The sequence below is a fragment of the Velazquezella soli genome (assembly GCF_977018685.1).
In genome coordinates this window covers 557979-600000 of record NZ_CDRNXF010000004.1, presented here as the reverse complement: position 1 = coordinate 600000, position 42022 = coordinate 557979, and the positions used below count along the sequence as shown (strand labels likewise).

Genomic DNA, 42022 nt, shown 5'->3' with positions numbered 1-42022 from the left:
GCTACTGGTTCGATGCAACGGCCGATATCTGCCCCAACCACGTCATCTCCTATCCGGACCCAAATGTCGTCATCGGCAAGTGGCTGGATATCCTGCCCGTCGAGATCGTCGTGCGCGGCTATCTTGCCGGAACGACCGGCACATCGCTTCTGACGCTCTATAAGAAGGGTCAGCGCCGCATGTATGGTCTCGAGCTGCCCGACGGGCTGAAGGACAACCAGGTTCTGCCGTATCCGGTGATCACCCCCACCAGCAAGGCATTCGACGGCGGTCATGACGAACCACTGACGCCGGATGATATCATTGCGCAGGGACTGCTGACGGCGCAACAGTGGGAAACGCTGTCGCGCTATGCGCTGGCATTGTTTGCCCGCGGCCAGGAGCTTGCGGCAAAACGCGGCCTCATTCTTGTCGATACGAAATACGAGTTCGGCACCGACGCGGATGGTACAATCATTCTCGCCGACGAAATCCACACGCCCGACAGCAGTCGTTACTGGATTGCCGACAGCTATGACGACGCCTTTTCAACCGGCGGCCGTCCAAAAAGCTTCGACAAGGATTTCATCCGCTCTTGGGTGGTCGAACGCTGCGATCCCTACAAGGACGATATTCCGGAAATCCCGGCCGATCTGATCGAGGAAACGGCCAAGGTTTACCGAACCGCGTATGAAACGATCACGGGCGCGCGTTTCGTGCCCGATGAGTGCGGCGAGACGGTGCTGGCGCGCATTCGCAAGAACCTCGAGCCGTATTTCGGTACTTGATCAGCAGCAGTCTCCGGGCGGTATCGGCGGCACACACTTGAGGACATCGTGCGAAGACCAAGGCGCAAGGCGGAAGAGACAAAAGCGGATATCCTGACGGCCGCCGAAGCGCTGCTCAGGAAGAAGGGTTTTGCCGGCTTTTCGATCGCCGACCTTGCAGCCGAATTGCAGATGTCGCCCGCCAATGTCTTCAAGCACTTTCAATCCAAGACGGTGCTTGCGGATGCAATCTGCGACCGGCACACCACCCGGATGATCGGTCGCTTCGACGCGAAGGACGATTCCGTCCCGGCGCCAGCGCGGCTGGGACTTGTCGCGCGCCGCCTGATGGACGCGCATCTGGCCGATATCAGGGATAATCCGCTGTTTTTCGAAATGCTGGCCATGATGGCAAGTACCGACCTGCCCAGCGGCCGGCATTATCGAAAGCTCATTGAGGATCTCTTTGAAAGCGTCGTTCGCCACGGCTTCGAAACCGGGGTCTACAAGTCCGCACCGGAAAGTACCATCGGGCGGAGCGTTGCCCCTTGCTTTGCAGGGGTCCTCCACCATGTCTTTCTTATACATGCCGACGAGGCGGAGCTGCATGCCCGCTGCGACGGACTTGTCGAACTCGTGAATGCTGCACTGCAAAGCCCGCTTGCAAAGTGACGATAAGTGAATTACGTCACTTCGAGGCTGGGCTGTGGCGGTTCCGCCCCTTGCCATGCTTCCTCCCGCTTCTTGTGGGTTAACCTGTCCCTCCCGAGGAAATCCGGTTCTTCGGAATGCGCAACGACCGGCCCTGGATCCAACGATGACCCGTCGCAAACTGCTTCTCCCCCTCCTTTTCACGGTCTTGCTCGCCTCCTGCAGCGATTCCGATCAGCAGACCGCAAACGCTCCAGCCGACGGCGCACCTCAGAAGCCGCCGCAGGCCGTCAGTGTCGTCGTCATGCAAAAGGCCGAGCGGCCGATTACCTCGATTTTGCCGGGCCGCGCCGTTGCATTCCAGACGACCCAGATCAGGCCGCGTGTGACCGGCGCCATTCGTGAGATCAGCTTCAAGGAAGGAAGCGAAGTCAAGGCGGGCGACATCCTCTATCAGATCGAGGACAATCTTTACGAGGCGACCGTCGCGCAGGCGAGAGCGAGCCTTTCCAAGGCCGAGGTCAGCATCCCGGCCGCGCAGGCAAACCTCACCCGCTACGAGCGGCTGGTCAACAGCGGCGCGACGCAGATCGAATATGAAAATGCGAAGGTCACCCTGCTTCAGGCAGAGGCCGATGTGGCGCAGGCGCAGGCCGCTCTGCAATCGGCCGAGATCGATCTCGACCTGACCAAGATCAGGGCGCCCTTCGATGGCGTCACGACCATCTCCAATGTCAGCCTCGGCAATATCGTCACCGCCAACCAGACCGACGCGCTGTCGACACTGCGCAAGCTCGATCCGATCTATATCGATCTCATCGATTCCAGCACCAATCTCCTGGAGCTTCGTGCAGCCTTTGCGTCCGGCCGGGTCACCGGCGATCCGCGCAACGCCGAGATCCGATTGCGGTTGGAGGACGGCAAGGCTTACGAACCTGCCGGCAAGCTCGACATGTCGGAAATGGCTGTCAGCGAAACCACCGGCACGTTTCAGATCCGTGCCGTGTTCCCCAACCCGGACAATATCGTTCTGCCCGGCATGTATGTGCGTGCGACGGTGACGCTTGGCAACGAAAACGGCTATCTGATCCCGCAGCGTGCCGCGACCCGCAATGCCCGTGGTGAACTGACGGCGAAATTCGTTGGCGCGGATAACAAGGTAGAAACGCGGACCTTCACGGTGAGCACCACATCCGGCAACAACTGGCTGGTCACCGACGGCATCGCGGATGGCGATCGCCTGATCGTCGACGGGTTCCAGTGGATTGCCGACGCCGCCGCCGTCCAGCCCATCGAAGTCACGGTCAACGAGCAGGGATTTACAGTCGAGAAGCCGAAGGTTGATGCGCCGAAGCCGTAGAGGTTGAGGTCCGCATCCCGCAACAACTCGAAGAACGCCGCCCCGAATACGGCAAGGAACAAGTGAATGGCCCATTACTTCATCCGGCGGCCCGTCTTCGCCTGGGTTATTGCGATCGTGATCATGCTCGGTGGTGCGCTCGCCATCACCACGCTGTCGATCTCGCAGTATCCGGATATCGCCCCGACCACGGTGCGCATTTCCGCCAGCTATAACGGCGCCAGCGCCGAAACCGTCGAGAAATCCGTGACAACGATCATCGAAGACGGCATGACCGGTCTCGACGATCTCACCTACATGAATTCGTCGTCGTCAACGGGACGCGCGACCGTCACGCTGACATTCGGCAACTCGATCATGCCTGATATCGCCCAGGTTCAGGTGCAGAACAAGTTGCAGCTGGTACAGTCGCAGCTGCCTGACGTCGTGCAGCAGTCCGGCATCGAAGTCTCCCGCTCCACCTCCAGTATCCTGATGGTCGGCGCGCTTGTGTCATCGGACGGCAAGCGCAGTTCGGTCGATCTTGGCGACGTGTTCTCGACCCAGATCGAAGATCAGGTGAAGCGCCTGGAAGGCGTCGGCAGCATCAATATCTTCGGCTCAGGCTATGCAATGCGCGTCTGGCTCGATCCCTTCAAGCTCCAGAAATACCAGTTGACGTCGGCTGACGTCACGTCCGCGATCGAAGCGCAGAATACCCAGGTGTCCGTTGGTTCGCTCGGGGCGCAGCCCGTGTCGGAAGGCCAGCAGCTGACCGTCACCATGACCGCCCAGAGCCAGCTGACCACCGTCGACGACTTTGAACGGATCATCCTCAAAGTCGGACAGGACGGCGCAACGGTCAGGATATCGGATATCGGCCGGGTCGAGATCGGCCAGGAAAGCTATGGTGGCAGCTCCCGCTTTAACGGCAAGCCGGCGGCGGGCTTTGCGGTCAACCTCGCGACAGGCGCCAATGCGCTCGATACCGCCGAAAGGGTAAAAACCGCCCTCAACCGGGTTGAGCCGACGCTTCCCGAAAATGTCAGCATCACCTATCCCTACGACACGACGCCGTTCGTCGAGCTGTCGATCGAGAAGGTCATTCACACGCTGATCGAAGCGATCGTTCTGGTGTTCGTGGTGCTTCTGGTCTTCCTTCAGAACCTGCGGGCAACGCTGATCCCCATGGTCGCCGTTCCGGTGGTGCTGCTTGGCACGTTCGGCATCCTGGCGCTGACGGGCTATTCGATCAACACGCTGACCATGTTCGCCATGGTGCTGGCTATCGGCCTTCTCGTGGATGACGCGATCGTCGTCGTCGAAAACGTCGAGCGCATCATGGACGAGGAAGGTTTGTCTCCTCTCGAGGCGACCGAAAAGTCCATGCACGAAATTACCGGTGCCATCATCGGCATCGCGCTGGTTCTGACGGCCGTGTTTATCCCGATGGCCTTCTTCGGTGGGTCGACAGGCATCATCTATCGCCAGTTCTCGATAACCATCGTTTCCGCGATGCTGCTTTCGGCCGTGGTTGCGATCGTGCTGACGCCGGCGCTCTGCGCGACGATCCTGAAGCCGGTCAATCACGAGAAGAAGAACAAGGGTATCGGCGCCTGGTTCAACCGCGGCTTCGACAAGACGACAAACGGCTATGTCGGATCGATCGGTTATCTTCTGAAGCGGCCGCTGCGCGTCATGCTTCTTTTCGCACTGATTGTCGGCGGTTGCGGTCTGTTGTTTTCAAGGCTCCCCAGTTCCTTCCTTCCGCAGGAAGACCAGGGCGTTCTGATGGTGCTTGTCCAGACTCCCAACGGTTCGACGACCGCCAGAACCGAGGAAGTGGTCAAGCAGATCGAGTCCTTCTTCCTCAATGACGAGAAGGACAGCGTCGCTTCGGTGTTCGGTGCGATGGGCTTCAGCTTCAATGGCACCGGCCAGAACAATGCGATGATCTTTGCCAAGCTCAAGGATTTCGATGTTCGCACCGAGCCGCAGCAGGAAGCGGCCGCCGTTGTGCAGCGGGCTCAGCGCCATTTCTTCGGACTGCGTGACGCGCAGGTGTTTGCGCTTCTGCCACCCGCAATCCAGGGCCTCGGCAATTCCAGCGGCTTTTCGATGTACCTTGTCGACAGCGGCAACAACGGCAATCCCGCTTTGACGAGCGCATCGCAGCAGCTGATGCAGATCGCGGGCAGCAACCGCAATATCGGCTCGCTGCGCAGCAACTCGCAGAGAACCGAAACGCAGCTGCAGATCCTGCTCGACCAGGAGAAGCTGGGTGCGATGGGTGTCGACCTCGCTTCGGTCAATTCGATGCTGACGACCATCTTTGCCGGTCGCGACGTCAATGACTTCACGCTCGAGAACAAGCTGAAGCCCGTCTATGTGCAGGGTGATGCGCCTTACCGCATGCAGCCGGAAGACCTCAAATACTGGTTTGCGCGCAACACCGGCGGCGAGATGGTCCCGTTTTCGTCCTTCAGCACCGTCCAGTGGAACACGGGCACGCCGCAGCTTGCGCGGTTCAACGGCGTCAGTGCCATATCGCTTGACGGCGCGACCGGCGCCGGCGTCAGCACCGGTCAGTCCATGGACGAGATGGAGAAGCTGACTGCGGCATTGCCGGGTGGCTACTCCGTGGCCTGGCAGGGCATCTCCTATCAGGAACGGTTGTCTGGTTCCCAGGCTCCCATGCTTTACGGCCTGTCCGTTCTGATCGTATTCCTCTGCCTTGCGGCACTTTATGAAAGCTGGTCGATTCCGTTCTCGGTCATTCTCGCGGTTCCGATCGGCGTCCTTGGCGCATTGGCTGCAGCCTATCTGCTTGGCCAGTCGAACGACGTCTACTTCAAGGTCGGTCTTTTGACGACAATCGGATTGGCGGCGAAGAACGCCATCCTGATCGTCGAATTCGCCAAGGATCGTCAGGAGACAGGTATGGGCGTGCTCGAAGCGACCCTCGAGGCCGCAAGATTGCGCCTTCGTCCGATCATCATGACGTCGCTCGCATTCATTCTCGGCGTGGTACCACTTGCGATCGCAACGGGCGCCGGCTCTGCCGCTCAGAACGCCATCGGCATCGGCGTGCTGGGTGGTATGCTTTCTGCAACACTGCTCGGAATTTTCTTCGTTCCGTCCTTCTTTGTTGTTGTGCGCCGGTTATCAAAGCGTGAAAAACAAGTGAAGACAGTGTGAATCTGTTAACGGATTGCCAGCATCGAATCGCCGCACGTCTGAGCGGTGAGCTGTGCATTGATTTGCTCCGTCATACGCGGAGCCACGATCTTAAGGGTTTCGGGACAAAGATATGACATCCATTCGCGTAGCCGCTCCTCTCGTCATGCTCCTTCTCTCCGGCTGCGTGGTCGGACCGAACCATCAGGCCCCGGAAGTGTCCCTGCCTGCAAAGTTTGCCGAGGGCGGACAGACGAGCAATGGCGACGTTTCCATGAAAGCCTGGTGGACGGCGTTTTCCGACACGCGCCTGAACGGCTACATGCAGACGGGCCTGGCCCAGAACCTCAGCGTTCTGCAGGCTCTGGAACGCATCAACCAGGCCCAGGCATCCGTCGTCAGCGCCGGCGCCGGCGGTCTTCCTTCGCTCGATATCGATGCGCAGGGCGAACGCAGCGGCACCAAGGACATCGGCGGGCGGCTCGGTGCCACATCGACTTCGCCGCAATCATCCGCCAGTGGTGGGGCCAGCGCGTCCTGGTTCCTCGATCTGTTCGGCCTTTACCGCCGCAGCAAGGAATCGGCTCTTGCCAGCCTCGACTCGGCCTACGCGAGCGTTGACGTCGCCCGCCTCAGCCTGCTTTCGCAGGTTGCCGCTGCCTATATCGATGTTCGCTACTATCAGGAGCGTATCGCGATCACCAAAAAGAACCTCGGTTCTCGCCGTGAAACGCTTGATCTCACCAAGCTTCAGCTGGAAGCCGGTGCTGCCTCCAGACTGGATGTTGTTCAGGCCGAAGGTCTTGTGAACTCGACACTTTCAGAGCTGCCAGGTCTCGAGACCCAGTATCGCACCGCCGCGCATCGCATCGCGACGCTTCTCGGCATGCCGGCGTCCACACTGCTTCCTGAACTGCAGCGAGGTGCCCGCCAGCCGGTCGCCCGCTACAGCACCAAGACCGGCATTCCCGCCGACCTGATCCGCAATCGACCTGACATTCGTGCGTCCGAACGGCAGCTTGCCGCAGCCGTTGCGCAGATCGGCGTTGCCGAAGCACAGCTCTATCCGGCGATTACGCTCGGTGGCTCCATTTCGCCATCCTACACCCGCGTAGCAGGAAGCGGCGAAAGTGGCATCCTGTCCTGGTCCTTCGGTCCGGCCTTATCTCTTCCGATCTTCGACGGCGGCGCCCTGCGTGCCAACGTCAAGTCGTCCGAATCGTCAGCCCGCGAAGCCTATCTGTCCTGGAAGCAGACGGTTCTCGATGCCGTTGAGGAAGTCGAGAACGCGCTTGCCGCCGTTGCCCGCGATGGCCGCACCGTGGCAGCGCTCCGTGCGACCGTGAAATCCTACGAGGAAGCTCTGCAGCTCGCGACCGCCAGCTATCGTGATGGCGCCTCCTCGCTGCTCGACGTTCTCGACGCACAGCGCGAAGTTTCCACCGCCCAGGCAAGCCTGGCCCAGGCCGTACAGCAGATGGCGCAGGACTATGTCTCGCTCAACGTCGCACTCGGTGGCGGTTATGCCTTCGGATCACCGACGGCACAGGTGGCCTCCGCCAAGCTGGTTCTGAAAAACTAAACAGCGAAACAGGATGGACGGGCCGGTTCGCCGGCCCTTTTCTTCTTGCAGGATCGCCAGACAACAAAAAACCTCCGAAGCCTGCGGCTCGGAGGTTTTTTTATGCTCGAATGAAGCTTGATGCTTCGATCAGTTCTTGGCGCGCTCGACGTAGGAATTGTCTTCCGTGGCGATGACGACGCGGGTGCCGGTATCAACATGCGGCGGAACGGCCGTGCGGATGCCGTTCGACAGGATCGCCGGCTTGTAGGAGGACGATGCTGTCTGTCCCTTCGTGACCGGCTCGGTCTCGACGATCTCGAGCGTGACGTGACGCGGCAGCTGCAGCGCGAGCGCGATACCTTCATGCATAGACAGGACGCAGGTCATGCCTTCCTGCAGATACGCCTTCTGGTCGCCCATCGTATCCACGTCCACGACGATCTGGTCGTAGTTTTCCGGGTTCATGAAGTGGAAGCCTTCGCCGTCTTCATAGAGGAACTGGAAGTTGACGTCTTCGACGAAGGCGCGCTCGACCTGTTCCGTGGTGCGCCAGCGTTCCGAAACCTTCACGCCGTCAACGATGCGACGCATGTTGACCTGGGTCACCGGAGTGCCCTTGCCGGGATGGAAGTTCTCGGCGGTGAGAACCACATAGAGCTTGCCGTCGACGTCGATGACGTTACCCTTGCGGACGGAAGATGCGATGACCTTGACCATTTGAATTCCTTGTTGGCGTGCCGGCTTGTAACTGCCGGGAATGCGTCGTAGAGGACCGGGCGATAACCGGCCTGAAGGACGGATGATCTGTTTTCCGGGCAACTACCGCAAAAACGCGCAAAGTGGAAGCCTTGCGGGCAAGAACCCGCGAAGAAAGCCGAAATGAGCCTGTTTCGATCCGAAGCCCGATCTGCCCCGTGGTGGACACCGGAAAACCACGCTGACCGGCGGCCTTTCCTGATGGGCCGCAACGCGCTTCAAACGGCGCTGCGGGGTTTCTTCGGCAAGGCGGATTTCATCGAGGTCGACACTGCGACCTTGCAGGTATCGCCCGGCAACGAAACCCACCTTCATGCCTTCGCGACGCAAGCGCTGACGATCGACGGCCGCGCAGCGCCGCTTTACCTGCACACTTCGCCAGAATTTGCCGCAAAGAAGCTGCTTGCAGCCGGCGAGAAGCGCATCTTCACCTTCGCGCATGTCTATCGCAACCGGGAGCGCGGCCCCTTGCACCACCCGGAATTCACCATGCTGGAATGGTACCGGGTTGGCGAAAACTACGAGCAACTGATGGCCGATTGCGCCGACATGCTGAAACTCGCCGCCGAGACCACGGGGACGAAGCGGTTCGCGTTTCGCGGCATGGAAACCGACCCCTTTGCCGACCCCGAAATCGTGACGCTGGCGGAAGCCTTCCTTCGATACGCCGGGATCGATCTGCTTTCCTCCGTGCAAACCGATGGCGCGACCGATCGCGACGCTCTCGCGTCCGAACTCACCCGCACCGGCCTCCGGGTTTCAAAGGACGATACCTGGGCGGATCTGTTCAGCAAGGTCTTGGTCGAAAAGATCGAACCGCATCTCGGTCAGGGCCGGGCGACGATCCTCTGCGAGTATCCCATCTCGGAAGCAGCCCTCGCCCGACCCTCGGCCCGCGATCCCCGCGTTGCCGAACGCTTCGAGCTGTACGCATGCGGCGTAGAACTGGCGAATGCTTTCGGCGAACTGACCGATGCGGCCGAACAGCGCCGCCGGTTCGAGCACGACATGGCGGAGAAAGCCCGCATCTACGGCGAGACCTATCCGATCGACGAGGATTTTCTCTCGGCCCTTTCGATCATGCCGCAGGCGAGCGGCGCAGCACTGGGCTTTGATCGCCTGGCGATGCTCGCAACCGGCGCGACCCGCATTGACCAGGTCCTGTGGGCGCCCGTCGCCGAGGTTCTGCCGTGAGCGTCGCGCGTACCTTGAAAACGCCCGAGGAACTGGCCGATGCAGGTCTGATTGCGCAAGACCGTCTCGACGGGATCCGTGCCGTCGCCGGCAGTTACGCGATCGCGCTGACGCCGACGGTCGTTTCGCTGATCGACCCGACCGATAGTACCGATCCCATTGCGCGGCAGTTCGTGCCCGATGAAGCCGAGCTTGTCAGCACACCGGACGAACGGGCCGATCCAATCGGCGATGCGGCGCACAGCCCGGTTAGAGGCATCGTCCACCGCTACCCGGACCGCGTCCTGTTGAAGGCGGTGCATATCTGCCCGGTCTATTGCCGTTTCTGCTTTCGCCGTGAAATGGTTGGCCCGCAGGGCGATGGAACGCTTTCGCCGGACGAACTAACGGCCGCGCTCGACTACATCCGCACTCGTGAGGAAATTTGGGAAGTCATCCTGACCGGCGGCGATCCGCTTGTCCTGTCTCCGCGCCGGCTTTCCGTGATCATGGCTGGATTGGCTGAAATCGAGCATGTCAAAATCGTGCGCTTTCATACGCGCGTGCCGGCGGTCGAGCCCGAGCGGGTGGATGCGCCGATGATTGCGGCGCTGAAGGAAAGCGGCAAGACAATCTATGTGGCGCTCCACGCCAACCATCCCCGCGAAATGACTGAGGACGCGCGGGCTGCCTGCGCAAGGCTGATTGAAGCCGGCTTTGCGATGGTCAGCCAGACGGTCCTGCTCAAAGGCATCAACGACGACCCGAAAGTGCTCGGCGACCTGATGAAGGCTTTCGTCGAAACGCGCATCAAACCCTATTACCTGCACCATCCGGACCTGGCGCCAGGCACAGGCCATTTCCGGCTCGATATCGCCGAGGGCCAGCGAATCGTTTCGGCTCTGCGCGGCACCATTTCCGGACTTTGCCAGCCGACTTACGTGCTCGATATTCCAGGCGGCCATGGCAAGGCGGTCATCGGCGAAAGCGCTGCGCGCCCTGAAGGCGGCTGCTACTCCGTCCGCGATTTTCGCGGCAACGAACACACCTATCCACCGACGTGAATTGAGTCCACGTTCGGTGATTCACGTGAAATATTGACGGCTTACCGCCCGCAGGAAGCATTTTCCGACATCGCTTTCAGAAGCGTTGCCATCTGCGGCTTGTCGACCGTGCGAACCGGCTGGATGTTGAGGATCTCGTCTTCCGGCCACCAGTCACCGGCTGCCCAATAGGCCCAGCCCAGCCACGCATCCGGGTTGCTCTCGACGACCTTGACCATATCGACCAATGCCGACTGGCATTCCGGCTGGCGCGGAACGGCAAACTCACCCAGCAGGCCACGCCGGTTGTTCTGCTTCAACCAGGTGCCGACGTCGGAGAGCGCCTTGACCGCATCAGCGGCACGCGAGCATTCGTCATTCTTGCCGGAGAAATCCTGGTCAAGATACTGGTGCACCTCGAAAACGTAATTGTTCTGCGGGTCGACGATCGCCGACATCGCCGCGGCGTTGGTGGTGCCGTAATCGCCGGCAGACCAGCTATGGGCGCCGGTCCAGGCCGTGCCGGGAACAAGGATCAGACTGGCGGACCCGGCCTGCCGGATGGCTGCGATCGCACCGTTGGCGGCGGACACCCAGTCTTCGGCTGCAATACCATGCGGTTCGTTCATCAGACCGAACGCAATGTCTGCCTCTGTGCCAAACCGTACCGAAAGCCTGCGCCAAAAGTCGGCGAACGCGCTTTGCGGAACGTTGTCCGTCCCGATCAGATCACCCTTGTAGCGAGCGTAGTTGTGCGGATCGAGAATAACGACCATCCCGGCTTTGCGTACAAGCTCGACAGTAGCCGCAAGCCGCTTTGCCTCAGCCCGATCGAACGACGCATAGAGCTTGGGCTGCAGCCTTTCCCATAGAAATGGCAGCCGAACGGCCGTGAACCCCTTGCTTGCAAAATAGCGGATCGTTTCGGCGGAAGGGTAAGTGTAGCCTTTACCGTAGGCATCGCCAACCTTGCCGAATTCGGCACCGGCGAGATTGATGCCCCGCATACAGGTCGTGGCAGCGGAAACCGGCTGCGTCGCGAGACTGGCCGCACCGATCAAGGCGATTCCCCTCAAGGCAATGCTTCTGAGGTTTCTACCCAACCAGGCCTTACCCTGAGACCGCCCCGCATATCTAGCCACCAGCATTCCTCCCGTATCTTACAAAATCCGACGAAATAAATATTCGAAAATATTGAATGACAAATGCGCGGCGGACCAAGCACCGCGACGGTGATCAACGCGTGAAAGGCGCAAAAGGACCGGAATTTTTGACGTCCTTGCCTAAGCTGCTGTTTGTAAGAGTGGAACGTTCCATTGCTTTGAGCCGGAACGGAAAAACGCCTCCGTATTTCTGTTGTTTCCTACGCCATCGGATATGGTCCGCCGGCGTGGTTATGTCTACAAGGATTTCCGCCAAGTGCAGACCAAGGGGTTATCGATGAAAAGCTATGTACTGACCGTCACCTGCCGTTCCACGCGCGGCATTGTTGCTGCGCTTTCCGGCTTTCTGGCGGAACAGGGCTGCAACATCATCGACAGCTCGCAGTTCGACGATCTGGATACCGGACGCTTCTTCATGCGCGTCTCGTTCATTTCCGAAGAAGGCGTCGGTCGCCCGGCAATTGCCGAAGGCCTCGAGCCGATCGCCGAAAAGTTCGAGATGGAATGGGACATCTTCGATACCGAAGAACGCATGAAGGTGCTTTTGATGGTGTCGCGATTCGGCCATTGCCTCAACGACCTTCTCTACCGCTGGAAGATCGGCGCGCTGCCGATCGATATCGTCGGCGTCGTCTCCAACCACTTCGAATACCAGAAGCAGGTGGTCAACAACGATATCCCCTTCCACCACATCAAGGTGACGAAGGAAAACAAGCCGCAGGCCGAGGCCCAGTTGCTTGATGTCGTCGAGGCAAGCGGTGCCGAACTGGTGGTTCTGGCCCGTTACATGCAGGTTCTGTCGGATCAGCTGTGCCAGAAAATGTCGGGCAAGATCATCAACATCCACCATTCCTTCCTGCCCAGCTTCAAGGGTGCCAACCCTTACAAGCAGGCCTACCAGCGCGGCGTGAAGCTGATCGGTGCGACCGCTCACTACGTCACCGCCGATCTCGACGAAGGCCCGATCATCGAGCAGGACACGGTGCGCATTACCCACGCGCAATCGCCCGACGATTATGTCTCGCTTGGCCGTGATGTGGAAAGCCAGGTTCTGGCCCGCGCGATCCATGCGCATATCCACCACCGCACCTTCATCAACGGCAATCGCACGGTGGTCTTCCCGCCGAGCCCCGGCTCCTACGCCTCCGAGCGTATGGGGTAATCCATCCGAGTCATCTAATGCTTTGATCCGACTGTCGGTTTACCGACGGTCGGCGCAGCGCCGGATAACAACGTGTCACAATAACTTTAGCCGGTCTCATCTTGTCGCAGACGAGGCCCGCACCTATTTCCTGGCTTGTCGAAGGACAGGCCCTCGCGAATGAAATTTCACATTTCCGCCGCGATACTGTCATCAGACAGAAAAATATTTCCTTTAAAAGGATTTTCGTTGATCGCGTTCTGCGAGTCACCTAAAGTCCACTTTCGATCGACGGACGTTTTCCGTCGGCATTTTACGCAACGCCATGAGGGAGAGTGACATGATTAAACCTGCTTACGTCGCCGCCTACGGTCGGTTCGCGTATAAGATGCTAGGCACGGAGCGTAGCTCCCTTCCGTGCTGTCGAATGTAGACCTTTCAGTTCTTTCGTTCCTGAAAATCCATTCGCCAGTGCTGCGCTTTAGGCAGCAAACGCGGGAGCATGCCATGCAAAAGCAAGTTATAGAATTCGGCGGCGAGCCCGTCGGTATCGTTATCCCGGATGAAGACCGGTTGAAATTCATTGCCGTGAAGTTTCACGTCATCGATCTCGATGAGCAGCGTTTCAATTCGCCCGACGAAGTGAAACTGGCCATCCGTGACCTGGTGCGTGCACGCGCCCAGGCACCGACGGCGCTTGCCTGATCAAACCTGATCGTCGAGACAGAAAAGCCGCCCTTGAGGCGGCTTTTCTATGTAAGGCATCACGGATCAGAACGCCGTGAACGTCATCGTCGTCAGCGACCGCTCGATACCTGGAATGGAGGCGATCTTCTCGTTGACGAAGCGGCCGATTTCATCGTCGCCGCTGATATAGACTTTCAGAAGCAGGTCCCAGTCACCGCTGGTGGAATAGAGTTCGGAAGCCAGCTCGGTCTTGTAGATCGCATCGGCGACCTCGTAGGTCTTGCCGGGCTTGCAGCGAAGCTGGACGAATATCGGTTTCATCAGGGTCTTCCCGTCGGTCGGTCAAAACAATAACAAGTCTCACGGACTATTGGCCGATAGCGCCCATGATCGCAAGTGACCGGTCGCCATCCGCTTCGATCTCCCGCGAGATCCAGTCGCGAAAGACGGCAAGCGGCGGGTAGGTTGCGCGGTCGGGTGGATAGGCGAGATAATATTGTCCCGTCCCCATCGATCCCCCGGCAACCGCCTCCACCAGCAGCCTCTGTTGCAGTTCGCGCTCGATCAGAAAGCGCGGAAGCAGCGCCGTGCCAAGGCCCGCCACGGCCGCCTCGACCATGGTCGCGAACTGATCAAACAACATGCCATGCAGTGCGTCGAACTCGGTTGCCGCTGTGCGGAACCACGTCTCCCAGGCATCCGGCCGGCTGTTGAGGTGAAGCAGCGGCGCATGCACCAGATCACCGGGTGCCCGAATGGCGTGCTTCCTTAGGAAATCCGGGCTGCAGGCCGGGATCACATCCTCGTCCATCAGGAATGTCAGGGCAGCACCCGGCCAGCGCGCCGAGCCGAAATGGATCGCCGCATCCAGCGTATCGAACCGGAAGTCGAACGGCTCCAGCCGGGTGGTCAGGTTGACGACGACGCCTGGGTGAAGATCGAGAAACCTGCCGATCCTTGGAGTGAGCCAGCGCGCTCCAAAAAACGGCAGGATGCCGAGATTGAGGGTTCCACCGGACGGATTGGCCCGAAGGTTCAGCGATGCATTGGAAATCCGCCGCAGCGCTTCACGCACCTCGCGCGCATAGGCGTCGCCGGCAAGCGTCAGCCGAATCGTTTGCCGCTCGCGCAGGAACAGCGCCACGCCCAGTTGTTTCTCCAGCGCGGAGATCTGGCGGCTGACGGCGCTCTGCGTCAGGCCGAGTTCGTTTGCCGCCGCGGTGACGCTGCCACTGCGAGCAGCCGCCTCGAAGGCGGCAAGAAGCGAAAATGATGGCAGAAACCGTCTTGGCGGGAGCATTGTCATTCCTCCCGCGAATGACCTGTTGAGATTATGTCGATATTCATCGCGAAACCGGTTCTGTAAAGTCTGCAAAACATAAAGTTCGGGAACTTTCGATGCTCGACGACCAGCGCTCCCACGGCCTCTGGGAAAGAACTGCTCCAGCGGCTCCTTCCACTCTTCCTCTGAGGGGATCAACGTCGTCGGACGTGGTGATCGTCGGCGGCGGTTACACCGGTCTCTCCGCGGCCTTGCATCTGGCGGAACGCGGTGTCGACGTGGTTCTCCTCGAGGCCGCCGAGATCGGCTTTGGCGGTGCCGGCCGCAATGTCGGGCTGATTAATGCCGGCATGTGGGTCATGCCCGACGATTTTCCGAAAGAACTCGGCGATCTCTACGGCGAGCGGGCGCTCGACCTGCTCGGCAACGGCCCCTACCTCGTCCGCGAACTGATCGAGAAGCACGCCATCGCCTGCGAGCTCGAAACCAACGGCACGCTTCACTGCGCTGTTGGTGACAAGGGACTGCGGGAACTGGAGGAGCGCGCGCGCCAGTGGCAAAAGCGCGGTGCCCCGGTCACCATGCTGGATGCCGCAGAGACCGAACGCCGGATCGGCACAAGCGCCTATTCAGGCGCGCTCCTCGACATGCGCGCCGGCACGCTCCAGCCGCTCGCCTATGCCCGGGGCCTTGCCCATGCGGCCATCAGGGCCGGGGCGAAAATCCACACGGGCAGCGCCGTCATCGAAACGTCCGAGGCCGATGGCAAGAAGATCGTCAAGACTGTTGACGGCGAGGTTGACGCCGACTGGATCATCGTATCGACGGACGCTTACAGCACCGGCCCGTGGGCGCAGATACGGCGCGAACAGGTGCACCTGCCCTATTTCAACCTGGCGACAAAGCCGCTGTCCGCCAACCTGCGCGGATCCGTGCTGCCGAACTGCGAAGGCTGCTGGGATACGAAGGAAGTCCTGTCCTCCTTCCGGATGGACAAGGCCGGCCGCCTCGTCTTCGGCTCCGTCGGCGCATTGCGGGGAACAGGCATAGACGTTCACACGTCCTGGGCACGGCGGTCGCTGAAGCGGCTTTTCCCGCAGCTTGGCGACGTGGAATTCGAAGCCGAATGGCACGGCAAGATCGGCATGACCGACAACGCCCTGCCGCGCTTCCACAAATTCGGCCGCAACGTCATCGGTTTTTCCGGCTATAATGGCCGCGGCATCTCGCCGGGCACCAGTTTCGGCAAGGTTCTTGCCCGCCATATCCTCGGAGAAATCACCGAGGAAGATCTGCCGCTGCCGCTGACCAGCGTCACCGAACCAGGCTTTCGCACCGTCAAGGAAGCCTATTACGAGGCCGGCGCCCAGATCGCTCATTTCACGGGCGAACGCTTCTGACCCTGAACGAATATCGGCGAACCTGTTGTCAAACCGGCCCCGATTTGTAGATTGACCCCAAATTTCGATATCCGGAGACCGACATGACGCTCGCCAAACTCGACCTCGTCGCCGAAGTGGACAAGATCTTTGCTGATCTCGGCGTCACAGCCGACCAGTACAAGGGCGGGACGCTCACCGTCCGCTCGCCGATCACGGGCATGGAAATCGGCAAGCTGCCGGAAGTGAGCGCAGACGATGCCGGAAAGGCGATCGACGCAGCGCATCAGGCCTTCCTCGAATGGCGCCTCGTGCCGGCGCCCAAGCGCGGCGAACTGATCCGGCTGCTGGGCGAGGAACTGCGTGCCGCGAAGACTTCCCTCGGTCGCCTCGTGTCGATCGAAGTCGGCAAGGTCACATCAGAAGGTCTTGGCGAAGTCCAGGAAATGATCGACATCTGCGATTTCGCAGTTGGTCTGTCGCGCCAGCTCTACGGCCTGACGATCGCAACTGAGCGTTCCGAGCACCGGATGATGGAAACCTGGCATCCGCTCGGCCCGGTCGGCATCATCTCCGCCTTCAACTTCCCCGTCGCGGTCTGGTCGTGGAACGCAGCGCTTGCCCTCGTCTGCGGCAATTCCACCATCTGGAAGCCTTCGGAAAAGACCCCGCTCACCGCACTCGCCACCCAGGCGATATTCGAAAAGGCACTGTCCCGCTATGTTGCCGATGGCGGAAAGGCCCCTCAAAACCTCTCGACCCTGCTGATCGGCGGCCGCGACATCGGCGAAATCCTCGTTGACCACGACAAGGTGCCGCTGGTCTCTGCGACAGGCTCCACCCGCATGGGCCGCGAAGTCGGTCCGCGACTGGCCAAGCGCTTTGCCCGCTCCATTCTCGAACTCGGCGGCAACAACGCCGCGATCGTCACCGCGACGGCCGATCTCGATCTGACCCTGCGCGGGGTCGCCTTCTCCGCCATGGGCACGGCCGGACAGCGCTGCACGACGCTGCGGCGCCTCTTCGTCCATGACAGCGTTTATGACGCGCTCGTGCCCCGGCTTGCCAAGGCCTACCAGTCGGTCACCATCGGTTCTCCGCTGCAGGACGGCAATCTCGTTGGCCCTCTGATCGATCAGGCAGCCTTCGACAAGATGCAGGCAGCACTCGAGGCAGCCAAGGCCGCCGGAGGCACAGTGGTTGGCGGTGAGCGCGTGCTGGATGGCGAGGCGGCTGATGCCTATTACGTGCGCCCGGCCATCGTTGAAATGCCTGATCAGACCGGCCCGGTCAGAGACGAAACCTTCGCGCCGATCCTCTACGTCATCCGATATCAGGACTTCGACGAGGCGATTGCGCTGCATAACGATGTGCCGCAGGGCCTGTCCTCCTCGATCTTCACCAACGACATCCGGGAAGCCGAAGCCTTCGTTTCCGCGCGCGGTTCCGATTGCGGCATTGCCAATGTGAATATCGGTCCCTCGGGCGCGGAAATCGGCGGCGCTTTCGGCGGCGAGAAGGAAACCGGCGGCGGCCGCGAATCGGGCTCCGACGCATGGCGCGCCTACATGCGCCGCGCCACCAACACCGTGAACTATGGCCGCACCCTGCCGCTCGCGCAGGGCGTCAAGTTCGATATCGACTGATACTCGTATGGTGGCGCCATTGAACCTTCTCACCGATATCGAAGGCGTGGCCGTTGGCCACGCGACCGATCTGCAGCTTGGCTCGGGCGTCACCGCGATCATCTTCGACGAGCCGGCGGTCGCCTCCGGCTCGGTTCTCGGCGGTGCACCGGGTGGGCGCGAGACCGCCCTTCTTGACCCGTCCATGACGGTGCAGACAGTCGATGCCTTCGTTCTCTCGGGCGGTTCTGCCTTCGGGCTGGACGCGGCCGGCGGGGTGCAGGCGGGCCTGCGCCAGATCGGCCGCGGCTTTCCCGTCGGGTCTGCCAAGGTGCCGATCGTGCCGCAGGCAATCCTGATGGATCTTCTGAACGGCGGCGACAAGGACTGGGGCCTCCATTCGCCCTATCGCGACATGGGCTACGACGCCTTCTGCGCCGCCCAGAAAGGCGTTTTCGCGCTCGGCACAGTCGGGGCCGGCACCGGCGCTACGACCGCGACCGTCAAGGGCGGCATCGGTTCGGCAAGCGCAAAGACCGCGTCCGGGCACACGATTGCCGTCCTCATGGCCGTGAATGCCATGGGCGCCGCAACGGTCGGTGATACCAAGCACTTCTGGTCGGCACCGTTTGAGCAGGATGACGAGTTCGGTGGTCTCGGCCTTCCCGCGACATTCACAGACGACCACACGGCCCTGCGGATGAAGGGCGTGACGTTGAAGGCGACGACGATCGGCGTGGTCGTCACTGATGCTGTTCTGGCCAAGGCGCAGGCGCACAGGCTTTCTATCATGGCGCATGACGGACTGGCACGCGCCGTCTTGCCCGCGCATCTGCCTGGAGACGGCGACACGATCTTTTCGGCAGCCACCGGAAAAATCCCGATGGACGACATGGGGGCCTTCGCCGAACTCTGCCATCTTGCAACCCTGGTGACAGCAAGAGCCGTTGCGCGCGGTGTCTTCGAGGCTGTTGCGCTACCAAATGCCAGCGCCCAACCGGCCTGGCGAGACCGGTTCGGCGGCTAGAAGCCCGCAAGGGCCGCTTCCAGCCGCGACCAGTCCTTCTCGTCGGGAAGCCCTACCCGCAGATCATCCGGACGCTCTTGGAAGCGTCGGGTCATGATCCCGTGTTCGCCGAGGTGCTGGAAGAGACCTTGAGCGCGCCTGTCACGGATGGAACGAAACAGTGACGTGCCGCCGAAGACCCGAATACCGGCCGCCGACAGAGCTTCGTCCAGCCTTGCAGCATCCGCGCTGAGCCTGATGCGCATCGCGACCTGCCAATCGGCATCCGCCAGCGCTTCGCAAGCCACATGCAGAGCCGGACCGGAGACCGCCCAGGGCCCCAGCCTTTCCTCGATCTTTACGGTGACAGCGGGATGGCCGATCGCAAAGCCCAGCCGCAGGCCGGCCATGCCATAGAACTTGCCGAAGGAGCGCAACACGATCAGCCCGCCCTCGCCGACAGCGCCGACAACGCTCTGCGCTTCCGACACATCCATGAAGGCCTCATCGACGACGAGCAGCCCGCCCTTCGCGCGCATGATTTCCGCCAGCGCCAGAATGTCATCCGTCGACACGATCCGCCCGGTCGGATTGTTCGGGTTGACGATGACGGCGAGACTGGATGTCGCAAGATCGCCGAGATCATCCGTCTCCAGAACCTTAAAGCCTGCCATCGTCGCGGCACGCGCATGTTCCGCATAGGTGGGCGATAGAATAGCTGCCGTTCCGGTCGCTCCGACAAGACCGGCGATGATCGGCAGCAGGATCTGCGTTCCCGGCCCGGCCACGATATGAGCGGGTGACGGTGCCCGATATGCCTCAGCCGCTGCGGCCCTCAGCCTCTCGAGCGATGAAGGCTCCGGCAGACGCGCAAAAATATTGCCGGGGATCGGCGTATGCGGATAGGAATGCGGGTTGATGCCGGTCGATAGATCGATCCACGGCTCGGGTGCCTGAGGAAAGAGCGCACGCGCCATGGCAAGGTTGCCGCCATGCTGTATCGGACTGCCCAACTCAGAGATCGCCAACGTCATGTTCCTTCTCGCATTCTTCGCACTGATCACTGAGCGCATCGTCGGCTATCCGGACTGGCTGTTCAAACGCGTCGGCCATCCTGTCACCTGGATGGGCGCGCTGATATCCGCACTCGACAGAAGATGGAACCGCGAGGGCGATGATTTCGCCAGCCGCAAACGCATGGGCATTCTCGCGCTGTTCGTCCTCATCGGCTGCACCGTCGCCGCCGCGCTGGCGATTGCGGCTGTTCTCATGCTTTTGCCCTTCGGACCAATCCTTCTCGTGCTTGCCGCAGCCAGCTTGCCGGCCCAGAAAAGCCTCGAGACCCATGTGGAAGCCGTGGCAACCGCGTTGCGCTACAACGGGCTCGACGCCGGACGCAAGGCCGTCTCGATGATTGTCGGCCGCGATCCGGAAAAGCTCGATGACGCCGCGGTTTGCCGTGCCGCGATCGAAAGCCTGGCCGAGAATTTTTCCGATGGCGTGGTCGCCCCTGCCTTCTGGCTCGGCATCGGCGGCCTGGCCGGCGGCGCGGCCTACAAGGCTGCCAATACCGCCGACAGCATGATCGGCCATCGGTCTCCGCGTCATGAAGCGTTCGGCTGGGCCGCGGCCCGGTTCGACGACCTGATCAATCTGCCGGCCTCGCGCCTGACGGCGGCGCTGTTCGTTTTGGCCGCGATCTTCGTCAAGGACGCCTCGCCCCGCGATGCCATACGTGCAATCCGCCGGGACGCGAAACACCACCGTTCGCCGAACGCCGGCTGGCCGGAAGCGGCGATGGCGGGTGCGCTTGGCATTGCGCTCGCTGGTCCCCGGAGTTATGGCGGCCAGATTCTCGAGGCCCGATACATGGGAGACGGCAACCGGACCAACCTGAATTTCGATGATATCACCCGCGCCCTCAAGCTTGCGCGCGTAGCGGATGCGCTGTTGATCGGCCTGTTCGGCATCCTGGCGCTGCTCATCTGGCAATTTTGAGCAGTCCGTCGATATCGAGATGCTGCTCCATATGCGCGGCAAGGCGATCGAGAATGGCATCGACATTGGCTTCGTAATTCAGGCCCGACACGGTGCCGCCGAGACGCGACAGCCAGGCGGAACGCTGCCGGTCGTCGCAAAACAGTCCGTGCACATAGGTGCCGACCACCCTGCCATCTCTAGACGATGCACCTTCCGGAGTGCCGCCAATGCTCGAAAACGGACGCGAACAGTCGGCGCCAGTGGTATGACCCGTATGCATTTCGTAGCCGGCAAAGGATATCCCGTCGGAGCTGACGCCCGTCACCGCCTCCAGCCGCTTCGACGCCGAAAGCACGGTCTCGACATCGAGAAGCCCCAGCCCTTCCGCCGAACCGGGAGGACCTTCCGATCCCTCCGGATCCGATATCCGTCCGCCGAGCATCTGGTAACCGCCGCAAAGGCCAAGCACACGCCCGCCGCGCCTGTGATGAGCTGCGATATCCGTATCGAAGCCCGCTTCCCGCAGCGCCGCCAGATCCGCGATCGTGGCCTTGGAGCCGACCAGCAGCACGAGATCGCAGTCGCCGGGAATGGCCTCACCGCGGCGAACACGGATGAGCTCGACATCCGGCTCCGCTTCCAGCGGATCGAGATCGTCAAAATTGGAAATATGCGGCAGGATCGGCACCGCGATCCGCAACATCGCGCCGGGCTTGCGCGCAAACGACTGGGTAAGGCCGAGCGCATCTTCTGCCGGCAGAAGTGCTGCATCGGCGAAATGCGGCAAGAGGCCGATCGATTGCCAGCCGGTAAACGCACCGATCATCCGCATGCCCTCGGCAAACAAGGCCGGATCGCCGCGAAAGCGATTGACGATAAAGCCGTGGATCATTGCCGCGTCATCGGCATCGATGACGAGTTTCGTGCCGGCGAGGCTCGCGATCACGCCGCCCCGGTCGATATCGCCGATGAGAACCACCGGCACATCGGCAGCGCGGGCAAAGCCCATATTGGCGATATCGTTCTGGCGAAGGTTGATCTCCGAAGCGCTGCCCGCCCCTTCGACGAGGACGAGGTCTGCCCTGGCTTTCAGGATTTCGAAGCTCTCAAGCACCCGCGAAAGCAGTTTCGGCTTCAGATGCTGGTACTCGGCAGCCTTGGCATTGCCCTCGACCCTGCCCTGCACCACCACCTGGGCGCCGACTTCGCTCTGGGGCTTCAACAGAACCGGGTTCATATGGACGCTGAGCGGCACCCCCGCAGCCCTTGCCTGCAAGGCCTGCGCCCGGCCGATCTCCCCGCCATCAGCGGTGACCGCTGCATTGTTGGACATGTTCTGCGGCTTGAATGGGAGAACGCTTAAGCCACGCAGCGTGAAGACGCGGGCGAGCCCGGCGACGACCAGCGACTTGCCCACATCCGAGCCCGTCCCCTGAAACATGAGAGCGCGCGCCACCACCCGTCAGAACTCGATGCCGGCCTGGGCTTTGACGCCGGCCTTGAAGTGATGCTTGACGAGCGTCATCTCGGTCACCAGATCCGCCGCCTCGATCAGAGCCGGTTTTGCATTACGGCCGGTGACGACCACGTGCAGATCCGCCCGGCGCGCCTGTAACTGGGCAACGACCGTTTCGAGATCGAGATAATCGTAACGCAACGCGATATTGAGTTCGTCGAAAATGACGAGGCCGATCGTTTCATCCGCCATCAGTTCGAGTGCCATGCCCCAGGCCTTCTCGGCAGCGGCGATGTCGCGCTTGAGATCCTGGGTTTCCCAGGTAAAGCCCTCGCCCATTGTGTGCCAGGCGATGCGGTCGCCGAACACCGCAAGCGCCGGCTGCTCCCCGGTCGACCATGCGCCCTTGATGAACTGCACGATCCCGACGCGGCGGTTGTGGCCAAGCGTGCGCAGCGCCAGCCCGAAGGCCGCCGTCGACTTGCCCTTGCCGGAGCCGGTATGAACCATGAGGAGACCCTTTTCGACGGTCTTCTCCGCGACTTCGGCATCCTGAACCGCCTTGCGGTTTTCCATCTTCGCCCGGTGGCGCTGCTCGGTGGTCTGATCGATTTCCTTCAACGGACTGCAAGCTCCTTGGACGTGTTCGAGATTCCCTCACCTGCCCGGAAGCGCTCGCGGATGACGCCGGAAAGCGCTCCGAGAACGGCCCAGAAGACGAGGTTCGTCGCGTAGACGGCATTGACGAACCGCGCATGCAGTTCGATCGGCACCGCGGTGTCATGGGTCGGCGGCAGCGGTGCACCGATGATGTGCGGAGCAACCAGCAGGACGACCGCCAGAGCCGCAAGAAGGGCGGAACGGGTATAGGCAAGCAGCCCGAGGGCCAGGGCAGTGCAGACGGCCGTCGCAATCCACCAGATCTGCCGCGGTCCCAGTTCGGCGGCCGGCATGCCCGGAAGTTCCGGCGGCAGACCGAGGCCGGGTGCAAGGCTGACGGTGAGGAAGCCGGCAATGCCGAACATCAACCCGCCGCGCCATCCACCAAACCCGCCGTGTGCTTCGGCAATGGCGATGGCAACCAGCGCAAAACCGATGGCCGACAGTGCATTGGCGGCAGCCGTGTAGGCAAAGCGCTCGAGCCCGTCGGCCGGCGCCCATGCCTCTTCGGCGTGATGATGCTGAGCGGAAGCCGGCGCTGCAGTGCTGGCTGCCGTATCCGGAGCTGTGCCATGGCTATGTCCGGCAGCGCCGCCGGCATGTTCATAGGTCTCTGCCGCCAGAATAAGCGGCACGACGGAAAAGCTTTGCATCACAGTCATCAGAAGCCCGGACAAAAGCCCTGCGATCACCGCCGTGAGGACGATGTTACGAAACAGCGACATTGGGAAAATTCCTCTTAGTGGCAGGGAAAGGCCAGCGAGTGGCGCGTATCGTGGGCCGCATTGTGCACGGCCTCGATGTGCGAGAAGCCGACAAAGCCTACGATGAACAGGCCGAGTATGGCCGTCATGCCAAGAGGAATGATTTTCGATGCGGAAACGCTGGCTGCACCGGCAGCAGAGTTCGTAACCATGGACGTCGTCTTTCTGCCCTCCACCCGAGGACTTTCACTGTGCCTATCGTCTCCGGCAGGTCTCCTGGCTCGCGGATCGAACGCCTCTGACCCGCCTTCCCGGATGTCTCCAGTGGCATGTTGAGCAGAGACTTTCCGCTTACAGTTGCGGGGGCAGCCGCGGGTTTGACGTCAAGATATCGTCGCACCGCATTCCCTTCGATGAGCCCTCTCGGGCACCAAAGACAGGGTCACTATAGACGGTTTCCCCACACGGGCAATCGCCTTTGCGACATTGACACTGCCCTGCGACAAGGCTTAGGTGACTGCGATACGGTCCCTTGCCGGCAACAGTAGGGGCTAAGAGAGAATGCGGTGCGAACCCGGGATCATCTTTAAGATCCCATGGTTCAATGCCGCGGCTGCCCCCGCAACTGTAAGCGGCGAGCCATCCTGCCACTATGGCCACTGGAGAAATCCGGGAAGGCAGGCGGATGGTGACGACCCGCGAGCCAGGAGACCTGCCGTTCGAAAACGCGCCTTTCCGGGCGGGGTGCTCCGGTAAAGCTTCTTTCACTCTGCAGGATTGGCTTGCCTTCCTGTCGTGCACCCCGATGTTATTGGCTTGGGCGGTAGTGCGACACGATGGTGATTGACGAACGAAAAGACGAGCGCGATGCGTCCGCAGACGGCCTTGCCGGCGAGCCGGATGTGACGATTTTCGTCTGCACCAATTGTCGCGAGGCATCCGACAGCGAAGCGCGCCCGGGCATCGGCCTGATGGCAGCACTTCGCGAGGCAGCTGCCGGCAAGCCGCTTTCGGTTAAACCCGTGACCTGTCTCGCCAACTGCGAGAAAAGCCCAAGTGCTGCCTTCAGACATCGCTCCGGCTGGTCCTATGTCTTTGGTCATCTGTCGCTCGACAATGTCGAGGACATCGTGACCGGCGCGATGATGCTGGCTGATGACGAGCGCGGTTTCCTTCCCCTTCGCGGCCGCCCCATGTGCCTTCGCGGCAAGGGCATGACGGCCCGCATTCCCCCATTCCAGCACCACGAGGACCTGCCTTCATGAGCGTTTCATTCGACCGCGTTCCCTGCACCGTGATCACCGGGTTTCTCGGTGCCGGCAAGACAACGCTGATCCGTCACCTGATCGAAAACCTCAAGGGCAAGCGGCTCGCGATCATCGTCAACGAGTTCGGCGATGTCGGCATCGATGGCGACGTGTTGAAGAGCTGCGGCATCGAAAGCTGCCCTGATGACAACATTATCGAACTTGCCAACGGCTGCATCTGCTGCACCGTCGCCGACGACTTCGTTCCGGCGATCGACCAGATCCTGGCCCGCGAGCCCCGCGTCGATCAAATCCTGATCGAAACCTCGGGCCTTGCCCTGCCGAAGCCGCTCGTCCAGGCCTTCCAGTGGCCGGATGTGAAGGCCCGCGTCACCGTCGATGCCGTCATTGCCGTGGTGGATGGTCTGGCGCTCGCCCAAGGCCGCGTTGCCGACGATCACGAGGCACTGGAAGCGCAGCGCAGCCAGGATAGCTCGATCGACCACGACGACCCGGTCGAGGAAGTGTTCGAAGACCAGATCGCCTGCGCCGACATGATCGTGCTGACCAAGACGGACCTTCTCGACCAGGCTTCGCTTGCCGCCGCCAAGGGCCGCATTCAGGCGCATCTGCCACGGGCGGTGAAGATCGTGCCGGCTGCAAACGGCGCCGTCGATCCGAGCGTGCTGATCGGTCTCGGCCTTGCCGTCGAGGACGATATTGAAAACCGCAAGACCCATCATGACGACGAGCTGGATCACGATCACGACGATTTCGACAGTTTCGTCATCGATATTCCAGCCGTTGCCGATGCGGACGAACTCGCTGCCCGCATTTCCGCCACGGCGGAAGCGGAAAACGTGCTGCGCATCAAGGGTTTTGTCGACGTTGCCAACAAGCCTATGCGCCTTCAGGTCCAGGCGGTCGGTTCGCGCGTGAATCATTACTTTGACCGCGCCTGGGGCCCCGGCGAGACCCGCCAGAGCCGCCTCGTCGTGATCGGTGAAAAGGGGATGGACCGGGCGGCGATCGAAAAGATGCTGGCAGCATAAGAGGGCTGTAGAAGGAAAAGGATGCATATTCTCGCCACCACCTCGTCGTCGCTCGACGACCTGATCGAGCCGGTCGACCTTAACCAGTCGCCGGCGGATGTGGTGGTGCTGTCTTTTTCCGGCAGTGACCTGAACGGCATTGCAGCGGGTTGGAGCGATGGCAAGGCGAGCCTCTGCCTCACCAATATCTCCGACCTGCGCCATCCGATGTCCGTCGATCTGTGGCTCGAAAAGACCGCCGCCCACGCGCGCTTTATCCTGGTGCGCATTCTCGGCGGCTATGATCGCTGGGCCTATGGCGCCGATCAGCTGTCGCGACTGGCGAAGCGCAAGAAGATCCCGCTCGCGATGCTGCCAGGGGAATGCAGCATCAGCGACGACCGCCTGGCGGCTGCCTCGACAGTGCCCGATGCGACGCTGACGGACGTTCTTGCCTTCTTCCGCGAAGGCGGGCCGGACAATATGCAGCTTCTGGCGCGCCGCCTGGATGCCCTGGCAAGCGGCGACACGCAAAGCTTGCCGACCGCGACACCGATGCCGAAGCGGGGCTTCTACAAGCCCGGCCACGGCATCTCGACCGCCGATGAGCTTACTGCTGGTTTCCCGCCCGATGCGCAGCGGCTGCCGATCCTGTTCTACCGCTCCACCTTGCTTGCCAATGATGCGGCCCCGGTCGACGCGATGTACGAGGCGCTGGCCGCCCGCGGGTTCGCACCGATGCCGATGTTCGTCGGCGGCCTGAAGGATGCGGAAACCATCGGCTTTGTCGAACAGGCGATCGCAGAGCTCGATCCGGCCGCCATTCTCACCACGACCGCCTTTGCAAGTGCGACCGACGACAACGGCGACACGATTTTCGACCGCTCAGGGATTCCCGTCTTCCAGCTGGTCACCGCAACGACTCGGCGGGACGGATGGATGGAAGGCCGCCGCGGCCTCAACCCTTCTGATCTTGCCATGCATGTCGTGCTGCCGGAACTGGACGGCCGCATTCTCGCCGGCGCGATCTCGTTCAAGGCCGGCGACAAGACGGCCGATCTCATCAACCAGCCCGAACCTGACCGTATCGAACACGTCGCAGACCGGATCGCCGCCTTCCTTGCGATGAAGACCGTGTCCCGCGCCGAGCGAAAGCTCGTCATCCTGATGCCGGATTATCCGAATGCGCCGGGCCGCACCGGTTATGCCGTCGGCCTCGACGTGCCGCAAAGCGTTCTCACGATCCTCAGCACGCTATCGACAGCCGGCTACTCTATTTCCGATATCCCGCAAACCCCGCGCGCGCTTCTGGATCTTCTGGCCGCCAGGACAGTGCAATATCCGCTGGCAACCTACAGCCCTTCAGCTGGCATTGATTCCGCCTGGGGCGAGCCCGCAATGGATGCGGATCTGGAAGACGGTGCCTACCGTTTCCGCGCCGCGCAGTTCGGGAACGTCACGGTGGCGCTTGCCCCGGACCGCGGCCGCGATGCAGACCGCCGCGCCGACTATCACAGCCCCGACCTGCCGCCGCGCCATGCCCTCAATGCGTTCGGTCAGTGGATGCGTGATGCCGTGTGTGCCCATGCGATCGTTCATGTCGGCGCCCATGGCACGCTGGAATGGCTGCCTGGGAAAACCGTGGCGCTGTCGAAAGACTGCTTTCCGGAGCTTGTGACCGGTGGCCTGCCGGTCATCTATCCGTTCATCGTATCCAATCCCGGCGAGGCGGCGGTTGCCAAGCGGCGCATTTCCGCAGTGACCATCGGACACCTGCCGCCGGTTCTTACCGGTGCAGGCCTTTCGGTTGAGCAAACGAAACTCGAGCTGCTGGTCGACGAATACGCGCAGGCGGACGGGCTGGACAGGCGCCGCCGCGACCGGCTGGCGAAACTGATCGTCGAGACCGCGGGCGACTGCGGACTGGCATCGGAGGCCGGGATCACAGGGGATGACGACCCCGACACGGCGCTCAGCCGCATCGACGCGTTTCTCTGCGATCTCAAGGACTTCGCCATCAAGGACGGCCAGCACGTGTTCGGCGAAATCGCAGCCGGCGATGACGATCCGCTGCGGATCGCCAGTGCCGGCACCGAAATGCAGGCGCTGCTCGATGCTCTCGATGGCCGGCATATCCGCCCCGGACCGTCGGGTGCACCCGCCCGTGGACGCCGCGACGTGATGCCGACCGGCCGCAATCTCTACGCCAGCGATCCGCGCACCCTGCCGACCCCGACCGCGTTCGAGCTCGGCAAGCGCGCCGCCGACGAGATATTGCGTCGCTACCTTCAGGACCATGGCGACTGGCCGAAAAGCCTCGTCTTCGACCTATGGGGCAGCGCTTCGCTTCGAAGCGGCGGCGAGGAAGTGGCGCAGGTTCTGGCGCTGATGGGTGCGAGACCCGTACAGGACGCCGCGACCGGCCGCGTCACCGGTATCGAGGTTCTGGCGCCGGCCACGCTTGGCCGCCCGCGTATCGATGTCAGCCTTCGGATTTCCGGCCTGTTCCGCGACATGTTTCCGGCACTGATAGCACTTCTCGATGCGGCCATGCGGGCGATTGCCGCGCGTGAGGAAGCACCGGGTGACAATCCGCTGGCAGAGGATGCGCAGACGCTCGGCCATGTGCCCCCGCGCATCTTCGGTTCGGCCCCCGGCACCTACGGTTCCGGCATCGAGGAAAAGCTTGCCGACGGCAGCTGGGGCGAACGCGAGGAACTCGGCCGTCTCTATCTCGACGCCACCAGCCACGCATTCGGCGGTGCCGATGGCGACGGCGTCCACGTTCCCGGCGGGTTTGCCGAAAGAATCGGCAGCGCCGACCTTCTCGTCCATACCGGCGATGATCCCGGTCGCGATCTTCTCGACGGCTCCGCCGACGTTGCCTTTATCGGCGGATTTTCCGCAGCTGTGGCGGCTTTGGGCGGCAAGGCAGATATGATCGCGCTCGATACGACCGATCCGCAGAAGCCGAAAGCACGCTCCATTTCCGAGGCCGTGACCCGCGTCGTGCGCGCCCGTGCCGTCAATCCGCGCTTTATCGCCGGCCAGATGCGCCACGGTCCCCGCGGTGCAGCCGAACTGGTCGAAGCCGTCGACCGCTTGATCGGCTTTGCCGAGACCACCCACGCCGTTCCGCAATCGCTGATCGACGCGACCTATGACGCCTATCTGGGCGACGAGAAAGTCCGCGACTTCCTGATTTCCCAGAACCCCGAAGGCGCCCGCTACATGGGCCTGCGGTTCCGCGCGGCACTCGATCGCGGTCTCTGGCATCCGCGCCGCAACGCGGTGAATGCCGAGCTGGAAATGCTGGCCGAAGACTGCGAAAGGCTGGTCGCATGACAGTATTCGCACGCGACCGGGCCGATCTGGACATGAGACGCGGCGCCTGCCCTGCCCTGTCTGCGCCGATGATGACGGGCGACGGCCTGCTTGCGCGCGTGCCGCTGACCGCTGCAATTGCGCCGGAGCAACTCGCCGATCTCTGCCGTTTGGCAATGCGTCACGGCAACGGCATGATCGACATTTCCGCACGCGGCAACCTGCAGATCCGGGGACTCAGCGAAACTTCCGCGCCGCGTCTCGAGGCCAAGGTGCGAGCGCTGGACCTGCCGCTGCGCGATGGCCTTGCCGTCGAAGTGCCGCCGCTTGCCGGTGACGAAGCCACGGAGATTGTAGATCCGCGCCCGCTGGCAGACGCGATCAGAGACCGTGCCCGTGACATCAAAGGCCTTGCGCCAAAGATGTCTGTCATCGTCGATGGTACGGGTCGCCTGACACTGTCCGGGCTGATCGCTGATATAAGGCTGGTCGCCGTGGAGGCGGATAGCGAAATCCTCTGGAAGATCCTGCTCGGCGGCACCGAAGCTTCCGGGCGTGTTTTCAACGTTTTACGTGAAACAGAGGCCATCGAGGCGACCGTCTCTCTTCTCGAAAAGCTCGCCTCGCTTGGAAGCGATGCCCGCGGTCGTGACCTCGCTTCAGGTCTACCTGCCAACGATTTTACTGCCGCAACCATCTCCCCTTTCACGCTGCATGCCCTTTCAAACGGCACGTTCGCGACCGGCCTAGGCCCGGCATTCGGCCAGACCCATGCCGGAAACATGATTGCCCTCTGCACGGAAGCCACACGCCTGGACATCCGCACCGTCAAACCGGCGCTCGATCATTCGCTCCTGTTCTTCGGCAGCGAGACCGCGTGCCGCACATTGACGGCATTTGCCGCAGACACCGGTTTCGTGACGTCGGCTGCCGATCCGCGCGGTCATATCGCTGCCTGCACCGGACGCCCGGCCTGCCGTTCCGGCACCATTGCCACCCACGAGATCGCCACGCGCGCTGCCACAGAATGCGCCGATCTGCTGGACGGCTCGTTCAAGCTGCATGTGAGCGGCTGCCCTAAGGGCTGCGCCCATCCGCAAGCAACGGCACTGACGCTGTGCGGTATGCCGGATCACGTTTCGCTGCTTGCCTCGGCGAAAGCGAGCGGCCAACCCTTTGCTTCCATCGCGTTTGCCGATACCAACGCCACGCTTCGCCGCCTTGCCGCTCTCGTCGGATCGGAACGGCGATCGGGGGAAAATTCCGCTGCCTGCCTTGCCCGGATCGGTCCGGACCGGCTTTGTCAGGCGGCCATACCAGGATGACCATGACCAGTTACGACTATATCCACGAAGGCGATGCGATCTATCTGAAGTCCTTTGCGATCATCCGCGAGGAAGCCGACCTTTCCGCATTTTCGGAAGAGCAGGCGGATGTCGCAGTCCGCATGATCCACGCCTGCGGTCTGGTCGAGGCGGCCGAACATTTCCGCTTCTCCGACGACTTCGTTTCTGCCGCCCGCAATGCGCTGCTGGCCGGCAAGCCCATCTATTGCGACGCGTTCATGGTGGCGCAGGGGGTAACCCGTGCAAGGCTTCCGGCCGATAACGAGGTGATCTGCACCTTGCGCGACAGCCGCACGGTCGAACTCGCCAAAACAATCGGCAACACAAGATCGGCAGCGGCACTGGATCTGTGGGACGCGATGGAAGGATCGGTGGTCGCCATCGGCAATGCACCGACGGCCCTGTTTCACCTGCTGGAACTGCTGGATGCCGGCGCCCCGCGCCCAGCCGCAATCATCGGCATGCCGGTCGGCTTCGTGGGCGCTGCCGAATCCAAGGAAGCCCTGATGGAATCGGCGCACGGCATTCCCTATGCCGTGGTGCGCGGCCGCATGGGCGGCTCGGCCATGACGGCTGCCGCCGTCAACGCGCTGGCGAGGACAGGCCTTTGAGCCCCTATGGTACCAAAGGCAGGCTGATCGGCGTCGGCACCGGGCCCGGCGACCCGGAACTGATGACGCTGAAGGCGGTGCGTGCCATCAATGAAGCGGATGTGCTGGCTTTCTTCTGCAAGAAGGGCTCATCAGGCAACGGCCGCACGATTGTCGACGCGCATATCCGCCCGGGCACGATCGAACTGCCGCTGGTCTATCCGGTCACGGTCGAGACCCACAAGGACGAAGCCGACTACAAGACGCCGATCAACGATTTCTTCGATCGTTCGGCCGAGGAAGTGGCAGCTTACCTCGATGCCGGAAAGACCGTCGCGGTTCTGAGCGAAGGAGACCCGCTGTTTTACGGGTCCTATATGCATTTGCACGTCCGGCTGAAGGATCGCTATGAGGTGGATGTGATCGCCGGCGTCACCGCGATGTCCGGCTGCTGGTCGATGACGGGCCTGCCACTGGTGCAGGGAGACGATATCCTGAGCGTTCTTCCCGGCACGCTGTCTGAGGAAAAGCTGATCGAGCGTCTCGCCGATACCGATGGTGCCGTGATCATGAAGGTCGGGCGCAACCTCCCGAAGATCCGCCGGGCGCTGGCCGCAGTCGGCAAGCTTTCAGGTGCGCTCTATGTCGAACGCGGCACCATGGCCAACGGCGCCTCGGAGCGGCTGGAAACGCGCGACGAAAGCCCGGCGCCATATTTCTCCCTCGTGCTCGTTCCGGGATGGACCAACCGTCCGGGCCCCGATCATGGAGCGGCAGAATGACGGGATCGCTGACGGTCGTAGGCCTTGGCCCCGGAAGCCCGGACCAGATCACCCCGGAAGCAATGTCGGCCGTTGCGTCGGCGACCGATTTCTTCGGCTACTTCCCCTATATCGACCGGTTGAACCTGAGACCGGACCAACGCCGCCATGCTTCCGACAATCGCGAGGAACTGGCACGCGCCAAGGCAGCGATCGAGATGGCAGCGAGAGGCGGCAAAGTCTGCGTCGTCTCGGGTGGAGATCCCGGCGTCTTCGCGATGGCGGCAGCCGTCTGTGAAGCGATCGACGAGGGTCCTGCAGAATGGCGCGACATCGATCTTTCCATCGTGCCAGGCGTCACCGCCATGCTGGCGGTTGCCGCCAAGGCGGGTGCGCCTCTCGGCCATGATTTCTGCGCCATTTCGCTCTCGAACAACCTGAAACCCTGGGCCATCATCGAAAAGCGTCTCGTCGCCGCGGCAACGGCCGGCTTCGTCATGGCCTTTTACAATCCGATCAGCAAGGCGCGGCCGCATCAGCTGGATGAAGCCTTCGAGATCCTGCGCGCCAACCTGCCGGGCACGGTGCCGGTGATCTTCGGCCGCGCCGCCGGCCGGCCTGACGAGGCGATCCGGATCGTGCCCTTGGCGGAAGCTCAGGGCGACATGGCCGACATGGCGACCTGCGTGATCGTCGGCACGACAGAGACCAAGCTGATCGAAAGAACCGGCAACCGACCGATCGTCTATTCGCCGCGTTTCCTGCGGGAGAGCGTCCAGTGACGCACCCGGTCGACCAGCACGTCCACGCTTGTGGCAGACGGCACATCCGGCAGCTCGGGCCGTTCGATCAGGATGACGTCGATTCCGAGGCGCCGTGCAGCGCTGATCTTGGCCACACTGGCGCGACCGCCACTGTTTTTCGAGACGATCAGGTCGATGCCGTGCTCCTCGAGCAGCCGGATCTCGTCACCCTCGGAAAACGGCCCACGGGCAGTGATGTAGGTCACATCCGGCAGGTCCAGCGGCGGATCGACCGGATCGACGCTGCGCACCAGGTATCGATGCTGTTTTCTCACTTCGAAAGGCAGAAGTTCCTGCCGGCCGAGCGTCAGGAAAACCTTGCGCGGGGCGATATCAAGAACGGCAACCGCGGCCTCGATACTGCCGACCTCCTGCCACCGATCTCCGTCCTGACGCAACCAGGCGGGCCGTCGCAAAGCCAGGATCTCCACACCCGAGGACGCCGCGGCCTCGGCCGCATTGCGGGAAATCTGCGCCGCGAACGGATGCGTCGCGTCGATCAGCAGATCCACGCCCTTCTCACGGATGAAGGCATCGAGGCCGACAGCACCGCCGAACCCGCCGATCCGCACGGGCACTGGCTGTTCCGCCGGCGCTTTGGTGCGGCCTGCAAGCGAAACAAGGATCTGGTATTCCGGATCGGTCGCCAACCGGCCGGCCAAGGCCTTCGCCTCGGTCGTACCGCCCAGAATGAGGATGGAGTAAGTCAAGTTGCCTCCTGAATCAGAAGTGAGAGCTTTAAACCAAAGCCGCTGGCTGTCCATCGTCGGCATCGGCGAGGATGGCGTGAAGGGTCTCGGCGACAATGCCCGCGACGCGATCGCCGCCGCCGCATTTGTGTTCGGCGGAAAGCGGCATCTGGAGCTCGCCTCATCCCTCATCACAGGCGAATCACGGCCATGGTCGACGCCCTTCGATCCAGCGATGCGCGATGTCGTCGCGCTGCGTGGACGCAACGTCTGTGTGCTTGCCTCCGGCGATCCCTTCCTGTTCGGCGTCGGTGCAACGCTGTCACGCCATGTCCCGGCGGATGAATTCATCGCCTATCCGTCCTCGTCTGCATTTTCGCTCGCAGCATCGCGTCTCGGCTGGCCGCTGCAGGAGATCGAGACGGTCTCGCTGCATGGCCGTCCTCTGGATCTCATCCGCCCGCTTCTGCACCCAGGCCGGCGCGTGATCGCGCTGACCTCGGATGAGCGGGGCCCCGCGGAACTGGCGGCTCTCGTGACGGAGAGCGGTTTCGGGAAGTCGCAGCTGACCGTGCTGGAAGCGCTCGGCGGCCAAGCGGAGCGAATCCGCGTGGTGCAGGCGGACGGATTTGCATTGCAGGATATCAACGTGCTGAACGTCGTCGCGATCGACGTTGCTGCAAACGGTCCGGCGCGCATTCTGCCGCTGGGCTTCGGCCTTGATGATGCCCTGTTCGAGCATGACGGTCAGATCACCAAACGCGAGATCCGGGCCTTGACGCTGTCGGCTCTGTCGCCCCGGCGCGGCGAGCTGCTCTGGGATATCGGAGCCGGCTCCGGTTCGATCGGCATCGAATGGATGCTGGCCGATCCGTCGATGAAGGCGATCGGCGTTGAAGCCCATCCCGAGCGCGCCGCTCGCATCAAGCGCAATGCCGCACGCTTCGGCGTGCCGGGCCTCGTCGTGGTCGAGGGCGAAGCACCGTCGGCGCTCAATGGCCTCCCCCCACCGGATGCGATCTTTATCGGCGGCGGCGGCAGCGAACCTGGTGTCTTCGAGACGGCCGCTGCAGCGCTGAAATCAGGCGGCAGGCTCGTTGCCAACGCCGTGACGCTGGAGATGGAAGCGGTGCTGCTGACCGCAAAAGCCACGCTCGGCGGCAACCTCATCCGCATGGATGTCTCGCGGGCCTCACCCGTCGGGTCGATGCAGGGCTGGAAGCCGGCCATGCCGGTCACGCAGTGGACTTGGACAAAAGGAACAGAACCATGATCGTCGCCGGTTTGGGTTGCCGCAAGGGCACCACACGCGCAGACCTTCTGTCCGCTCTCGATGCGGCCTGCACTGAGGCCGGTATCATCAGGGGATCGATTGGGGCACTTGCCACCGGAGAGATCAAGCGGCAGGAACCCGGCATTCTGCAGCTGGCCGAAACGCTGGGCATTCCGCTTCACATCGTCAGCGACCAGGCGTTGCTCGACGCCGAGCCGAGAACGAAGACCGTTTCCCGCCACAGCCTTGCCCAGACGCCGTCATCCAGCCTGTCCGAAGGTGCGGCGCTTGCGGCTGCGGGAGAATGGTCCGAAATCATCGTGCCGCGGCTGATATCCCAGGGCGCCACCTGCGCCTTGGCGCAAACGAAAGACTATTCATGACCGTCCACTTCATCGGCGCCGGCCCCGGTGCCGCGGATCTCATCACCGTCCGTGGTCGCGATATCCTCAGCCGCTCGCCTGTCTGCCTCTATGCAGGCTCGATCATGCCGAAGGAACTGCTGGACTATTGCCCGGCCGATGCACGGATAATCGATACCGGCTCCCTGTCGCTTGACGATATCGAGGCCGAATATGTTGCCGCTCACCAGGCCGGCAAGGATATAGCCCGCCTGCATTCAGGCGATCTTTCGGTCTGGAGCGCCGTGGCCGAACAGATCCGCCGGCTGGAAAAGCACGGCATCGACTATACCCTGACCCCCGGCGTTCCCTCGTTTGCCGCCGCCGCGGCCGCGTTGCGGCGGGAGCTGACAATTCCCGAGGTCGCGCAAAGCCTCGTCCTCACACGCGTCTCCGGCCGCGCCTCGAAAATGCCCGAGGGAGAAACGCTGAAAGCTTTTGGTGCGACAGGTGCAACGCTTGCTATCCATCTCGCTATCCATGCACTCGACAGGATCGTCGAGGAGCTGATGCCGATTTACGGTCCAGACTGCCCGGTGGCGATCGTCGTACGTGCCTCGTGGCCGGAGGAGCGCATCATCACCGGCACGCTTGCCGATATTGCAGCGAAGCTGGCCGCAGAGCCGGCAGAACGCACCGCGCTGATCTTCGTCGGCAAAGGACTGGGAGCGAATGATTTCGTCGAGAGCCAGCTATACAATGCAGACTATGTACGGCGTTTCCGCCCCGGCTGGGATCAGCTCTCTGCGGCTAAGGACCCGGAATGATCGGACGGCGTGAATTCCGTTCGTCCGGCAAGCTGCCCGTGCCGGTCGAACACCAGGATCTCCAGCGCGATCTTAGGGTCGCCGAGCGACTTTGCGGCGGTCTTCCAGGCAAGCGCGGCAATGCGGTCACCGAGCTTCAGACCACGCGCGCCAGCCATCTCGAACGCCTGCGCGACAGTGTTTGCAGCGATGATCCGCGCAACGAGATCGGCATCGGCGCCAGCGTCTTCCGCCACCTTCGCAAGCGCTTCGAGATCGGCAAGCCCGCGCTTGGAATGCACGTCGAGCATGCCCTGGGCGAGCTTGGTCATCTTGGCGACGCCGCCGGCAACGGTTACCTTCGGCACCGGATGGCTGCGGATATATTTCAGCATGCCGCCGACGAAATCGCCCATGTCGATCAGCGCGACGTCGGAAAGGCCATGATAGGCCTGCGCCGCCTTTTCGGACGTATTGCCGGTGGCGCCGGAAATATGATCGAGGCCGGCCGCGCGCGCCACATCGATGCCGCGCCAGATGGAATGGATCCAGGCCGAGCACGAATACGGAATGACGATCCCGGTCGTACCGAGGATCGATATTCCGCCGACAATGCCGAGCCGGCCGTTGAGCGTTTTCTCGGCGATTTTTTCGCCGTCGGGCACCGAAATCTCCACCTCGAAATCGGCGCCCTCGCCGGCAACCTCTGTTATCGCCTGCGCAATCATCTGCCGTGGCACCGGGTTGATCGAGGGTTCGCCGGGTGGCAGCGGCAGACCGGGCCGCGTCACCGTACCGACGCCGGGTCCGGCCTTGAAGGTGATGCCGCTTGCGGGCGCGCCGCGCCGCACCGTGCTCATGATCAACGCGCCATGGGTGACATCTGGGTCGTCACCGGCATCCTTGATGATGCCGGCCTTCGCGAACCCCTCGCCCAGCTCTTCGATGGCCAGCGCAAAACCCGGCCGTTGACCGCCGGGCAGGGTCACCTCCACCATCGCCGGAAATTCGCCTGTCATCAGCGCCAGACAGGCAGCCTTCGTGGCAGCCGCAGCGCAGGTTCCCGTGGTCCAGCCACGTCGCAGGGTCTTGCTGTCAATATCGATGGCGGCTTCCATGGTCGTTTCTATAGCCCGGCCTTCACCGGCCGGCAAAAGGTTTGCACTCCATGCCCATGAATGAGTTGATCGAAACCATCGTCGAAGCACCGGAATTTGCGCCCGGCCATGTGTGGCTGGCCGGCTCCGGCCCCGGTCATCCGCGCTATCTGACGCTGGAAGTCGCCGATGCGCTGCAAAGGGCCGACGTGATCGTGCATGACGCGCTGGTCTCCGACGCCGTGCTGGCATTGGCGAAAACACGCGACATGATCTTCGTCGGCAAGCGCGGCGGCAAACCTTCGGTCGCGCAGGACGACATCACCGCGAGGCTGATCGAACTCGCGAGAACAGGCAAACGCGTGTTGCGTCTGAAGGGCGGAGACCCGTTTATCTTCGGCCGGGGCGGCGAAGAGGCCGAAGCGCTGGTGAAAGCCGATATCCCCTTCCGGATTCTGCCCGGCATGACCTCGGCCCTTGCCGCACTCGCCTGTGCCAACATTCCGGCGACGATGCGCGGCATCAGCCGCTCGATCACGCTTGCAACCGGACATGCCGCCGGCACGCCTGGCGATCTCGACTGGAAAGCTTTGGCAAAGACGGGCGAACCGATCGTCGTCTATATGGGTGTAAGCACGATCGGCACGATCGCGCGGCTTCTGATGGAGGGCGGATTGGCAGGCGATACACCCGTCGCGGTTCTGATGGCGGCAACCACACCCCAGGAGAGGTCGATGACTGCGACGCTTGCAACCGTTGAAGCAGAAGTGCAGCGCCAGGATTTCCAGGCGCCGGCGCTGATCGTGATCGGCAGGATCGTCGATATGCAGGCCGTCCTTTCGGGACCTGCATCATGACGGCCCGCGCCCTGATCATCGGCGCACCGCGCTCCGGCTCCGGCAAGACCAGCGTCACCATCGGCCTGTTGCGCGCCTTCCAGCGGCGGGGCATCAAGGTGCGCGGCATCAAGACCGGGCCTGATTATATCGATCCGGGTTTCCACGAAGCGGCAACCCGCCTGCCCGGGCTCAATCTCGACAGCTGGGCCATGGCCCCCGATCTTCTGCGGCATCTGGCACGCGGCCAGGCAGAGGATGCGGACCTGATTCTGATCGAAAGCGCCATGGGTCTTTTCGACGGCATTCTAGGCGAACCCGGTCGCTCAGGTGCCGCGTCCGATCTCGCGCGCCTTTTCGGCCTGCCGGTTCTGCTGGTGCTCGACGTGTCGGGACAGAGCCAGACGGCGGCGGCCGTCGCCTGCGGCTTCATGCATTATGATCCGACCGTGAAGATGGCCGCCTGCGTGCTCAACCGTGCCGGAAGCGAGCGCCACAGAAAGCTCTCCGGCGACGCCATCTCCGCGATAGGGCTGACCGTTGTCGGCACGATTTTGCGCGACCCCACGCTGACGCTGCCCGAGCGCCATCTCGGCCTCGTGCAGGCAAGCGAACATCCGCAGATGGACGCGCATATCGATCGGCTGGCCGATGCGATGGAACAGTCGCTGGATCTCGACGCGATTTTCGAGGCAGCACGTCCGTTCGATATCCCATCCGGTACGACCGAAAAGGCATTGCCTCCGCCGGGACAGCGGATCGCTCTCGCCGAAGACGCCGCCTTTACCTTTCTCTACCCGCATATCAAGCGGGAATGGCAGGCGATGGGGGCAGAGATCATCCGCTTCTCGCCGCTTGCCGACGAGGCACCGCCTGCCGACTGCGACGTCTGCTGGCTGCCGGGCGGTTATCCCGAACTGCACGCGGGGCGGCTTGCGGCGGCTGACACGTTCAAGACGGGGCTGAAGACCTTCTCGGAGACCAAGCCGGTTCACGGCGAATGCGGTGGTTACATGGTGCTTGGCGAAAGGCTGGAGGATGCCGACGGCGTCAGCCACACCATGACCGGCCTGCTTTCCCATTCCACGAGCTTTTCCAAGCGTAAGATGAACCTTGGCTACCGCCAGGCGCGCCTGATGAGAGAAAGTGCCATTGGTAAAATAGGCGACGTGGTGCGGGGCCACGAATTCCATTATGCTCGAGTGATCGAAGCCGGAACCGACCAACCTCTCGCTATGATTGCAGATGGTCGAGGCGACGAAATAGGTCCGTCGGGCGGTTTCCGGGGAAGGGTGACCGGCACGTTTTTCCATGCGATAGCGCGCGATTAGCAGGATTTGCATCCCTTTCGACAGGCGCCTAATTTTCGCAACCCATGGGGGGTTGCTAAATGTGTCGCATCGAAGGCACTTAATGTCGTAGCGAAGGCTCACCCACGCGGCAACGCGACCGTAATCTCCATCACGCCTCAACGGGCCTTCGATCGCTAAGCAGACTATTTCCCGAGGCATAGAGCTCGCACGATAAGAGCCGGGGACTGCATCAGAAAGGAAGTTATGTCGGCCGCAACCGAACCATTTCCCACGATCGACGGAATAATGCGCAAACCGCTGTGGAAGAGGAAACCCGGCGAGACAGCGCAGATAAAGAACGCAGAAAACTGCATCGAATAAAAGGGAACAGGGAAATGAACGATATTACGAAATACCTCGCTGGCCGTGTCACGACAGGTGGCATGAACCGCCGCGAATTCATGGGCCGCGCCATGGCAGCGGGCGTGACACTGGCTGCAGCAAGCCAGCTTTACGCAACCAGCGCCTCTGCGCAGGCCCCCAAGAAGGGCGGCAACCTAAAGCTCGGCCTCGAGGGCGGCGCAGCCACCGACAGCATCGATCCCGCCAAGGCGACCTCGCAGGTGATGTTCACCGCGGTCCGCACCTGGGGCGACACGCTGGTCGAAACCCATCCTGAAACCCGCGCGCCGGTTCCATCGCTTGCCGAATCCTGGTCGCCATCGCCGGACGCCAAGACCTGGACCTTCAAGATCCGCAAGGGTGTGCAGTTCCACGACGGCAAGGAAATGACCACCGACGACGTGGTCGCGACCTTGAAGCGCCATAGCGATAGCAAGACCGAATCCGGTGCAGCCGGCGTTCTGAAATCCATCAAGTCGATCGAAAACAAGAGCGGCGATCTGGTCGTGACGCTCGACAGCGGCAACGCCGACCTTCCCGCGATCTTCACCGACTACCATCTCGTCATCCAGCCGAACGGCGGTGTCGACGCGCCGAATGCCGGCATCGGCACCGGTGCCTACAAGGTCAAGAGCTTCGAGCCCGGCGTTCGCATGACCTTCGAGAAGAACACCAGCGACTGGCGTTCCGACCGCGGTTATGTCGAAACGGTCGAAATCATCACCATGAACGACGCAACCGCCCGTATCGCGGCCTTGTCGTCCGGCCAGGTGCAGTTCATCAACCGCGTCGATCCAAAGACCGTGCCGCTTCTGACGCGCGCCCCGACGGTGCAGCTTCTGACCACGTCCGGTGGCGGCCACTACGTTTTCATCATGCATTGCGACAAGGCGCCATTCGACAACAACGATCTGCGCATGGCCCTGAAACTGTCCATCGACCGCGAGGAAATGGTCAAGCGCATCCTCGGTGGCTACGGCAAGGTCGGCAACGACTTCCCGATCAACGACACCTATGCGCTCTTCCCCGAGGGCATCGAGCAACGCTCCTACGATCCGGACAAGGCGAAGTTCCACTTCAAGAAGTCAGGCCATAGCGGCTCGGTGCTTCTGCGCACGTCGGAAGTTGCCTTCCCTGGCGCTGTCGATGCGTCGGTTCTCTTCCAGCAGAGCGCGAAGAAGGCCGGTATCGACATCGAGATCAAGCGGGAGCCGGGTGACGGCTACTGGTCGAACGTCTGGAACGTGCAGCCGTTCTCGGCCTCCTACTGGGGCAGCCGCGCCACGCAGGACCAGTTCTATTCCGGCGCCTATCTGTCTTCCGCCGACTGGAACGACACCCGCTTCAAGAACGAGAAGTTCGACAAGCTGCTGATCACCGCCCGCGGCGAACTGGATGAAGCCAAACGCCGTGAAATGTACCGCGAGATGGCGGTGCTGGTGCGCGATGAAGGCGGCACGATCCTGCCGATGTTCAACGACTTCGTGAATGCGGCGTCGAAGAAGCTTCAGGGTTACGTCAAGGACATCGGCAACGACATGTCGAACGGCTATGTCGCGACCCGCGTCTGGCTCGACGCCTGATACCCGATAGGGGCTTGTCCAGCCCCGCCGATGAATATGGACCGCAGGAAAACCTGCGGTCTGAACCCTTCATTTCGGATACGGGATCGCGCCACATGTCCAATTCCACAGAGGCTGGCGGCTCGCCGGCCCGCAGCTTGAGAGAGCGCTTTCCGCTGCTGAGCATTATCGCCCAGCGCATGGTGCTTTCGCTGATCCTGCTTCTGGCAGTGTCGGCTCTGATTTTCGGCGGCGTCGAAGCGCTGCCCGGCGATTTCGCCTCCACCTATCTCGGCCAGTCGGCAACACCGGAAGCTGTCGCCAACATCACCGCCGAACTCGGCCTCGACCGGCCCCTTGTCACCCGCTATTTCGACTGGCTGGGCGGCGTGCTGCAGGGCGATTTCGGCACGTCCTGGGCAAGCCGCAATTCGGTCTCGGAACAGGTCGGCAACCGGTTGGGCAATTCGCTTTTCCTCGCGGCCTTTGCGGCCGTCATCGCCGTGCCGCTGGCGATCTGTCTCGGCATGCTCTCGGTGCATTTCCGCGATCGTATTCCCGACAAGATAATCAACGTGATCTCGCTCGCGGCCATCTCGCTTCCGGAATTCTTCGTCGGCTACCTGCTGATCCTCTATTTCGCCGTCAATTTCGGCATCGCTACCTTTCCGGCCACCGTCTATCAGGGCATGGGCTTTCTGGAGCGCCTCCAGACGATCGCCCTGCCGACCGCGACACTCGTTCTCGTCGTGCTCGCCCACATGATGCGCATGACGCGGGCGGCGATCCTCTCCGTCATGTCCTCGGCCTATATGGAAACCGCCGAGCTCAAGGGCCTGTCCGGCTGGCGCGCGATCGTCAAGCATGCGGCACCCAATGCGCTTGCCCCGATCATCAACGTCGTAGCGCTGAACCTCGCCTATCTCGTGGTTGGCGTCGTCGTGGTCGAGGTGGTGTTCGTCTATCCCGGTATGGGCCAGTACATGGTCGATGCGGTGACCGTGCGCGACATGCCGGTCGTCCAGGCCTGCGGCCTCATCTTTGCAGCCGTCTACATCCTACTCAACATGGTGGCGGACATTCTTGCGAT

The 42022-nt window shown here is 62.1% G+C and carries 38 protein-coding genes and 2 riboswitches (2 of these 40 only partly in view); of the genes, 27 read left to right on the top strand and 11 right to left on the bottom strand.

The window, feature by feature from the left end; translation table 11 throughout:
• The 5 genes from AC0JZ8_RS06510 to AC0JZ8_RS06490 form a co-directional block, all read left to right on the top strand.
• A protein-coding gene (locus tag AC0JZ8_RS06510) for a phosphoribosylaminoimidazolesuccinocarboxamide synthase (RefSeq protein WP_471893333.1) crosses the window boundary here: on the top strand, positions 1–767 show its 3' portion. It extends 181 nt beyond the left edge of the window; the window shows 767 of its 948 coding nt (coding positions 182–948); its start codon lies beyond the left edge, outside the window; the stop codon is at positions 765–767.
• Positions 768–815: 48 nt separating this feature from the next.
• The gene (locus AC0JZ8_RS06505) at positions 816–1418 is read left to right on the top strand and encodes a TetR/AcrR family transcriptional regulator (RefSeq protein WP_062463649.1); all 603 of its coding nucleotides are present in this window, start codon (positions 816–818) and stop codon (positions 1416–1418) included.
• Positions 1419–1563: 145 nt separating this feature from the next.
• On the top strand, positions 1564–2757 hold the full coding sequence (locus AC0JZ8_RS06500; protein ID WP_471892105.1) for an efflux RND transporter periplasmic adaptor subunit: 1194 nt from the start codon (positions 1564–1566) through the stop codon (positions 2755–2757).
• A gap of 66 nt (positions 2758–2823) precedes the next feature.
• Positions 2824–5934, top strand: coding sequence for an efflux RND transporter permease subunit (locus tag AC0JZ8_RS06495; RefSeq protein ID WP_062463643.1), 3111 nt, complete (start codon positions 2824–2826; stop codon positions 5932–5934).
• A gap of 112 nt (positions 5935–6046) precedes the next feature.
• Positions 6047–7495, top strand: coding sequence for an efflux transporter outer membrane subunit (locus AC0JZ8_RS06490; protein WP_113112103.1), 1449 nt, complete (start codon positions 6047–6049; stop codon positions 7493–7495).
• Positions 7496–7624: 129 nt separating this feature from the next.
• Here AC0JZ8_RS06490 and efp read toward each other — a convergent pair whose 3' ends face one another.
• Entirely contained in the window at positions 7625–8194 is a 570-nt protein-coding gene (gene efp / locus AC0JZ8_RS06485; protein ID WP_062463637.1) for an elongation factor P, read from the bottom strand.
• A 162-nt stretch (positions 8195–8356) separates the two neighbouring features.
• On the opposite strand from efp, the gene epmA reads away from it, so the two are divergent.
• Positions 8357–9427, top strand: a complete 1071-nt coding sequence (gene epmA, locus AC0JZ8_RS06480) for an EF-P lysine aminoacylase EpmA (RefSeq protein ID WP_471892104.1) — start codon at positions 8357–8359, stop codon at positions 9425–9427.
• Positions 9424–10470, top strand: a complete 1047-nt coding sequence (locus tag AC0JZ8_RS06475) for a lysine-2,3-aminomutase-like protein (protein ID WP_471892103.1) — start codon at positions 9424–9426, stop codon at positions 10468–10470. Before epmA ends, AC0JZ8_RS06475 begins: the two co-directional genes overlap by 4 nt.
• A 41-nt stretch (positions 10471–10511) precedes the next feature.
• Here the strand turns inward: AC0JZ8_RS06475 and AC0JZ8_RS06470 are convergent, their stop codons facing one another.
• Positions 10512–11525: a glycoside hydrolase family 5 protein gene (locus tag AC0JZ8_RS06470; RefSeq protein ID WP_244476271.1), complete on the bottom strand. Its 1014-nt coding sequence runs from the start codon at positions 11523–11525 to the stop codon at positions 10512–10514.
• A gap of 364 nt (positions 11526–11889) precedes the next feature.
• On the opposite strand from AC0JZ8_RS06470, the gene purU reads away from it, so the two are divergent.
• Complete coding sequence (gene purU / locus AC0JZ8_RS06465) at positions 11890–12774, top strand: formyltetrahydrofolate deformylase (protein WP_062577168.1); 885 nt, start codon at positions 11890–11892, stop codon at positions 12772–12774.
• 486 nt (positions 12775–13260) lie between these two features.
• Complete coding sequence (locus AC0JZ8_RS06460) at positions 13261–13458, top strand: hypothetical protein (protein ID WP_062576904.1); 198 nt, start codon at positions 13261–13263, stop codon at positions 13456–13458.
• 66 nt (positions 13459–13524) lie between these two features.
• Here the strand turns inward: AC0JZ8_RS06460 and AC0JZ8_RS06455 are convergent, their stop codons facing one another.
• Positions 13525–13761, bottom strand: coding sequence for an Lrp/AsnC ligand binding domain-containing protein (locus AC0JZ8_RS06455; RefSeq protein WP_062463623.1), 237 nt, complete (start codon positions 13759–13761; stop codon positions 13525–13527).
• 46 nt (positions 13762–13807) lie between these two features.
• A complete protein-coding gene (locus AC0JZ8_RS06450; protein ID WP_471892102.1) occupies positions 13808–14746 on the bottom strand; it encodes a LysR family transcriptional regulator in 939 nt (312 codons plus the stop codon).
• Between the two features lie 92 nt (positions 14747–14838).
• On the opposite strand from AC0JZ8_RS06450, the gene AC0JZ8_RS06445 reads away from it, so the two are divergent.
• The 3 genes from AC0JZ8_RS06445 to AC0JZ8_RS06435 all read left to right on the top strand — a co-directional run bounded on the left by AC0JZ8_RS06445 (position 14839) and on the right by AC0JZ8_RS06435 (position 18753).
• On the top strand, positions 14839–16122 hold the full coding sequence (locus AC0JZ8_RS06445) for an NAD(P)/FAD-dependent oxidoreductase (protein ID WP_471892101.1): 1284 nt from the start codon (positions 14839–14841) through the stop codon (positions 16120–16122).
• A gap of 83 nt (positions 16123–16205) precedes the next feature.
• Complete coding sequence (gene amaB / locus AC0JZ8_RS06440) at positions 16206–17747, top strand: L-piperidine-6-carboxylate dehydrogenase (protein ID WP_471892100.1); 1542 nt, start codon at positions 16206–16208, stop codon at positions 17745–17747.
• 7 nt (positions 17748–17754) lie between these two features.
• Positions 17755–18753: a P1 family peptidase gene (locus tag AC0JZ8_RS06435; RefSeq protein ID WP_471892099.1), complete on the top strand. Its 999-nt coding sequence runs from the start codon at positions 17755–17757 to the stop codon at positions 18751–18753.
• On the opposite strand, the gene cobD is transcribed toward AC0JZ8_RS06435, so the two are convergent.
• Positions 18750–19766, bottom strand: coding sequence for a threonine-phosphate decarboxylase CobD (gene cobD, locus AC0JZ8_RS06430; protein WP_471892098.1), 1017 nt, complete (start codon positions 19764–19766; stop codon positions 18750–18752). The two genes, AC0JZ8_RS06435 and cobD, sit on opposite strands and share 4 nt — an antisense overlap.
• Here cobD and cbiB point away from each other — a divergent pair.
• Complete coding sequence (gene cbiB / locus AC0JZ8_RS06425; protein ID WP_471892097.1) at positions 19765–20730, top strand: adenosylcobinamide-phosphate synthase CbiB; 966 nt, start codon at positions 19765–19767, stop codon at positions 20728–20730. The two genes, cobD and cbiB, sit on opposite strands and share 2 nt — an antisense overlap.
• Here the strand turns inward: cbiB and AC0JZ8_RS06420 are convergent.
• Genes AC0JZ8_RS06420 through AC0JZ8_RS06405 form a run of 4 tightly spaced genes read right to left on the bottom strand, consistent with a single transcriptional unit; the run spans position 20714 to position 23744 of the window.
• Positions 20714–22171, bottom strand: coding sequence for a cobyric acid synthase (locus tag AC0JZ8_RS06420; protein ID WP_471892096.1), 1458 nt, complete (start codon positions 22169–22171; stop codon positions 20714–20716). The genes cbiB and AC0JZ8_RS06420 overlap by 17 nt on opposite strands.
• Before the next feature lie 3 nt (positions 22172–22174).
• Positions 22175–22789 (bottom strand): cob(I)yrinic acid a,c-diamide adenosyltransferase, encoded by a 615-nt coding sequence (gene cobO / locus AC0JZ8_RS06415; RefSeq protein WP_471892095.1) that lies wholly within the window; start codon positions 22787–22789, stop codon positions 22175–22177.
• The gene (locus AC0JZ8_RS06410) at positions 22786–23553 is read right to left on the bottom strand and encodes a CbtA family protein (protein WP_471892094.1); all 768 of its coding nucleotides are present in this window, start codon (positions 23551–23553) and stop codon (positions 22786–22788) included. The genes cobO and AC0JZ8_RS06410 overlap by 4 nt, the downstream gene beginning before the upstream one ends.
• A gap of 14 nt (positions 23554–23567) precedes the next feature.
• Positions 23568–23744 carry a CbtB domain-containing protein gene (locus AC0JZ8_RS06405; RefSeq protein ID WP_062576923.1) on the bottom strand — a complete coding sequence of 59 codons (177 nt, stop codon included), beginning with the start codon at positions 23742–23744 and terminating at the stop codon, positions 23568–23570.
• Between the two features lie 37 nt (positions 23745–23781).
• Positions 23782–23982: riboswitch (cobalamin riboswitch) on the bottom strand.
• A gap of 57 nt (positions 23983–24039) precedes the next feature.
• A riboswitch (cobalamin riboswitch) is annotated at positions 24040–24266 on the top strand.
• 102 nt (positions 24267–24368) lie between these two features.
• Between AC0JZ8_RS06405 and AC0JZ8_RS06400 the strand changes: the two genes are divergently transcribed.
• Genes AC0JZ8_RS06400 through AC0JZ8_RS06370 form a run of 7 tightly spaced genes read left to right on the top strand, consistent with a single transcriptional unit; the run spans position 24369 to position 32613 of the window.
• Complete coding sequence (locus AC0JZ8_RS06400; RefSeq protein ID WP_471892093.1) at positions 24369–24797, top strand: DUF1636 family protein; 429 nt, start codon at positions 24369–24371, stop codon at positions 24795–24797.
• Positions 24794–25831: a cobalamin biosynthesis protein CobW gene (gene cobW / locus AC0JZ8_RS06395; protein WP_471892092.1), complete on the top strand. Its 1038-nt coding sequence runs from the start codon at positions 24794–24796 to the stop codon at positions 25829–25831. The genes AC0JZ8_RS06400 and cobW overlap by 4 nt, the downstream gene beginning before the upstream one ends.
• 21 nt (positions 25832–25852) lie before the next feature.
• The gene (cobN, locus tag AC0JZ8_RS06390) at positions 25853–29155 is read left to right on the top strand and encodes a cobaltochelatase subunit CobN (protein ID WP_471892091.1); all 3303 of its coding nucleotides are present in this window, start codon (positions 25853–25855) and stop codon (positions 29153–29155) included.
• The gene (gene cobG, locus AC0JZ8_RS06385; protein ID WP_471892090.1) at positions 29152–30459 is read left to right on the top strand and encodes a precorrin-3B synthase; all 1308 of its coding nucleotides are present in this window, start codon (positions 29152–29154) and stop codon (positions 30457–30459) included. Before cobN ends, cobG begins: the two co-directional genes overlap by 4 nt.
• 2 nt (positions 30460–30461) lie before the next feature.
• Positions 30462–31091 (top strand): precorrin-8X methylmutase, encoded by a 630-nt coding sequence (locus AC0JZ8_RS06380; RefSeq protein WP_062463575.1) that lies wholly within the window; start codon positions 30462–30464, stop codon positions 31089–31091.
• Positions 31088–31852, top strand: coding sequence for a precorrin-2 C(20)-methyltransferase (locus tag AC0JZ8_RS06375; RefSeq protein ID WP_471892089.1), 765 nt, complete (start codon positions 31088–31090; stop codon positions 31850–31852). Before AC0JZ8_RS06380 ends, AC0JZ8_RS06375 begins: the two co-directional genes overlap by 4 nt.
• On the top strand, positions 31849–32613 hold the full coding sequence (locus tag AC0JZ8_RS06370) for a precorrin-3B C(17)-methyltransferase (RefSeq protein WP_471892088.1): 765 nt from the start codon (positions 31849–31851) through the stop codon (positions 32611–32613). The genes AC0JZ8_RS06375 and AC0JZ8_RS06370 overlap by 4 nt, the downstream gene beginning before the upstream one ends.
• Here AC0JZ8_RS06370 and AC0JZ8_RS06365 read toward each other — a convergent pair.
• The gene (locus AC0JZ8_RS06365; protein WP_471892087.1) at positions 32577–33344 is read right to left on the bottom strand and encodes a cobalt-precorrin-6A reductase; all 768 of its coding nucleotides are present in this window, start codon (positions 33342–33344) and stop codon (positions 32577–32579) included. The genes AC0JZ8_RS06370 and AC0JZ8_RS06365 overlap by 37 nt on opposite strands.
• 1 nt (position 33345) lies before the next feature.
• On the opposite strand from AC0JZ8_RS06365, the gene cbiE reads away from it, so the two are divergent.
• The 3 genes from cbiE to cobM are packed head-to-tail and all read left to right on the top strand — an operon-like array spanning position 33346 to position 35764.
• The gene (gene cbiE, locus AC0JZ8_RS06360) at positions 33346–34596 is read left to right on the top strand and encodes a precorrin-6y C5,15-methyltransferase (decarboxylating) subunit CbiE (protein WP_471892086.1); all 1251 of its coding nucleotides are present in this window, start codon (positions 33346–33348) and stop codon (positions 34594–34596) included.
• The gene (locus AC0JZ8_RS06355; RefSeq protein ID WP_192088360.1) at positions 34593–34979 is read left to right on the top strand and encodes a cobalamin biosynthesis protein; all 387 of its coding nucleotides are present in this window, start codon (positions 34593–34595) and stop codon (positions 34977–34979) included. Before cbiE ends, AC0JZ8_RS06355 begins: the two co-directional genes overlap by 4 nt.
• Entirely contained in the window at positions 34976–35764 is a 789-nt protein-coding gene (gene cobM, locus AC0JZ8_RS06350) for a precorrin-4 C(11)-methyltransferase (protein ID WP_184655616.1), read from the top strand. Before AC0JZ8_RS06355 ends, cobM begins: the two co-directional genes overlap by 4 nt.
• On the opposite strand, the gene AC0JZ8_RS06345 is transcribed toward cobM, so the two are convergent.
• Entirely contained in the window at positions 35734–36849 is a 1116-nt protein-coding gene (locus AC0JZ8_RS06345) for a cobalt-precorrin-5B (C(1))-methyltransferase (protein WP_471893332.1), read from the bottom strand. The two genes, cobM and AC0JZ8_RS06345, sit on opposite strands and share 31 nt — an antisense overlap.
• A gap of 62 nt (positions 36850–36911) precedes the next feature.
• Between AC0JZ8_RS06345 and cobA the strand changes: the two genes are divergently transcribed.
• The 4 genes from cobA to AC0JZ8_RS06325 all read left to right on the top strand — a co-directional run.
• Positions 36912–37697 carry a uroporphyrinogen-III C-methyltransferase gene (gene cobA, locus AC0JZ8_RS06340; protein WP_471892085.1) on the top strand — a complete coding sequence of 262 codons (786 nt, stop codon included), beginning with the start codon at positions 36912–36914 and terminating at the stop codon, positions 37695–37697.
• Complete coding sequence (locus AC0JZ8_RS06335; protein ID WP_471892084.1) at positions 37694–39007, top strand: cobyrinate a,c-diamide synthase; 1314 nt, start codon at positions 37694–37696, stop codon at positions 39005–39007. Before cobA ends, AC0JZ8_RS06335 begins: the two co-directional genes overlap by 4 nt.
• A 356-nt stretch (positions 39008–39363) precedes the next feature.
• On the top strand, positions 39364–40953 hold the full coding sequence (locus tag AC0JZ8_RS06330; protein ID WP_062463547.1) for an ABC transporter substrate-binding protein: 1590 nt from the start codon (positions 39364–39366) through the stop codon (positions 40951–40953).
• A 95-nt stretch (positions 40954–41048) separates the two neighbouring features.
• Positions 41049–42022 carry the 5' portion of an ABC transporter permease gene (locus AC0JZ8_RS06325; protein ID WP_062576949.1) on the top strand. 34 nt of this gene lie beyond the right edge of the window, so 974 of the gene's 1008 nt are visible here — the first part of the coding sequence; it begins with the start codon at positions 41049–41051; its stop codon lies beyond the right edge, outside the window.

Excerpts from the sequence above, each read along its gene's own strand:
- AC0JZ8_RS06500 (WP_471892105.1), top strand. The coding sequence starts at position 1,564 with ATGACCCGTCGCAAACTGCTTCTCCCCCTCCTTTTCACGGTCTTGCTC.
- AC0JZ8_RS06495 (WP_062463643.1), top strand. The coding sequence starts at position 2,824 with ATGGCCCATTACTTCATCCGGCGGCCCGTCTTCGCCTGGGTTATTGCG.
- AC0JZ8_RS06490 (WP_113112103.1), top strand. The coding sequence starts at position 6,047 with ATGACATCCATTCGCGTAGCCGCTCCTCTCGTCATGCTCCTTCTCTCC.
- efp (WP_062463637.1), bottom strand. The coding sequence starts at position 8,194 with ATGGTCAAGGTCATCGCATCTTCCGTCCGCAAGGGTAACGTCATCGAC.
- epmA (WP_471892104.1), top strand. The coding sequence starts at position 8,357 with ATGAGCCTGTTTCGATCCGAAGCCCGATCTGCCCCGTGGTGGACACCG.
- purU (WP_062577168.1), top strand. The coding sequence starts at position 11,890 with ATGAAAAGCTATGTACTGACCGTCACCTGCCGTTCCACGCGCGGCATT.
- AC0JZ8_RS06460 (WP_062576904.1), top strand. The coding sequence starts at position 13,261 with ATGCAAAAGCAAGTTATAGAATTCGGCGGCGAGCCCGTCGGTATCGTT.
- AC0JZ8_RS06455 (WP_062463623.1), bottom strand. The coding sequence starts at position 13,761 with ATGAAACCGATATTCGTCCAGCTTCGCTGCAAGCCCGGCAAGACCTAC.
- AC0JZ8_RS06450 (WP_471892102.1), bottom strand. The coding sequence starts at position 14,746 with ATGACAATGCTCCCGCCAAGACGGTTTCTGCCATCATTTTCGCTTCTT.
- AC0JZ8_RS06445 (WP_471892101.1), top strand. The coding sequence starts at position 14,839 with ATGCTCGACGACCAGCGCTCCCACGGCCTCTGGGAAAGAACTGCTCCA.
- amaB (WP_471892100.1), top strand. The coding sequence starts at position 16,206 with ATGACGCTCGCCAAACTCGACCTCGTCGCCGAAGTGGACAAGATCTTT.
- AC0JZ8_RS06435 (WP_471892099.1), top strand. The coding sequence starts at position 17,755 with ATGGTGGCGCCATTGAACCTTCTCACCGATATCGAAGGCGTGGCCGTT.
- cbiB (WP_471892097.1), top strand. The coding sequence starts at position 19,765 with ATGTTCCTTCTCGCATTCTTCGCACTGATCACTGAGCGCATCGTCGGC.
- cobD (WP_471892098.1), bottom strand. The coding sequence starts at position 19,766 with ATGACGTTGGCGATCTCTGAGTTGGGCAGTCCGATACAGCATGGCGGC.
- AC0JZ8_RS06410 (WP_471892094.1), bottom strand. The coding sequence starts at position 23,553 with ATGTCGCTGTTTCGTAACATCGTCCTCACGGCGGTGATCGCAGGGCTT.
- AC0JZ8_RS06405 (WP_062576923.1), bottom strand. The coding sequence starts at position 23,744 with ATGGTTACGAACTCTGCTGCCGGTGCAGCCAGCGTTTCCGCATCGAAA.
- AC0JZ8_RS06400 (WP_471892093.1), top strand. The coding sequence starts at position 24,369 with ATGGTGATTGACGAACGAAAAGACGAGCGCGATGCGTCCGCAGACGGC.
- cobW (WP_471892092.1), top strand. The coding sequence starts at position 24,794 with ATGAGCGTTTCATTCGACCGCGTTCCCTGCACCGTGATCACCGGGTTT.
- cobN (WP_471892091.1), top strand. The coding sequence starts at position 25,853 with ATGCATATTCTCGCCACCACCTCGTCGTCGCTCGACGACCTGATCGAG.
- cobG (WP_471892090.1), top strand. The coding sequence starts at position 29,152 with ATGACAGTATTCGCACGCGACCGGGCCGATCTGGACATGAGACGCGGC.
- AC0JZ8_RS06380 (WP_062463575.1), top strand. The coding sequence starts at position 30,462 with ATGACCAGTTACGACTATATCCACGAAGGCGATGCGATCTATCTGAAG.
- AC0JZ8_RS06370 (WP_471892088.1), top strand. The coding sequence starts at position 31,849 with ATGACGGGATCGCTGACGGTCGTAGGCCTTGGCCCCGGAAGCCCGGAC.
- AC0JZ8_RS06355 (WP_192088360.1), top strand. The coding sequence starts at position 34,593 with ATGATCGTCGCCGGTTTGGGTTGCCGCAAGGGCACCACACGCGCAGAC.
- cobM (WP_184655616.1), top strand. The coding sequence starts at position 34,976 with ATGACCGTCCACTTCATCGGCGCCGGCCCCGGTGCCGCGGATCTCATC.
- cobA (WP_471892085.1), top strand. The coding sequence starts at position 36,912 with ATGCCCATGAATGAGTTGATCGAAACCATCGTCGAAGCACCGGAATTT.
- AC0JZ8_RS06335 (WP_471892084.1), top strand. The coding sequence starts at position 37,694 with ATGACGGCCCGCGCCCTGATCATCGGCGCACCGCGCTCCGGCTCCGGC.
- AC0JZ8_RS06330 (WP_062463547.1), top strand. The coding sequence starts at position 39,364 with ATGAACGATATTACGAAATACCTCGCTGGCCGTGTCACGACAGGTGGC.